59 protein-coding genes and 1 tRNA gene (2 of these 60 cut by a window edge) are annotated in these 55,066 nt (G+C 70.9%); 28 read left to right on the plus strand and 32 right to left on the minus strand.

The features are described 5' to 3' along the window. The 3 genes from ACK8GG_RS03335 to ACK8GG_RS03345 form a co-directional block, all read left to right on the plus strand. Window positions 1-905, plus strand: partial view of a helix-turn-helix domain-containing protein gene (locus ACK8GG_RS03335; RefSeq protein WP_440355498.1) — the 3' portion only. Its footprint begins 211 nt before the window's first position; 905 of the gene's 1,116 nt are visible here — the last part of the coding sequence; its start codon lies beyond the left edge, outside the window; it ends in the stop codon at window positions 903-905. 254 nt (window positions 906-1,159) lie between these two features. Further along, window positions 1,160-1,528, plus strand: coding sequence for a hypothetical protein (locus tag ACK8GG_RS03340; RefSeq protein WP_440355681.1), 369 nt, complete (start codon window positions 1,160-1,162; stop codon window positions 1,526-1,528). 211 nt (window positions 1,529-1,739) lie between these two features. Next, window positions 1,740-1,913: a hypothetical protein gene (locus ACK8GG_RS03345; RefSeq protein WP_440354127.1), complete on the plus strand. Its 174-nt coding sequence runs from the start codon at window positions 1,740-1,742 to the stop codon at window positions 1,911-1,913. Between the two features lie 108 nt (window positions 1,914-2,021). Here the strand turns inward: ACK8GG_RS03345 and ACK8GG_RS03350 are convergent, their stop codons facing one another. Both ACK8GG_RS03350 and ACK8GG_RS03355 read right to left on the minus strand, forming a co-directional pair. Beyond that, a complete protein-coding gene (locus ACK8GG_RS03350; RefSeq protein ID WP_440355499.1) occupies window positions 2,022-2,717 on the minus strand; it encodes an Ntn hydrolase family protein in 696 nt (231 codons plus the stop codon). 162 nt (window positions 2,718-2,879) lie between these two features. Beyond that, entirely contained in the window at window positions 2,880-4,199 is a 1,320-nt protein-coding gene (locus tag ACK8GG_RS03355) for an MFS transporter (protein ID WP_440355500.1), read from the minus strand. Between the two features lie 103 nt (window positions 4,200-4,302). On the opposite strand from ACK8GG_RS03355, the gene ACK8GG_RS03360 reads away from it, so the two are divergent. After that, a complete protein-coding gene (locus ACK8GG_RS03360) occupies window positions 4,303-4,731 on the plus strand; it encodes a hypothetical protein (protein WP_440348300.1) in 429 nt (142 codons plus the stop codon). 71 nt (window positions 4,732-4,802) lie between these two features. Here the strand turns inward: ACK8GG_RS03360 and ACK8GG_RS03365 are convergent, their stop codons facing one another. The 4 genes from ACK8GG_RS03365 to ACK8GG_RS03380 all read right to left on the minus strand — a co-directional run bounded on the left by ACK8GG_RS03365 (window position 4,803) and on the right by ACK8GG_RS03380 (window position 7,219). Then, window positions 4,803-5,198: a hypothetical protein gene (locus tag ACK8GG_RS03365; RefSeq protein WP_440348299.1), complete on the minus strand. Its 396-nt coding sequence runs from the start codon at window positions 5,196-5,198 to the stop codon at window positions 4,803-4,805. A gap of 190 nt (window positions 5,199-5,388) precedes the next feature. Then, a complete protein-coding gene (locus ACK8GG_RS03370) occupies window positions 5,389-6,003 on the minus strand; it encodes a PIN domain-containing protein (RefSeq protein ID WP_440355501.1) in 615 nt (204 codons plus the stop codon). Continuing rightward, window positions 6,000-6,863, minus strand: coding sequence for an ImmA/IrrE family metallo-endopeptidase (locus tag ACK8GG_RS03375; RefSeq protein ID WP_440355502.1), 864 nt, complete (start codon window positions 6,861-6,863; stop codon window positions 6,000-6,002). Before ACK8GG_RS03375 ends, ACK8GG_RS03370 begins: the two co-directional genes overlap by 4 nt. A gap of 17 nt (window positions 6,864-6,880) precedes the next feature. Next, window positions 6,881-7,219 carry a helix-turn-helix domain-containing protein gene (locus ACK8GG_RS03380; RefSeq protein ID WP_440348296.1) on the minus strand — a complete coding sequence of 113 codons (339 nt, stop codon included), beginning with the start codon at window positions 7,217-7,219 and terminating at the stop codon, window positions 6,881-6,883. A 271-nt stretch (window positions 7,220-7,490) separates the two neighbouring features. On the opposite strand from ACK8GG_RS03380, the gene ACK8GG_RS03385 reads away from it, so the two are divergent. Together ACK8GG_RS03385 and ACK8GG_RS03390 are read left to right on the plus strand one after the other, a co-directional pair. Beyond that, on the plus strand, window positions 7,491-8,234 hold the full coding sequence (locus ACK8GG_RS03385) for an SDR family oxidoreductase (protein ID WP_440355503.1): 744 nt from the start codon (window positions 7,491-7,493) through the stop codon (window positions 8,232-8,234). A 47-nt stretch (window positions 8,235-8,281) separates the two neighbouring features. Then, on the plus strand, window positions 8,282-8,908 hold the full coding sequence (locus tag ACK8GG_RS03390; protein ID WP_440355504.1) for a TetR/AcrR family transcriptional regulator: 627 nt from the start codon (window positions 8,282-8,284) through the stop codon (window positions 8,906-8,908). Between the two features lie 14 nt (window positions 8,909-8,922). Here the strand turns inward: ACK8GG_RS03390 and ACK8GG_RS03395 are convergent, their stop codons facing one another. The 4 genes from ACK8GG_RS03395 to ACK8GG_RS03410 form a co-directional block, all read right to left on the minus strand. After that, window positions 8,923-10,227, minus strand: a complete 1,305-nt coding sequence (locus ACK8GG_RS03395) for an MFS transporter (protein WP_440355505.1) — start codon at window positions 10,225-10,227, stop codon at window positions 8,923-8,925. A 49-nt stretch (window positions 10,228-10,276) separates the two neighbouring features. Then, window positions 10,277-10,675 carry a hypothetical protein gene (locus tag ACK8GG_RS03400; RefSeq protein ID WP_440355506.1) on the minus strand — a complete coding sequence of 133 codons (399 nt, stop codon included), beginning with the start codon at window positions 10,673-10,675 and terminating at the stop codon, window positions 10,277-10,279. Between the two features lie 182 nt (window positions 10,676-10,857). Further along, window positions 10,858-11,313 carry a GNAT family N-acetyltransferase gene (locus tag ACK8GG_RS03405; protein ID WP_440355507.1) on the minus strand — a complete coding sequence of 152 codons (456 nt, stop codon included), beginning with the start codon at window positions 11,311-11,313 and terminating at the stop codon, window positions 10,858-10,860. Window positions 11,314-11,409: 96 nt separating this feature from the next. Further along, complete coding sequence (locus ACK8GG_RS03410; protein WP_440355508.1) at window positions 11,410-11,880, minus strand: hemerythrin domain-containing protein; 471 nt, start codon at window positions 11,878-11,880, stop codon at window positions 11,410-11,412. A gap of 138 nt (window positions 11,881-12,018) precedes the next feature. Here ACK8GG_RS03410 and ACK8GG_RS03415 point away from each other — a divergent pair, with 138 nt between their 5' ends. Together ACK8GG_RS03415 and ACK8GG_RS03420 are read left to right on the plus strand one after the other, a co-directional pair. Continuing rightward, complete coding sequence (locus tag ACK8GG_RS03415) at window positions 12,019-12,618, plus strand: hypothetical protein (RefSeq protein WP_440355509.1); 600 nt, start codon at window positions 12,019-12,021, stop codon at window positions 12,616-12,618. Window positions 12,619-12,718: 100 nt separating this feature from the next. Then, on the plus strand, window positions 12,719-13,579 hold the full coding sequence (locus ACK8GG_RS03420; protein WP_440355510.1) for a hypothetical protein: 861 nt from the start codon (window positions 12,719-12,721) through the stop codon (window positions 13,577-13,579). A 1-nt stretch (window position 13,580) separates the two neighbouring features. Here ACK8GG_RS03420 and ACK8GG_RS03425 read toward each other — a convergent pair whose 3' ends face one another. The 13 genes from ACK8GG_RS03425 to ACK8GG_RS03485 all read right to left on the minus strand — a co-directional run bounded on the left by ACK8GG_RS03425 (window position 13,581) and on the right by ACK8GG_RS03485 (window position 25,653). Beyond that, window positions 13,581-14,270: a hypothetical protein gene (locus tag ACK8GG_RS03425; protein WP_440355511.1), complete on the minus strand. Its 690-nt coding sequence runs from the start codon at window positions 14,268-14,270 to the stop codon at window positions 13,581-13,583. A 28-nt stretch (window positions 14,271-14,298) separates the two neighbouring features. Beyond that, the gene (locus tag ACK8GG_RS03430) at window positions 14,299-15,171 is read right to left on the minus strand and encodes a hypothetical protein (protein ID WP_440354110.1); all 873 of its coding nucleotides are present in this window, start codon (window positions 15,169-15,171) and stop codon (window positions 14,299-14,301) included. Window positions 15,172-15,184: 13 nt separating this feature from the next. Further along, complete coding sequence (locus tag ACK8GG_RS03435) at window positions 15,185-15,886, minus strand: WXG100 family type VII secretion target (protein WP_440348285.1); 702 nt, start codon at window positions 15,884-15,886, stop codon at window positions 15,185-15,187. Then, window positions 15,883-16,209, minus strand: coding sequence for a type VII secretion target (locus ACK8GG_RS03440; protein WP_440348284.1), 327 nt, complete (start codon window positions 16,207-16,209; stop codon window positions 15,883-15,885). The genes ACK8GG_RS03435 and ACK8GG_RS03440 overlap by 4 nt, the downstream gene beginning before the upstream one ends. Beyond that, window positions 16,206-16,607: a YbaB/EbfC family nucleoid-associated protein gene (locus ACK8GG_RS03445; RefSeq protein ID WP_440355512.1), complete on the minus strand. Its 402-nt coding sequence runs from the start codon at window positions 16,605-16,607 to the stop codon at window positions 16,206-16,208. Before ACK8GG_RS03445 ends, ACK8GG_RS03440 begins: the two co-directional genes overlap by 4 nt. 176 nt (window positions 16,608-16,783) lie before the next feature. Then, window positions 16,784-17,311, minus strand: a complete 528-nt coding sequence (locus ACK8GG_RS03450; protein WP_440348282.1) for a GNAT family N-acetyltransferase — start codon at window positions 17,309-17,311, stop codon at window positions 16,784-16,786. A gap of 85 nt (window positions 17,312-17,396) precedes the next feature. Then, the gene (locus ACK8GG_RS03455) at window positions 17,397-17,990 is read right to left on the minus strand and encodes a GNAT family N-acetyltransferase (RefSeq protein WP_440355513.1); all 594 of its coding nucleotides are present in this window, start codon (window positions 17,988-17,990) and stop codon (window positions 17,397-17,399) included. After that, window positions 17,987-19,501, minus strand: a complete 1,515-nt coding sequence (locus tag ACK8GG_RS03460; protein WP_440355514.1) for an APC family permease — start codon at window positions 19,499-19,501, stop codon at window positions 17,987-17,989. Before ACK8GG_RS03460 ends, ACK8GG_RS03455 begins: the two co-directional genes overlap by 4 nt. Window positions 19,502-19,556: 55 nt before the next feature. Beyond that, window positions 19,557-20,351, minus strand: coding sequence for a hypothetical protein (locus ACK8GG_RS03465; protein WP_440354108.1), 795 nt, complete (start codon window positions 20,349-20,351; stop codon window positions 19,557-19,559). A 308-nt stretch (window positions 20,352-20,659) separates the two neighbouring features. Continuing rightward, entirely contained in the window at window positions 20,660-21,313 is a 654-nt protein-coding gene (locus tag ACK8GG_RS03470; RefSeq protein ID WP_440354107.1) for a 4'-phosphopantetheinyl transferase family protein, read from the minus strand. A gap of 195 nt (window positions 21,314-21,508) precedes the next feature. Beyond that, window positions 21,509-22,330 carry a peptidase gene (locus ACK8GG_RS03475; RefSeq protein ID WP_440354439.1) on the minus strand — a complete coding sequence of 274 codons (822 nt, stop codon included), beginning with the start codon at window positions 22,328-22,330 and terminating at the stop codon, window positions 21,509-21,511. Continuing rightward, a complete protein-coding gene (locus ACK8GG_RS03480; protein WP_440355515.1) occupies window positions 22,330-23,628 on the minus strand; it encodes a VWA domain-containing protein in 1,299 nt (432 codons plus the stop codon). Before ACK8GG_RS03480 ends, ACK8GG_RS03475 begins: the two co-directional genes overlap by 1 nt. A gap of 396 nt (window positions 23,629-24,024) precedes the next feature. Further along, window positions 24,025-25,653 carry a dolichyl-phosphate-mannose--protein mannosyltransferase gene (locus ACK8GG_RS03485; protein ID WP_440348276.1) on the minus strand — a complete coding sequence of 543 codons (1,629 nt, stop codon included), beginning with the start codon at window positions 25,651-25,653 and terminating at the stop codon, window positions 24,025-24,027. Between the two features lie 85 nt (window positions 25,654-25,738). Here ACK8GG_RS03485 and rsmI point away from each other — a divergent pair, with 85 nt between their 5' ends. Then, window positions 25,739-26,590 carry a 16S rRNA (cytidine(1402)-2'-O)-methyltransferase gene (gene rsmI, locus ACK8GG_RS03490; RefSeq protein WP_440348275.1) on the plus strand — a complete coding sequence of 284 codons (852 nt, stop codon included), beginning with the start codon at window positions 25,739-25,741 and terminating at the stop codon, window positions 26,588-26,590. 23 nt (window positions 26,591-26,613) lie between these two features. Here the strand turns inward: rsmI and ACK8GG_RS03495 are convergent, their stop codons facing one another. Beyond that, window positions 26,614-27,465, minus strand: coding sequence for a hypothetical protein (locus ACK8GG_RS03495; protein ID WP_440355516.1), 852 nt, complete (start codon window positions 27,463-27,465; stop codon window positions 26,614-26,616). A 138-nt stretch (window positions 27,466-27,603) separates the two neighbouring features. Here ACK8GG_RS03495 and metG point away from each other — a divergent pair, with 138 nt between their 5' ends. Continuing rightward, a complete protein-coding gene (gene metG, locus ACK8GG_RS03500; RefSeq protein ID WP_440348273.1) occupies window positions 27,604-29,406 on the plus strand; it encodes a methionine--tRNA ligase in 1,803 nt (600 codons plus the stop codon). A gap of 90 nt (window positions 29,407-29,496) precedes the next feature. On the opposite strand, the gene ACK8GG_RS03505 is transcribed toward metG, so the two are convergent. Beyond that, window positions 29,497-30,357, minus strand: a complete 861-nt coding sequence (locus ACK8GG_RS03505; RefSeq protein WP_440355517.1) for an alpha/beta fold hydrolase — start codon at window positions 30,355-30,357, stop codon at window positions 29,497-29,499. Window positions 30,358-30,514: 157 nt separating this feature from the next. On the opposite strand from ACK8GG_RS03505, the gene ACK8GG_RS03510 reads away from it, so the two are divergent. From ACK8GG_RS03510 to ACK8GG_RS03535, 6 genes are all read left to right on the plus strand, one after another. After that, a complete protein-coding gene (locus ACK8GG_RS03510) occupies window positions 30,515-31,408 on the plus strand; it encodes a TatD family hydrolase (RefSeq protein ID WP_440355518.1) in 894 nt (297 codons plus the stop codon). Continuing rightward, window positions 31,402-32,265, plus strand: coding sequence for a 16S rRNA (adenine(1518)-N(6)/adenine(1519)-N(6))-dimethyltransferase RsmA (rsmA, locus tag ACK8GG_RS03515; protein WP_440355519.1), 864 nt, complete (start codon window positions 31,402-31,404; stop codon window positions 32,263-32,265). The genes ACK8GG_RS03510 and rsmA overlap by 7 nt, the downstream gene beginning before the upstream one ends. Before the next feature lie 155 nt (window positions 32,266-32,420). After that, window positions 32,421-33,371, plus strand: coding sequence for a 4-(cytidine 5'-diphospho)-2-C-methyl-D-erythritol kinase (locus ACK8GG_RS03520; RefSeq protein ID WP_440354101.1), 951 nt, complete (start codon window positions 32,421-32,423; stop codon window positions 33,369-33,371). A gap of 89 nt (window positions 33,372-33,460) precedes the next feature. Next, the gene (locus ACK8GG_RS03525) at window positions 33,461-35,272 is read left to right on the plus strand and encodes an ABC-F family ATP-binding cassette domain-containing protein (protein ID WP_440348268.1); all 1,812 of its coding nucleotides are present in this window, start codon (window positions 33,461-33,463) and stop codon (window positions 35,270-35,272) included. A gap of 101 nt (window positions 35,273-35,373) precedes the next feature. Beyond that, window positions 35,374-35,829 (plus strand): DUF4383 domain-containing protein, encoded by a 456-nt coding sequence (locus tag ACK8GG_RS03530; RefSeq protein ID WP_440355520.1) that lies wholly within the window; start codon window positions 35,374-35,376, stop codon window positions 35,827-35,829. Window positions 35,830-35,947: 118 nt separating this feature from the next. After that, window positions 35,948-36,481 (plus strand): DUF4383 domain-containing protein, encoded by a 534-nt coding sequence (locus ACK8GG_RS03535; RefSeq protein WP_440355521.1) that lies wholly within the window; start codon window positions 35,948-35,950, stop codon window positions 36,479-36,481. A gap of 46 nt (window positions 36,482-36,527) precedes the next feature. Here ACK8GG_RS03535 and ACK8GG_RS03540 read toward each other — a convergent pair whose 3' ends face one another. Beyond that, a complete protein-coding gene (locus ACK8GG_RS03540) occupies window positions 36,528-37,202 on the minus strand; it encodes a TetR family transcriptional regulator (RefSeq protein WP_440348265.1) in 675 nt (224 codons plus the stop codon). Between the two features lie 139 nt (window positions 37,203-37,341). Beyond that, entirely contained in the window at window positions 37,342-38,304 is a 963-nt protein-coding gene (locus tag ACK8GG_RS03545) for an acyl-CoA desaturase (protein WP_440348264.1), read from the minus strand. A 213-nt stretch (window positions 38,305-38,517) separates the two neighbouring features. Here ACK8GG_RS03545 and ACK8GG_RS03550 point away from each other — a divergent pair. The 8 genes from ACK8GG_RS03550 (at window position 38,518) to ACK8GG_RS03585 (ending at window position 46,040) form a co-directional block, all read left to right on the plus strand. Beyond that, window positions 38,518-38,589, plus strand: a tRNA-Gln gene (locus ACK8GG_RS03550). Between the two features lie 150 nt (window positions 38,590-38,739). Beyond that, complete coding sequence (gene glmU, locus ACK8GG_RS03555) at window positions 38,740-40,257, plus strand: bifunctional UDP-N-acetylglucosamine diphosphorylase/glucosamine-1-phosphate N-acetyltransferase GlmU (protein ID WP_440348263.1); 1,518 nt, start codon at window positions 38,740-38,742, stop codon at window positions 40,255-40,257. A gap of 56 nt (window positions 40,258-40,313) precedes the next feature. Then, a complete protein-coding gene (locus ACK8GG_RS03560; RefSeq protein WP_440348262.1) occupies window positions 40,314-41,294 on the plus strand; it encodes a ribose-phosphate diphosphokinase in 981 nt (326 codons plus the stop codon). Window positions 41,295-41,641: 347 nt separating this feature from the next. After that, on the plus strand, window positions 41,642-42,259 hold the full coding sequence (locus ACK8GG_RS03565) for a 50S ribosomal protein L25/general stress protein Ctc (protein ID WP_440348261.1): 618 nt from the start codon (window positions 41,642-41,644) through the stop codon (window positions 42,257-42,259). Between the two features lie 86 nt (window positions 42,260-42,345). Next, the gene (pth, locus tag ACK8GG_RS03570) at window positions 42,346-42,933 is read left to right on the plus strand and encodes an aminoacyl-tRNA hydrolase (protein ID WP_440348260.1); all 588 of its coding nucleotides are present in this window, start codon (window positions 42,346-42,348) and stop codon (window positions 42,931-42,933) included. A 56-nt stretch (window positions 42,934-42,989) separates the two neighbouring features. Next, window positions 42,990-43,799 carry a 3'(2'),5'-bisphosphate nucleotidase CysQ gene (locus tag ACK8GG_RS03575; protein WP_440355522.1) on the plus strand — a complete coding sequence of 270 codons (810 nt, stop codon included), beginning with the start codon at window positions 42,990-42,992 and terminating at the stop codon, window positions 43,797-43,799. 76 nt (window positions 43,800-43,875) lie between these two features. Then, a complete protein-coding gene (gene cysD, locus ACK8GG_RS03580) occupies window positions 43,876-44,784 on the plus strand; it encodes a sulfate adenylyltransferase subunit CysD (protein ID WP_440355523.1) in 909 nt (302 codons plus the stop codon). 2 nt (window positions 44,785-44,786) lie between these two features. Beyond that, window positions 44,787-46,040: a sulfate adenylyltransferase subunit 1 gene (locus ACK8GG_RS03585; RefSeq protein ID WP_440354438.1), complete on the plus strand. Its 1,254-nt coding sequence runs from the start codon at window positions 44,787-44,789 to the stop codon at window positions 46,038-46,040. A 64-nt stretch (window positions 46,041-46,104) separates the two neighbouring features. Here ACK8GG_RS03585 and galE read toward each other — a convergent pair whose 3' ends face one another. Further along, window positions 46,105-47,079, minus strand: a complete 975-nt coding sequence (gene galE / locus ACK8GG_RS03590; protein WP_440355524.1) for a UDP-glucose 4-epimerase GalE — start codon at window positions 47,077-47,079, stop codon at window positions 46,105-46,107. Window positions 47,080-47,277: 198 nt separating this feature from the next. Between galE and trpS the strand changes: the two genes are divergently transcribed. From trpS to ACK8GG_RS03605, 3 genes are all read left to right on the plus strand, one after another. Beyond that, a complete protein-coding gene (trpS, locus tag ACK8GG_RS03595) occupies window positions 47,278-48,306 on the plus strand; it encodes a tryptophan--tRNA ligase (protein WP_440354093.1) in 1,029 nt (342 codons plus the stop codon). Between the two features lie 72 nt (window positions 48,307-48,378). After that, a complete protein-coding gene (locus ACK8GG_RS03600; protein ID WP_440349195.1) occupies window positions 48,379-48,894 on the plus strand; it encodes a 2'-5' RNA ligase family protein in 516 nt (171 codons plus the stop codon). A gap of 33 nt (window positions 48,895-48,927) precedes the next feature. Continuing rightward, on the plus strand, window positions 48,928-49,836 hold the full coding sequence (locus ACK8GG_RS03605) for a YhjD/YihY/BrkB family envelope integrity protein (RefSeq protein ID WP_440355525.1): 909 nt from the start codon (window positions 48,928-48,930) through the stop codon (window positions 49,834-49,836). Between the two features lie 62 nt (window positions 49,837-49,898). Here ACK8GG_RS03605 and ACK8GG_RS03610 read toward each other — a convergent pair whose 3' ends face one another. The 4 genes from ACK8GG_RS03610 to eccD form a co-directional block, all read right to left on the minus strand. Continuing rightward, complete coding sequence (locus ACK8GG_RS03610; RefSeq protein WP_440355526.1) at window positions 49,899-51,263, minus strand: WXG100 family type VII secretion target; 1,365 nt, start codon at window positions 51,261-51,263, stop codon at window positions 49,899-49,901. Next, the gene (locus ACK8GG_RS03615; RefSeq protein WP_440354090.1) at window positions 51,256-51,660 is read right to left on the minus strand and encodes a hypothetical protein; all 405 of its coding nucleotides are present in this window, start codon (window positions 51,658-51,660) and stop codon (window positions 51,256-51,258) included. Before ACK8GG_RS03615 ends, ACK8GG_RS03610 begins: the two co-directional genes overlap by 8 nt. Before the next feature lie 91 nt (window positions 51,661-51,751). Further along, complete coding sequence (gene eccB / locus ACK8GG_RS03620; protein WP_440355527.1) at window positions 51,752-53,200, minus strand: type VII secretion protein EccB; 1,449 nt, start codon at window positions 53,198-53,200, stop codon at window positions 51,752-51,754. 47 nt (window positions 53,201-53,247) lie between these two features. After that, window positions 53,248-54,645 (minus strand): type VII secretion integral membrane protein EccD, encoded by a 1,398-nt coding sequence (gene eccD / locus ACK8GG_RS03625; protein WP_440354088.1) that lies wholly within the window; start codon window positions 54,643-54,645, stop codon window positions 53,248-53,250. A 168-nt stretch (window positions 54,646-54,813) separates the two neighbouring features. Here eccD and eccCa point away from each other — a divergent pair, with 168 nt between their 5' ends. Continuing rightward, window positions 54,814-55,066, plus strand: partial view of a type VII secretion protein EccCa gene (gene eccCa / locus ACK8GG_RS03630; protein ID WP_440355528.1) — the 5' portion only. 3,701 nt of this gene lie beyond the right edge of the window; the window shows 253 of its 3,954 coding nt (coding positions 1-253); the start codon lies at window positions 54,814-54,816; the stop codon falls past the right edge of the window.

Below are 55,066 nucleotides of genomic sequence, written 5' to 3' on the forward strand. Positions count from 1 at the left end.
ACCCGTCACCCGCGGCAGGCGACCCGGAGCGGTTGGCCTACGTTGCCCAACACCCCCGTCGCATTGATCCCGCGACGCTGCGCACTTTGAGTGAGTTGCTCGCCGCCCATCGCCGGCTTGAAGACAGTCTCGGCTCCACCCCGTTGCTGCCGACGATCCGTACCCAGTTGGACCTGGTGACCACGTTGGTTGCCGAGAGTGCGGGAGGGCTCCGGCCGCAGGTGGCGGACCTCGCCGCGCAGTGGGCGCAGTTCGGTGGATGGCTGTTTGCGGCCAGCGACCGGCGGCGCCTGGCCAATCAGTGGTACGGCACTGCGCTGGAGTGGGCTACGGAAGCCGGCAACGTCGACATGGTTGCCACGGCGCTCAGTATGCGTGGTCATCTGGCCTGGTCGGAGCGGCGGGTAGACCCGATGATCGGGCTTTCCTCAGCGGCGGCTCGACAGCCGGCCAGCCCGGGAGTGCGAGCGATAGCCATTCAGCAGCAGGCCCGGGGTCATGCTCTGATCGGCGAGGCGAGCGTGGTCACCGGCCTGCTCGATCAGGCCGCGGAACTGAATGAGGCGGCCAGCCAGGCCCCGGACCGGGAACCGCCGTGGACCTACTTTCACTCTGCCGCCTATCTGGCGATGCAGAGTGGACTCGCCTACCGACTTCTCGGCCGCAACGCGCAGGCGATCGAATACCTGCGTCTTGGACTGGCCGGTCTGCCAAGGGAGTCATCCGGTGCCGCGTGGACCGGCCCCTACCTGCTGCGTCTCGCGGCGGCGCTCGCGGACGATGGAGATGTCGGCGAGGCGTTCGACGTCTATGAGCGGGTCCTCTGCCTTGGACAGGCCACCCGCACGGTCAACCTCGTAGAACAAGCTGAGGCTGGTGTCCGCGCGTTGTCCGCACGTAGATAGCGGACACCACGAGTCTCGACCGTAACCGCCCGATCGTCGACTGTTGATTTCGGGCATGGCTCGTAGGAAAAGCACTTTCCGGCCGTGAAGTCGCGCCCTTCGTTCGGCGCGACGGTGGCCGGCATTTTCAAGACACCGCCACCGCGCCCTCCAGAAGGAGAAACAGGTGGACGGCGTTGAGCTGAGCTGCGGCACCAGGCGGGGTAGTGCTTCACCTTCGCTGGCGCGACAGCTGGTGGCACCGAGACGGATGCCTGGTCGATGAGGCGCGTCTCGTACGAGGAGTACCTGATCGCCGTCGCTTTGACCCTCGCCCGGCGGCATCGGCCGGTGTGGTCGTGGCGGAGGTGGCGGCGGATTTGCCGCTGCGGCACAGACCTTCCCTGTCAGGCCCGTCATCGCATTCCGATCAATCGTGGCCACTGGCCGGGGGAGGAGGCACAGTGAACGACGACCAGGAGCAGGAGATTCTGGCCGTACATCTTCGGGGTCTCGACGGGTTGTGTGTGGGTTGCCGGGTGTGGTGGGCGCGGTTGGTGCCGTACCCGTGTTGGCAGGTGGAGTGGGCGACCAGCCGGCAGGCGCGGATGACGGTGGGCCGGTTTCTGGAGGGTGTGCGGTGACCGCGCATGGTCCGGTTGTTCCGGTGTGGAGTTGCGCGGGTTGCAATGCGCCGTGGCCGTGTGCGACTCGGCGGCGGGAGTTGCTGGCCGAGTACGACCGGGCTCCGACGTCTTTGGCGATCTATCTGGCGGCGCAGTTCGTCGACGCGTCGCAGGACCTGACTGCCGTCCCCGCGGGCCGGCTGTATCACCGCTTTCTCGGGTGGGTGCGGTGAGTGTGCTGCGCCGCGATGACGTCAAGTTCCACTACAGCGACGGGTCGCACCGGTGGATCCCGCCGGACCCCCACTATGACCAGCGGGCCTGGGAGGAGCAGGTCCACCGGCACAAGCAGGAACACCTCCGCAACGCACAACCCGAGGTACGCGTCCAGCGCCTCGCCTGAGGGACCGGACTGCCGGCGATCCGCACGAGCCGGAAACGCGCCCTCATGGCACGGTGGAAACCCCGACGGGCCGCCACCGTGCCGGTCGTCGCCGCGCACCCGCCGGCGTCAGTCGAAGAGCCGGTCGAGCGCTTCCTGTTCGAGGTCGCACCAGCGCTGGACGTCCTTCTGCGCCTTGGCGATCTCCTTTTCGTCGAGGTGGTGGGCGCCCTCCTCGCGGATGCACGCGATGCTGAACGGTGCGCCGACCGACGGCGAGGTCTTGTCCAGCGCCTCCAGCACCCGGACCATGCCCACCACGCCGTACTCGACGGGGCGCGTGGTCATCCGGAAGTGGGACAGCAGCGCGCCGGCCTGCTGGGCCATGGCCGCGCCGGAGCCGATGGCGTGGAAGCCCACGTCCTCGTAGCGGCCGATGAGCCCGTTGGGGTTGATCTCCACGATCCACGGCCCGCCCTGGCTGTAGCCGGCCGCGAGCAGGTACGCCGACACCCCGCCGCCGTCGCCCTCGCCGGGCACATCCGGGATGTAGTTCTCGTAGTGCTTCTTGAAGACGGGCAGGACGCGCTCCTGCAACTCGTCGCCGATGTCGGGTGCTTCGAGGATGGCGGTGGCCGATTCCTGGAGGAGAGGGCGCAGGTCGTTGAGTACTCCCCGCGCGCCGCTGCCACCCCAGGCGGCGCAGTCGCCCAGCGGGTGCAGCTTATCGGCGGGGAAGCTCAGACCGCGGTTGCTGTCGGTGATCTGGGAGTCCGCACCGATCACCACCCCGTCGCTGCAGACAACGGCGAGTACGACGGTCATGGGTCCTCCTGGGGCAGGGGTGCGGGGGCTGGGCGGGAGGTACCCGGCATCCCGCTCGCCTACACCCTGGCAGGTGTCGGCCCGGTCACTGCCCCGGACGAGAATCCCCTCCGGAGGACCCCGACTACGACCAGCGGGCCGGGGTGCGGGGATCGCCTGCGGTCACTTCGGTGGGGACGCTGCCATCGCCGTACGCAGGGCTGGTGAGCGCAGTCCGAGCGCGGCCGCGGCCAGCAGGAACACCGCGCAGACCACCAGGACGACGCTCGCGCTGAAGAGGTCGTTCAGGGCGCCCAGGGTGTTAATGGTGATCAGCAGCGGCAGGCTCTGCACCAGAACGAGCACCGACTGCACCCGCGCCACGTGTGTCGACGGGGCGCCGCCCAGGATCAGCGGGCCGACGTGTGTGCTGAAGACGCCCGACCCGACCCCGATCACCGCAGCAGCCGCCACGGCGGGGACGGCGCCGGGCAGGAACGCCAGCGCGACGATCGCGGCTGCCGCGAGCGCAAGCCCTCCAGCGGCCGCTAGTCCCGGCCGGGAGAAGGTTCCGGTGGCGGTGACCGTGAGGGCCACGGCGACGATTCCCAGCGCGACCGCCCCGGCAAGGAGACCCCCCGTGCCGGCGTTCCAGCCGCGCTGCTGCGCGAGCAGAGGAACCAGCAGCCCGGACACCGGAAGCAGGAACCCCGCGGCCATGGCGATGAGACCCAGCGTCGATCGCAGCAGCGGATCGGACCACGCCACCCGCAGACCGTCGGCGGAGCGGCGCAGCGCGTTTCCGCCCGCAGGCGGCGGCGTGGGCGTGGCGGAAGAGCGCGGGCGCAACCCGATGAGGATGGCCGCCATGACCACGAAGGTGCCGGCGTTCATGAACGCCGCCGCGGCGAGCCCGGCGGTGGCCACGACGAGACCGCCGGCCGAGGCGCCCGCGAACGTGGCGAGCTGCCCGATGGCCTGCCGGGCCGACATGGCCCGAGCCAGACCGGCCCCGGGCACCAGCCGCCGCGGCATCGATCCCGAACTGGGCAGGTAGAACGCGTCCACGGCGCCGATGACCAGAGCGGCCGTGAGCAGCAGGTACGGCTGAACGCCGAGCACCAGGACGGCGCCGCCCAGCAGTAACGTTGCGGCGATCATGGTGAAATCCGAGGTGATCATGACCCGCCAGGCCCCGATGCGGTCGGCCAACGCCCCGCCGGCCAGCAGGAACACGACCCGCGGCAGGGTGATCGCGGTGAGCACCGCACCGGCGAAGAACCCACCCCACCCGGCCGCCATCCAGATCATGGCGAACGCCATGATCTGCGAGCCCAGCAATGACAGGCTGACGCCGACCAGCCAGATCCAGTACTCCCGGGGAATGCCCGTTCGCGGCTGCGTTGCCTTGTCCTCATAGGAAACGGTCATGCTCTCCCGGCCCGCCTCTCGTGGCGTCTGTGAACCGGCACAGCTTTGGCCCTCGACCAGATCGAGGGTCAAGCCGGACCGGATCAGCGAAGACCTCGTCGAAGGTCATCGGGGCCAGCGACAGATGAGAACGCCTGACCTTCCGATACCGCGTCGAACAGCCGACACTGAGCCGATGAACCCGGACTCTGCCCTCGAGCTCGCCTTCGACGTAGCAGGATGGCCCCCGCTCAAAAATGAGGCCAAGTCCATGCTGGCCGCCGGCCACAAGCACCATGGAAGTGTCCGAGCCCTGCTGGGGGCAGCCGCTGCAGCGTCACGGCAAGTCGGCTGGACGATGGTCAGCGCCGACATTGCGCTTGATGTAGTTGTTCGAGCGCCGGCAGGCCGTCCTCCTGGAGACGCAACCAACTATCTCGGTGGAATCGGCGACGTTCTCCAGGACAAGAGCCGGCCGACCAACATGGACCTCTCCCATCTCGGAGCGCTCAAGGAGGTCGCACTCTACGTAGACGACCGCCAAATCCGCCGAGTGACGTACAGCGTCGAGCTTGCCGCGAACGCTTCCTACTCTGTCCGCGTTTCAATCCTGGAGGGCCTATGACCAACTTGCGTCGGGACCACCTGTGATGGTTTGGCGGGGTCGAGGTCCGGGTGACGCCTTCTGCGTCAGCCTCACCAGTCCCGCCACTGGTCTGTCAGTTCGTGCCGGGGGATCCCACGTCGAGCGGTGAGTGCATCCACGTCGACACCGGCCTCAGCCAGGACATCGTCGATGTACTCGCAGAGCTCTTCGCGTACGGTCGTTTCGATGCACCCGTGCTCAGCATCGATGGCGTTCAGAGCAGATACGACTCGTTCAACCGATGCGAACGCCTGCTCATCGGTCATCCCGCGCAACCACCGCGCATCCGCCTCGTACTGGTCCAGAGCGGCGTCGACAGCATCGATGAACGACTCGGGCCAGAGGTGCAGGGCGTAGGCCTGTGCTTCGTTGAGTGTCCCTGCCGCTACTGCGGCCTTCTGCTGCTGGACCTTATCGCGCCACTCTTCGGTGGGCCGAGTGATCATTACGGGAGCATACCGAGGATCGGGGGTAGGCAGGGACAGCCAGCCGAGGCATTCTTCGGCTTTATACCACTGGCTCCTCGTTCCCGACGAGCCAGTCGAACTGTCCCTCATGGATGCCTTGATCGGCGACCTTTGGATGGCAATACGCAGGACGCCCGGGTGATAGCACGTGTCGGAGAAATAGCGCCGGTCATCCCCATTGGGGCCCGGACAAGAGACCGGTTGATTCGATCGGTGGTAGGCCGTCGTCGAGACCACGGAGCCGTAGGTAGATGTCGCGCATCGCCGACTTGTCCGGGATGTGTTGGGTGCCCGCCGCCCGTTGCAGGATCGTCAACGTGCTGACCAGCCTGATCGATCCGACTGCATGCCCCTGTACGCGAAGCCGTTGCAGTCGACGGATCTCAGAGGTGGCGATGCGCGCCCCTGACCCATCATCGATGAGCACGGTCATCGTCTCGCCTGCTTCGGCGGCGACAACGGCATGCGCCACCACCATGATCTCACCCAGGTCCTTGAGACGCCGCAGCCGATCTTGCATGGGTTGTTGAGTGATTCTGTGGACGGCTGCCGCCAGTTCGGGTGTTTCGTCGTCGGGGAGAACATCGATCCAGCGTGGCGTCAGTTTACGCCAAACTGTGGCGGCAGGGCGGAAACGCAAATCCTCTCGAGACTTGCGCATTACTTCGTCCTGCACCGTCTCTGGGACGCTGAGCGGTCCGAGGACACCGATGAGGAGCCGCTCTCTGTTGATTGAAAGGAAGTTTAGGCTGGGCCCGGCGTCGATGATTGGCCGCAGAGTCATCGCGGTGCTATTCCGCCGGTAGGCTCCTCAGGTTCATCTGGCGCGCCGAGGTCGGCGTCCAAGGTGGCCCAATCCACCGGTACGTCAGGCAGGTCGGCAGGGTCGGCCCAGGCGACCGGCCGCTCGACTGGCGTAATGCCGGCCTCCTGCAGCTCCGTTTCCACGATCTCCACAGAGCTGCCACGCAGGGTGGCGATGGCCTGGGCTGGCAGCACTCCCTCCGCGTATCCCTTCGTCGCGCGGGCCAGTAGCTTTTGAGGTGCCCTGCGCCTGTTGGAATCGGCTTGCATCGCCTGGTATTGGTCGATCCAGCCGAAGCGGACAGCCAGCTGAGGAGTGGACAATGCCCTCCAATTCGACTTTGTCCGGTTGTCGATGTATCCGGCCTTTTGGAGTGCGATGGCGGCGAGGGCCGGCGAAACCACGAACCGTTGGACGACCGCAGAAAGAGTGGACTCGGTTATCTGCCCTCTGTCGCTGAGGAATTCCCGCAGTCCGTCCAGTGGCAGGAGGAGGTGCCGGGCGAAGGCATCGGCGCGGATCTCGGCAGGAGATCGATCGCTCCAGTTGCTCGCGTCGGCATCTGCCCAGTCGCCGAACTGAATGTGGCCGAGTTCGTGAGCGAGGGTGCTGCGTTGTCGCATCGGGTGCTGGGTCCGTGCGACACCGATGAACATCGTATTGCGCTCAGGATCCCGCATCGTCAGGCCATGCTCGTCCGGCCCGATGTCGAGTACAGCCACGTCGATTCCGGTGGTCTGCTCGATGATCGCAATCAGGTCACCCAGAGGCTGTACGCCCAAGCGGTGTTCCTGCCGGAATCGGATGGCGGCAGCGCATCCCTCGGTTTCTGCGCTCACTGTGTTCCGCCTATAGGTCAGATCGCGGTAGGAATCGCCTGCTCAGCGAGGTAATCATCTAGTTCGAGGAAGTGCAGCAGCGCTTGGCGCATGCCATCCATTTCCGAGCCGTTGGTTGCGCGAGCCGCGCACTGAGCCCGGTTGGCCACCGTCTGCGTCCCGGTGAGTTGAGCCACCGTGCGCCCGGTCGCCCATGCGATCACCACCAGCTCCGGCATCTTCGCCGCGCGGTCGCCAGAGATGATCCGTGACAACGTGGGCTGGGAGATGCCTGTCCTGTCCGCCAAGGCTCGCTGGCTAAGTCCTGCGTCCACGCGCGCGCGCTCGATGAGCTTTCCCGTGTTTCCCTTGATCATGATCTACTCCCCAGCGGTGAATCATGATTACGCTGCTTGATTCAGCCTACACGCTGGCCGCCCTGCTGGCGAGGCCCGCCGCGACGCGAGGCGCTGGCCAACTATCGGTGCGGCAGGCCCACCCGATGCGCGTGAGGGTGCAGAGGGATGCCCACTACCAGTTCCGAGCCTTCTGTCTGGCCGTCGCGTGATGGCTATCGATGGTGGACGGGCTGCTCATTCCGTGGTTATATGAACGCGGCGTTCATATCAATGGCCCGGGAGGCACCTCATGAGCGGTACATCAACCACGGGTCGCGTCGCTCTGGTGACAGGCGGTAGCGGTGGCATCGGCGCGGCCGTCGTCGAGCGTCTGATCGCCGACGGCTACCAGGTCGCCGTGCACTACGCGGGCAACCGGACCAAGGCTGATGCCCTCGTGGAGAAGATCACCGTGGGCGGCGGCTCCGCGATCGCCGTCGGCGGGGACGTCGCCGACGAGCAGGCCATGCAGGCCGCGTTCGACCAGACGGAGGCCGCGTTCGGCGGTATCGACGTCGTCGTCAACACGGCGGGCATCATGCTGCTCTCGCCGATCGCCACACTGAACCTCGAAGACCTCGACCGGATGCACCGCACCAACATCCGTGGCACGTTCGTCGTCCTGCAGCAGGCCGCGAACCGTGTCCGCGCGGGCGGAGCGATCATCAATTTCTCGACCTCCGTCACCCGGACGAAGTTTCCCTCGTACGGCGCGTACGCCGCGTCGAAGGCCGCCATCGAGACAATGACGCTGATCCTCGCCCGCGAACTGCGCGGCAAGGACATCACCGTCAACGCCGTCGCCCCCGGTCCGACCGCGACCCCGCTCTTCCTCGACGGCAAGGACGAGCAGACGATCGAGAACCTCGCCAAGGCCGCACCGCTGGAACGCCTGGGCACCCCCGATGACGTCGCCGAGACCGTCGCCTTCCTCGCCGGCCCCGCCCGCTGGGTCAACGGCCAGGTCATCTTCACCAACGGCGGGCTCGCCTGAGGGTGCACGACCTCGCTTCAAGAACCGGAACCGAAGAGAGCACCACCATGACCGGCAATTCCCTGCCCGCCGCCAATCCCGGCGCCACCGCACCACGTCGCGGACGCGGTCGGCGTCCCGCCGATGAGGTGCGTGCCGACGTGCTGCGCACCGTCGGCGACATCCTGTTGCGTGAAGGGCTCGCCGATTTCACCTTCGAACGCGTCGCGCGCGAGTCAGGCGTGAGCAAGGCGACGCTCTACAAGTGGTGGCCATCTGTCGGGGTACTCGCGCTGGAGGGATACTTCGACGCCGTCGAGGACACCCTCGCCTTCCCCGACACCGGCGACATCCGAGCCGACATCACGACGCAACTGCATCACTTCGTCGAGCTGATGACCACGACCCCGGCCGGTCCACTGCTGATCCAGATGATCGGGCAGTCTCAGACAGACCCCAACCTCGCAGCCGAATACCGTCGCCTGTATTCGTCAGGTCGACGCCGGCTCGCCGTCGACCGCTTCCGCCACGCCCAAGAGCTCGGGCAGATCCGTCCCGAAGTGGACGTGCGGGTGCTCGTCGACCAGCTGTGGGGAGCCGTCTACCACCGGCTCCTCGTCCCCGACGAGCCCGTCGACCTGTCCTTCGCGGACGCCTTGATCGGCAACCTCTTCGACGGCATCACGCAGCGCTAGCGTACGGCGGTCGGTCAGTCCGATGTGGCTTCGGCGTGGGGTGTGGCGGGGGTCGGCGGGGCGGCGGCGCGTGCTTCCAGTTGCCGGAACTCGGCGCTCATGACCGTCCGTAGTGTCGTCAGGAGGACGACGAGGCAGAGGATTGTGCCGCCCCAGAACACCACCCTGACACCGAACAGTTCGGCGGCCACTCCGGCAGCCAGTGCTCCCAGGGGCATCGAACCCCAGCTGGTCAGCCGGCTCACGCCGCTGTAGCGGCCCAGCATCTCGTCGGGTACGACCAGGGCGCGCAGCGACACGTAGGTGACGTTCCAGACTCCCGTGCCGGCGCCGCCGAGGAAGGTGGTCGCCGCGACCAGCGCGGGGGAGGTGGCCAGCGCGGGCCCCGCCAGGAGGAGGGCGAAGCCTGCCATCGCCAGGGTGAGGGTGATTCTGCGACCCAGCCGACGGGTGAGCACGGGCGCGGCGGCCGCCCCGGCGACACCGCCGACGCCGAGGGCGCCCAGGAGCAGCCCGTACGCGGAAGGGCTGAGGCCCATCGGGCCGGGGGCGACGGCGTAGACGACGATGACCGCCGTCCAGGCCGCCCAGCAGGCGGCGGCGACGCTGGAGGCCAGCAGGAAGGTGCGGAGGATGCGCTCCCGCCAGACGTACCGGACGCCTTCGGCGATGTCGGCGCGGAAGTTCGCCGGCCTGGCGGTGTCGGGCGCGCGGTTGCTCCGGTAGCTGCCCGTCATCACCATCAGCGCGACCAGCGTGGCCGCGTAGCCCAGGCCGCCGGCGCCGAGCGCCACGGCCAGGCCGGCGGCGGCGAGCAGGCCGCCCAGGGGCGGGCCGGCGAACTCGTTGGCGACCGACTCCGTGGCGGTGAGCTTGGCGAAGGCGGACTCCATCCGGTTGCGCGGCACCACCATCGGGATGATGGTCATCCGGGTCGTGTCGGCGAACACCTCGGCGGTGCCGAGGACCAGCGCGCCCGCGTACAGGCCGGCGAGCGGCAGCGCGCCCAGCAGCAGACCGCCGACGAGAGCGGTGAGAGCGACGACGCGTACGGCCGCCATGAGCATGATGAGGTGGCGGCGGTCGACGCGGTCGGCGAGCGCCCCGGCGGGCAGGGAGAAGAGCAGCCACGGCAACGTGTTGGCCAGGGTGGTGCCCGCGACCAGAGCTGGGGAGTCGGTGAGGGAGAGCGCCACCAGCGGCAGGGTCAGTTTGACCACGCCGTCGGCCAGGTTGGTGGCCGCGGTGCCGGCCCACAGAGCGCCGAAGTTACGCCCCCGGACAGTCGACGCAACTGCCTGCGGATTGTCGGTACGCATCGATGAAGACTGTCATGCTCCTCCGACAAGCCGGTCCGCTCGTCGTGAGTTATGTGACCGGGTCGCCGGGCGGGCCTCCCTCTGGCGCTGCCGCCTCCGCTGGCCGGCGGCGCTTCTTGCGGCCGAGGACGAACCCGTACACGAGCGTCAGGACGAAGGTCAGGCACCCACCGAACATCTCGGCCAGCACGAATATGAAACCGCGCAGGTCAAGGCCACGACCGCCGGCGAAAGCGGGATCGTACGGCGGCGGAATGAGCCGGTGGAAGAACATGCCCCCGAAGCAGAAGATCAGCGCGGACGCGAGGACGCCGCCGACCACAAAGAGTTGCAGGGACTGGCCCCTGACGCCCCGCCTGCCGATCATCGTGGCGACCAGGATTACGCCGACCGGTCCGCACAGGACGAGAACGACAGAACCGATGAGCGACGCCGTTTCGTAGGTCACCGGCGGATGCTACGTGGCCGTGGTTCCTGAGATGTCCGCCCGGCAGATGCCGTCGGTCAGCTCGCTGCCAGCTTTACGTGGTCTCAAGGTCTGGGCCGAAACCCACATGGACGAGGTCCTCGCCAGTCGCGCCAGGCACGACAGCGGCACCGGCTGACAAGCCAGGCCGGGGCCGAGCAAGCTCAGAGCTCCAGTACGCCCACCGTCTGGTCGTCGCTGCGCTCGCCCGTGGGCTGGAAACCCAGCTTGAGGTAGAACTCCTCCGGGCCGCCCGGACGGGGCTCCCAGGTGACGTACGCCCGCTTGCCGCCCCGGGCGCGGATCTCGTCGCAGAGCGCCTGGACGGCGAACCGCCCGTACCCCTTGCCCTGGGCGTCGGCGGCGATGTTCAGCCGCCAGATCCCGGAGCGGATGTCGTCGGTGTCGTCGTCGGGACCCCAGGGGATGTCGAGGAAACCCATCACGAAGCCGACCGGCTGCTCCCCGTCGAGGATCAGTCGCGGCCAGGCGTACTCGGAGTGCACGTACGCCTCGGCCAGCGACTTGACCACCGGCTCGACCAGGTCCTCCTGGTCGGAGCGTACGGAGATCGCGATGGCCGCTTCAAGGTTCCCGGGGGTGATCCGCTCCAGCCGCATGCGGCGGACCCTAACGGGCGCGGACCATCGAGGCCATCGAATTCCCCATTGGCTGCGGCGACACCGGAGGATCAGGGCCGGAGGGTCGTTTCGGCGTCACAGCGGCCCGAAGACGTCTCGCGGGTCGGCGCGCAGATCCAGTGATTCGAGGACTGTCAGCAGCGCACGTTCCTCGTACCGGAAATGGCTCTCCATGATCGCGGAGATGCCGTCCAGGTGCCGTTCGAGAGCGGCCGGGGAGGCGGCCTGCGCGACCGCCTTCTCCAGACCCCCGAGCAGGTACGCGATCATCGAGTGGTCCTGCTCCAGCCGGCGCAGCGTCTCGCGGAGCTCGGGGTGGGCGGCGGCGATGGCGGGAAAGAGTTCCCGGTCCTCGCCCTCGTGGTGCGCGGTCAGCGCGGCGCAGAAGCCGTGACAGAAGAGCAGCAGGTCACGGGTGGCCGATTGGGCATCCTGCTGGCCGGCCAGCGCGTCCCGGGTCGCCTCAAGGGCGGCGCGTAGTCGCTGGTGGACGGTGCGCAGTTCGGGACTCCAGGCCGTCAGCCTGGCCTTTTCGCCCTCAGACACGAGAGGGCGAAGGGAACGACGTCATCATCGTCGTGCTCCTTCGAAATCCGGCGCCTCCATGCCTGACACGGACTGCCACCGGCACGCGACGCTCGGGCCACCGTACCCCGGGTTGCGGTGGCCGTGCACCATCTGCTGATGACCATCAGTCCCGACCGTGCTCCCGCCACCCCCGTCCCGCGCCGCAAGGAGTACGTCGCCGCGGTGGTGGTCGCCGTGGTGGGCCTGCTGGTCTCCGCGGTGCTGCTGGGCCTGGTCAAATCCGGAGCCGAACTGGGACAGCCGCTCACTGCCGGTGAACCGGTCACCGTCCACATCAGCGCGTCGGAGGAGACAGTGGTCTGGGCCAAGTACCACGGCGGTCCGCTCCCCGAGATCGAGTGCAGCCTCTCGCCTGAGCCGCAGAGCAGTCGGCAACTCCGTCCCGCGATGGAGGGCCTCGGCGTCGCCATCGACGTCGACGGCCAGCGCTGGGTCGCCCAGAGGCTGATCTCCGCTGACCCCGCCGGCAGTTACGACGTCACCTGCCTGACCTCCGGGCGGCACCCCGCGACGCTCTCGATCGGGGAACTGCCCCGGTTCCACAGCGACCGCGACAGATTCCTGCTGCAGGTGGGGGCGCTCGGCACCGCCGGGATCACCGTGGTCGCCGTCGGGCTGCTCCTGCTTATCCCCGCACTCCGGCGCCGGTCACGGCGGGCCCACCTCGAGCGGGAGCCGGCCGGGTCGCAGCAGTAGAACGCGCGGCCGAATCACCTGCTCCCTCGGCCTCCGGCGGCTCGCTGGCCGTCTGCATCGATGGTATGAATGCACGGTGTCGTCGCCGAACGTAGACCCGATGGGTAACCTCCGTGCTCTGGTCGAGGGGGCGCTGCCGGCCCGGATGCCCGGAGCCCGCATCGCCGCCGAGGCGGATGAGCTCATCCTCCCGATGCCCGGCGGCCGGGCCCGGGTCGCGCTCGCCCCGCTGCTGCAGCGCTGCCTCGACGAGCCGCGGCAGATCTGGCCCGACCTGGTGACCGAGTGGCTGGCCGCGGTGCGCAGCCAGCTGCCCGACGAGGTCTCCGCGGAGCTCGGCCCGGCCGACCTGGAGCAGCTGCGGCTGCGCCTGACCCCGGCCACCGCGACGACCAGCCCCGACTTCATGACCATCCCGTACGGCGAGCACTTCACCGCCGTGCTGGTGCTCAACCGGCCCGACCGGCTGGACGTTGTCACCGTCGCGCAGGTCGCCCAGCTGGGTCAGGACCTCGAAGACCTGGTCCGGATCGCCGCCCGGCAGACGGTCCAGCACGAGCTGCTCGCCCTCGACGTACGCGATCACGACCTGCCCTCCGGTGGCGCGGTGCGGCTGCTCGCCTCGGACGGCAATCCCTTCGTCACGACCGCGCTCATGTCGCTCAAGCGGTTCCTGCCCGAGGGCAGTGACAACGGCGCGCTCGTCGCCGCACCGCAGTACAGCGCGATGATGGTGTACCCGGTGCGGGCCCAGGTGCCGGAGCAGGCCGTGGCGTTGCACAACCTGACCCGGTCGATGTTCGCGGCCGCCTCCGACCCGTGCACCGAGGACATCTTCTGGTGGTACGACGGCGAGTTCCAGCCGGTGCGGATCCTGACCGACCCGGCCGACGGGACCGTGCAGGTGCGGGTGCCCGAGTCGATGGCCCCGGTCGTCGCCCGCCTCGGCGGCCCGCACTGACCTAAGTGGTGAGAAGCTTGTCCAGCTTTTCCGCGCGCAGCGCCTGCTCTCGCTGCTCGGTGAGGAACCCCAGCGCCTCGGCGCGTCCGCCCTGGTGCCATCGCGCCAGCAGCCGCTCGTAGAAGGCGGCGTCCTCCCGCAGTTGCCGGGCGCCCTTGGCCGAGGAGCGGCCCGCCAGGTCGTGGTATTTCGCGACGAGTTCGGTGGCGGGCTCGACCGGTGAGCCGCTGTCGTTGACGAGCCGCCACCCAGGCACCTGGTACCAGTGCTTGCGGCGGTCGGCCGGGTCCCGCGCGAAGTCCCGTTCGGCGGCCTCGGCGAGGCGGTCGGCCGGCCAGCTGTCGATCTCTTCGAGGCCGGGGCCGAGGACGAACTGCCGGGTCTCGGCGGGCGCGGTCTCGGCGAGCAGATCGATCATCGGCGGCCCGGCGGTGACCTCGTCCATCCGGATGCCGTAGGTCATGGTCCAACCGGAGAAAGGCAGCACCAGGGGCTGCACGCCGGCGTGCAGCCAGCCGGCCGGGCGGCTGGGCGAACCGCTGTAGCCGACCCAGGCGGGAGCCCAGCCCAGCGGCTCCCGCATCAGGACGGTGCCGGCACCGGTGCCGCGGATCGACCATTCGCCGGGCAGTTCCGGCCGCAGGTCGGCAAGGATCTGCCGCCACCGGCGTGCTTTCTGGGCAGCGGACATGCGTACCTCCCGGTCGGGTCGGAGCCGGTCAGTCCGTGCTGAGCGGACGCTGCGTCGGGCGCAACTCCTCAGGACGGTTCGGCAGGTTGAGCGCCTCGGTCACCCGGGTCGCCCACCCCGGCGCGATGCCGGTCTTCAGGCCGGTCTTGAGATCGTAGGCGTGCGCGACCTCCCATTCGGCCTTGTCGTCGGCCGAGGGCTGGTACTGCCGCTCGAGGATGACGTCCGGGCGGAACTCCTGGTCCTTTACCCGTGATGTCTCCACGCCGTCGGCGTCGAAACCGACCTCGGAGCGGAGCCGGAACCCGGTCTCGGGCGGCAGCATCGTGGCGGCCTCATTGGTGACGGAGTTGTCGAGGTGGCGGTGGGCCTCGGTTCCCATCGCGGTCCGCTCGACGACGAGGTCGGCCACCTCCTCGCGCATGCCGCCTTCGATCATCTTTTCGCGCTGGCGCTGGTAGCCCTCCTGCGCGAGGATCGAATCCCGGTTCGTGTCGACATGGTCCCAGGCCTCGTCCGAGAGCTCCTGGAGTCGTTGCCGGACCCGGACCCGGGCGGCTTCGATCTGCTCCAACGTCTGCGGGTCGTCCTTCTTCAATGTCGCATCGTTCTGCGGCAGCGGCGGCGGGGAATCCGTCTCCGGAGTCTGCGGGGACTCACCGTCTCTGGGGTTCGTGCCGGCGGGCTCGCCGTTTCGCGGCGTCGCACCGGCGGGGCCGCTGTTACGCGACGCCGAGTTGCCCGGACGCCCCGCCGTGGCCGCCTGGGTGATCGTCTGGTGGCTCTCGGAGATGCTGGCCGAACTGCCGCCCTGACCGGTGCGCTGACGGGGTACGCCGCCGTCGCTGCCGTCACCGCCCTGGCCGCCGTCACCGCCGCGAGGTCCCCGGGGTCTCGTCACGTAGTCCCCTGCCTCAGCCGTTCACGAGCTTGGAGAGGTTGGTGAGGCTGGTGACGAGCCCCATCGTGTAGCTCATGATCCGTCCCGCCCACTTGAGGACCGCGGCGGCGATCTGCGCGGCGATGACCGGGATGGTCACCACGAAGATCGCCTCGGCCGCCCAGACGATGACGCGGGCGACCAGATCGGCGATCAGGTCACGGACGATGTCGCGGGTGAAGGCGACGAGGTTGCCGGCCGCTTCGGTGGCGGCCGCCATCGCCGCCGACGCCCCGCCGAGACCGGCGATCGCGGCCGTGTTGTTCTGCATCAGCGACTGGTACGCCGCAGCTGCCTGTCCCTGCCAGTCGGGCAGATCGCCGGCGAGATGGTTCTGCAGGTTGACCGCCATCTGCTCCAGATGACCGGCCATGTTGCTCCAGGTCATCGCGTGCGAGGCGACGACGTCCGGCATGCCGGTCAGCCAGTCGAGGGCTTCCCGCAGCGGCTCGAAATGCTCCATCGCCCAGCCGAGGCCGTTGGCGAGCAGGGCACTGAACGGGTCCAGGACCGTCGCGGCGACGTCCAGCCCGAAAGCCGCCCCGGCGAGGAGGTCGTCCACCCAGCCTTCGCTGTGGATCGCGGCGACCAGGCCTTCGACGCCGTCGCCCAGCGACGAGCCCGTCCACGCCTGGCGGGTCGACTGCACACCGGCGATCAGCGAGGCGTCGGTCATGGGGTCAGCCGATTACTGATCTGGCCCATCGCGCTCGCGGTGTCACCGTCCACGCCGTCATAGCTGTCGGCGGTCTCGCGCAGCCGCTCCGCCACCAGCCGCAGGTTCTCGTCGAGATAGGCGACGAGTTCGTCGTGGCGCTGGTGACGGGTCTCCAGGATCCCGGAGATCCAGCCGCAGAGCTGGCCGTACGCCTGGTCGTTCTGGCTGATGTGGGTGCTCGCGTTGCGCACGGCGTCGAAGCCGGAGCGCAGCGCCTCGATCTGTGCGGCGTGGGCGCGGATCTGCTCGGTGTCGGCCGCCCAGCCGTTGCCGCCGCTCACGGGCCCTGCCAGCCGTGGCTGCGGGTCGGCGGCGGGGCGTCCGGCCCGGGACCGGGATCGGGCCGCAGCTGCCGGCCCACCCGCTCGGCGATCTCCCGGGACGCCGTCGACTCCGTGCCCAGGGTCTCCGTGATGATCTGCTGCGACAGTTCGGCCAGCTGCGCCCTGGCCAGCCGGATCGTGTCCATGATCGTCTGGGCGGTCAGTTCGGGCTGGACCCGTTGCACCTGCCGCCCCAGGCGAAGGTCGAGCAGCGCGCCGGTGGAGTCGACGGTGACCTCGGCGAGTCCGTTGTCGGAGACCAGGGTGACCCGCAACTGCTGGAGGCGGTCGCTCATCACCTTGGTGTCGGCCGCGAGCTTGTCGATGCGGCCATGCCAGGCCCGCATGCGGTCCATGGCGCCATCCGGGTCAAGCACTCCGCCTGGCCCCGGTATCCCAGTCTCCATGTTCCTCCCCGCGAACCGGCCGAGTCATCGACGGCAATCATCAACTGCGCGGACCTGGTGGATTGTAGACGGTTGATGGAGGGCCGCGACGCCCCGCTGTTCTGCGGCGGGGCCGCTCGGTGACGTCAGGTGTCGGTGGCGAGCCGGGCGTGCAGGTGCTCGTCGTAGCGGCGGCCGTCGCCGTAGCGGTGCGACTCGCGCAGGGTGCCTTCCAGGGGGTAACCGGCCCGGAGGGCCACCCGGCAGGAGGCGGGGTTGGCGACCGCGTGGCAGAGCTCGATGCGGTGCAGCCCGCGGCTGCCGAAGCCCCAGGCCGTCAGGGTGCTGACCGCCATCGAGGCGATGCCCCGGCCGCGAGCCGCCGCGGCGGTCCAGTAGCCGATCGTCGCGTTGCCCTGGAAGATCTGGTTCAGCGAGACCGCGCCGAGCAGCGTCCCGTCGCCGGCGTCGGTGACGGCCAGCGACATCCGGGTGCCGCTGCTCCAGTCGGCGCGGTAGCGGATCCAGGTGACCGCCTGCGCGTGGTCGCCGACCCCCTGCGAGTTCCACTGCTCGATCGCCGGGTCGGCCAGCGCCGCCAGCACCTCGGGCGCGTCCGCGATCCGCCAGGGACGCAGCAGCAGACCGGGCGCGGTCAGTTCGAGATCGTCCACGGCGGGCAGTTTGCCACGCCGACCGGCGGAAACGGGCGCGGGTGGGTGGACCTGCGACAGGTTCACCCACCCGCGTCCTCGTCGGTCAGGCCGGGTTCGCCGGGCGCCACATCCGGTAGAAGGGAACGTGGCTGACGTGGATGACGAACGGATCCATGTCGGTGTAGCCGTGGCGGCGGTAGAGGCTCACGTTCTGCGCGTTGGTCGCCTCCAGGTAGGCGGCCACCCCCTCGGCGTCGAGCCGCCGGTGGGTGTGGTTCATCAGCGCGGTGCCGATGCCCTTGCCCCAGTGCTCCGGGAGCACGGCGAGGAACGCCAGGTGCCAGTGCGCCTCGGTGGGGTGGTTGGCGTCGAATACCTCGTCGAGCTGCTGGAACTGGGGCAGGAACTCGCCCGCGGCCGCGGCGAGGAGCTTCTCGTACTCGGGCAGGTCACCCTCGCCGGTGCGGTCGAACCAGACGGCGGCGGCCGTGCCGTCGCCGGTGACGTGCACCTGGCCCGCGCCCTCGGCGGCGTAGCGGGCGAGCAGCCCGAAGTAACCGGCCATCACCCGCAGGCGCTGCTGCTCGTCGGGGACCAGGTAGTGGTTGGCGCCCAGGTGGTCGAAGGAGCGGGAAATCAGCTCCCCGATCCGGGTGAGGTCGGCGTCGGAGCCGACCTGGCGGATGTCGGTGCTCATCGGGTGACCTCCAGGGCCTCGCGGCCCGCCTCGTCGGTGGTGGTGTGCGCGGTGCCGGCGGCGACGGCGCTGGCCGGGCCGAGCCCGATCCCGCCGTAGACCTCCGGGCGGGTACGGCGCAGCGTCACACCCCAGCCGAGACCGAGGCAGAAGACCAGCAGGTAGACAGTCGGCACCAGCCAGGCCGGCCCGCTCCACCCGTCCACTCCGTAGAGCACGGGCAGGTTGCTGGTGGTCAGGTAGACCAGCAGCAGCAGGATCGGCATCGCGATGCCGGGGGCGATGCGGCGCCGCCAGAGGGTCTCGCCGTGCGGGTGACGGGTGAAGTAGACGATCACCGAGATGCTGGTGATCGCCACCAGCAGCAGCACACCGAAGCCGCCGCTGGTGCCGCCCCAGAAGAAGAGCTGGACCAGCGGGTCCCACCCGGCGGCCGCGTACACGGTGATCACCAGCAGTCCGAGGGCGGACTGGGCGAGGGAGGCGTTGCGGGGCGCGCCGGCGGCGGTGCGGCCGAAGACGCGCGGCAGGACCCCTTCCCGGCCGAGGGAGAACATGTAGCGCGACACCAGGTTGTGGAAGGCGATCATCGCGGCGAGCAGGCTGGTGAGGAAGAGGGCGTACCCGAGGTCGGTCGACCAGGTCCCGAGCTGCCCGGCGGCCAGGTTGAAGAAGAGGTCCGGGCCTTCTTCCCCGGCCCGGACGAAGACGTCGCTGCCGGCGGCGGAGTAGATCACGGTCGCCGCGAAGACGTAGATCGTGCCGACCACGGAGATCGTCGCGTAGGTGGCGACGGAGACGTTGCGGCGGGCGTCGCGGGCCTCTTCGGCGTACGCGGCGGCCTGCTCGAGTCCGGCGAAGGCGGTGAAGCCGATCGCGATCAGCGCGCCGGCGCCCGGTCCCCAGAGGTTGTCAACCGCGAGCGGGCTGAGGGAGAACGCGAAGCCGGGGGTGGTGGCGATGGCGATCGCATAGACCAGCACGGCCACGGTCTCGCCGATGACCAGCACCGCGAGGACCTTCTCGCTGATGCCGATGTCGAAGATGCCCAGTACGCCCACGATCAGCCAGCAGAGCAGGCCGAGCAGCCACCACTGGACCTCGATGCCGAACCAGTGCGAGAACATCGGCGCGCCGATGGCGCCCACACCGCCGTAGGAGGCGACCTGGAAGCAGTTGTAGGTGACCAGCGCTACCAGTGCGACGCCGACCGCGACCGGCCGGCCGAGGCTCTGCGCGGCGTAGGCGTAGAAGGCGCCCGCGTTGGTGATCCGGCGCGCCATCGCCAGGTAGCCGACGGCGAAGATCAGCAGCACCACGCCGACGGTGAGCAGGCCGATGGAGATACCGGGCTGGGCGGTGACCGCCAGCGCGGTCATGACCACGCCGGCGACGACCGTCAGCGGGGCGACCGAGGAGGCGATGGAGAGGCTGATGCCGAGGGCGCCGATGCGGTCCTTGGCCAGGGCGTTCGAGAGCCGGCTCGGGGGCGCGACTGTTTCGGGGGGCATGGTGTGCTCCTGCTAGGGGTGTCGGGGGTTGGCGTGCCGGGCGGCGGCCCGGTTGTCACATTCGGTTCGTCATCACGGCGCTGCCCATCAGGGCCTCGGCGTGGTTGAGCAGTTCGCGCAGGACGTCGTTGAGCTGTGTCAGCTCCTCGTCGAGCCGCCGGCGCTCGGGGGCGTCCAGGGCGAGCACGGTCTCCAGCCCGGTCAGCCGGAACAGCGCGCCGAGCAGGCGGCCCTGGGTGTCGAGGCGTTCGCCGCGTCGCAGGGCGTGGCCGAGGCGTACGCCGGGCATCGCGGCGGTCTGCGGGTCGGCCGGCACGTGGGTGACGATCCGGCGCAGCCCCTGCCGGCGCTTCTGCGGAACCGCCAGCGGCGGGCTCTGGCGGGACAGGCGGCCCTTGGCGATGACGCGCTTGCCGACGCGGCGGGCGGGGGCGTAGTCGTCGCCGCGCATCGGCCCTTCGAGCAGCCCCCGGGCGCGGTCGTCGCCGGCGCCGGCGAGGTAGCGGAGCACGTCGGTCAGGGGCACCCCGGCGGAGCCGTCGGGGTGGATGTGCCGGGCTTCGTCGTGCAGGAACCAGAGCAGCTCGTACCAGGTGTCCTCGACCGCGCCGTGCGGGCCCGGGTCGAGGAAGAGCCGGCCGGCGCGCAGGTGCAGCAGGAGCACCTGGTGGCGGCGTACCTGCATGGTGTCGCGGTCGGTGACCGTGACGACGTGCGGGGTGAGGAGTTCGGCGAGCAGGGCCGTGCCGAGCCCGATCCCGAGGGGGAAGTCCTTGAGCTGTGACAGTCCGTCGGGCCGGTCGTGGCAGGCGAGCCAGAATTCGTCCGCGAGCGGCAGCAGCGCGCCCATCGGGCTCGCCTCCTCAGGTCAGTTGTGGTGGTGCCATGGCATCGAGGGGTGACGGATCGCAATGTCAGCACGACGCCGCGTAAAGCTAGTCGGACAAGATCAGATGTGCAACGAATCTGAGGGTTGTTTAAACAAAAGAAACATTTGCATGCCTGGGTAGTCCTAAATGGACCCCAATTGAGCACTCGGTGACCGAGTGGACGACAGCGGGTGTTCCCCGCCGCCGGGGCCCTCGGCGGACAGGCCGGGCCTCAGCGGACAGGCCGGGCCTCAGCGGGCCGGCCGCGCCTCAGCGGGCCGGTAGCGCCTCAGCGGGCCGGCAGATACAGGGCGGTGCGGACCAGACCACCCTCGACGACGAAGCGGCCGGTCAACTCCGTCGGGATCCCGTGGGCGGCCGCCTCGGCGTGCCGCTCGGGGCGGAGGAGGGCGGTGAAGGTGCCGGCGCCCGGGTCGGGCCGCACCCGCGCCTCCTCGAAGCCGAGCCAGCTGCCCGCCAGCGGATGCCAGACCTTGTAGACGCTCTCCTTGGCGCTGAAGACGACCGACGGCCAGTGGACCGCGTCCGGTGCCGCCGCACACCAGTCCAGCTCCTCGGGCAGGCAGATCAGCCGGGCCACGCCCTCGCCGAGCGGGCGGTGCTGCTCGGCGTCGACCCCGAGCGCGCGTACGTCATGGCGGTGGGCGACCACCGCGGCGCAGTAGCCGGCAGTGTGGGTGATGCTGCCGATCGTCCCGGGCGGCCAGACCGGAGCCCGGTTGTGGGTGGTCACCGGCGCCGCCGGCAGCCCGAGGGCGCCCAGCGCCCGCCGGGCACAGACCCGCCCGGCCGTGAACTCGCGCCGGCGGCTCTCGACGGCCGTGGCCGACAGGCAGGCGCGCTCGGCCGGGTGCAGTTCGCCGGTGAAGTCGGCCGCCGTGGCCACCGCGACCGCCACCGACGGCGGCAGGAGGTCACGCATCGGCGATCGGCGGAGGCAGGGCGGACATCGCCGCCGACGCTACGCCACAGCGCGCCCTTCGCGACAGGCCGTGTGGCAGGCCGCGTCTTCGGTCGCGGAATGCCGAAGGCCCTCTCCGTGTCACCGGCCGGGCGACGTCGGAGAGGGCCTTCGGTTCACCTCCGGTCCGCCCTCAGGCGGCCGGAGCGGGGTGGGTCAGCGAACCCGGGGGCGGCGGGTCATCGCGAAGCCGACCACGCCGGCGACGGCCGCCAGGATTCCGCCGGCCGTGGTCCAGATCCAGCGGGAGGAGAGATCCGGGATCCAGCCGGTGAAGGAGACCCCGTCGAACCAGGAGCCGTCCTCGGGGTCCTCCTGGGCGGAGGTGGGCGAGAGCGCCTGCTCGTCCAGGATCGTGCCGGCCTTGACCGGCGGCACCAGCGGCGTCTTCAACGTGCCGTCGTCGGCGGGCGCGCCCTCGTCGCCGAGCAGCGACACCAGCAGGTCCACCTCCACCGGCATGCCGAGGTCCCGGTCGGCCAGCTCCGCCACCGAGAGGCGTACGTAGTACGTGCCGGGCAGCGGGTCACCCGACCAGGGCTCGGCCCAGGAGCGCACCGCGCGCAGGGTGCAGCCCAGGTCGACCCGGGTGGCGGTGGCGGCGACGGCCGGGGTCTGCGCGCCGGCCGTGCACGCCTGGCGGCGGCGCAGCCCGTCGAAGACGTCGACGCTCCAGGTGGAGTCGCCGGCCCGCTTGCGGTCGGCCGGGAACGTCACCGTCACCGCGACGTCGTGCACCTGCCCGGCCTGCGCCGGGAACGACCAGTACAGGTAGTCGCCGACGGAGGCCCCGACCGCCACCGGCTGACCGGCGGAGATCTGGGCGGCGGTGATGAAGGAGGTGCCGGCCTTGGTCACCGTGACCGCGCCCGGGGACGGCGTCGGGGCCACGGTGTCGGCGGCGGCAGCGCCGGCCGGCAGCAGAGCGAGGCCGGCGGCGGCGGCGAGGACCAGCCCCCGCCCGATCGAGGTGCGCATCATCGGTTCTCCCTCCAGGTGGCGACCCACCAGCGGGTCAGCAGACCGGAGACGAGACCCGTCACCAGGCCGGCGACGGTCAGCAGGAGCAGCAGCACCCAGCCGCGGCCCAGGTCCGGGCCGTCGGGGGTGGGGGCGGCCTCGACCACGTCGATGGTCAGCTCCACCGGCATGCCCGGGGTGGTCCGGGTGCCGGCGGCGGGGGCGAAGGAGTTGCTGACGACCAGGCAGACGGTGGTCAGCGGCTCGGCGCTCGCCGTGGGCGACGGGCTCGCACCGACGGTCTCCTCGAGCGCCTCCTCCTCGGCGCCCGACCAGCGCAGCCCGGCCGAGAGGACGTCGGTACGACCGCTGCCGGCGTCGGTGCCGCGTACCAGCTCCCGCCCGTCGGTGGCGGTGGCGCGCAGCAGCACGCCGTAGTCCCGGCTCACCGGCCGGTCCAGGCTCACGCTCACCGAGGCGCGCAGCTCCTCGCCGGTGCGGACCGGAACCCGGTACCAGCGGTGCTCGGAGAAGCTCTCCCGGTCGGTGTAGACGCCCGGGCCCAGCAGCGGCGCCTTCGCGCACTCCTCGCCGCCGGCGACCAGCGCCGGGGCCTGGGTGTAGGTGTCGCTCGCCCGGTCGACGAGCTGTTTGATGCGATCGGTCAGATCCTCGGCGCTCTCCGCGGCGGTGTACGTCCCGCCGGTGGCGCTCGCGATGCAGACCAGCTGGTTGCGGACCTTGTCGTCGGGGGCCAGGCCGAGGGTGTCGACCACCAGGTGCATGCCCTGGGCGGCGAGCTCCCGTGCCACCTCGCAGGGGTCCGGTGGGGCGCAGGTGTCCTCGCCGTCGGTGATCAGCACGATCCGGCGGGTGGTGTCGCCGGTGCCGAGGTCCTTGGCGGCCTCCCGCAGGGCCAGCCCGACCGGGGTGTAGCCGGTCGGCCGCAGGTCGGCGACGGCGGCCTTGGCGGCCGGTTTGTCGACCGGTCCGACCGGCACGATCTGCTGGGTGTCCCGGCAGCCGATCGCCGGGTCGTCGCCGGGGTAGGTGGCGCCGAGCACCCGGATGCCGAGCTCGGTTGTCTCGGGCAGGGCGTCGACGACCTCGTTGAACGCCTCCTGGGCGACCGCGATGCGGCTGCGGCCGCCGATGTCCCGGGCGCGCATCGAGCCACTGACGTCGAGGACCAGTTCGACCCGGGGCGCTTCCGATGTTCTTGTCGGCTCCGCGGCATTGGCCGGCTGGATGCCGAGCAGCGGGACCGCCGCCATCAGCCCCAGCAGGGCCGCCGTTGATCGTTTGATGTTGATCACGGCGGGAACTATAGCCAGCTCCCTTTTGGACTGATCTGCTGGACTGAGCGCGATCAGCCGGGCGTGCACGGTAGCCGTGGAGCCGGGCCGCCCACGCTCGGCGCCGCCCATTATGCGGCTTTTGTGGGGTGATGCGCGGGGCGGAAATCTGATCCCGTTCGAGGCGTTGTGCCGTCGATCGAGGGTGGCTAAGCTGACGGTGCGCGCCCCAATCGCCCGCTTCCCCCGTGGCAGGCGATCGGGGCGCGCTTTTGTGTCCGGCGCGCTTTTGTGTCCGGCCGGCTTCTGCGTCCGGCCGCTTCTGGGCCAGGCCGCTGCTCGGTCCTCAGTGCCCGGCCGCGCGCCGACCGTCCCTCGTGGCCCGCACGCCGACCTCCCGCCCGGGGACCACCGCCGTCAGATCCAACGGCTGCCGAACCACATCCGCGCCGACCATTCCTCGTACGGAATCGTCTGGCCGACGAAGATTGGATAGAAGAAGGCGAAGCAGAGCACCACCAGCACCACGTAGCCGCCGGCGATCACCGCCCCGATCAGACGACGGTTCGGATCCGGCACGGTGGCGAGCAGCCCGGTCGACATCGAGCGGCGCGGCGGCCCGGTGGCGATCGCGCCCAGGACGTAGACCACCGCCAGGATCAGGAACGGCAGGGCCGGCGCGGCGTAGAAGGCGAACATCGTCCGGCCCTGGTACGCGTACCAGAACCAGGGCAGCAGCGCCGCGGCCACCATCAGCCCGATCCCCAGCGGGCGCCAGTCCCGCCGGGCGATGCCCAGCCACGTCATCGCCGCCAGCGCCGGGATGAAGGACCACCAGAGCAGCGGAGTGCCCAGCAGCAGGATCTCCGAGGCGCAGCTCGCCGCGCCGCAGCTGCCCTCGCCGGTCCAGTAGAAGGCGACCGGCCGGCCGAGCACCAACCACTGCCACGGCCAGGACTGGTACTTGTGGGTGGCGTCCAGGCCGGTGTGGAAGTTGTAGGCGGCGAGGTGGTAGTCCCAGAGGTTGCCCAGCGCGCCGATGACCGGCAGCTCCCGCTGACCGTTGTCGGCCCGGAAATGCCGGTAGTAGCCGCCGTCGGTCAGCAGCCACCCCGACCAGGTGGCGACATAGGTGACCAGCACCAGCAGGCCGGCGAGCACCAGCCAGGGACCCTCGTCGAGGAAGGTGTCCCGCCACGGGCGGCGTACCCGCAGCGAACGGCGCAGCCCCGCCTCCCAGATGATCACCAGCAGCACGAAGACCGGCACGAAGTACAGGGCGCTCCACTTCACCGACATCGCGCAGCCCAGCAGCACCGCCGCGGCCAGCCGCCACCACGGCACCGCGGCCCAGTTCAGCGGCGGCCGGCCGGCGCCGTCCGACCGGGTCGGGTCCATCCCGCCCTCGACGGCCCGCAGCCACCGGCGGCGCCGGGCGTCGCGGTCGAGCACCAGCGCGCCGAACGCGGCCAGCACGAAGAAGAGCAGGAAGATGTCGAGCAGCGCGGTCCGGGAGAGCACCAGGTGGAAGCCGTCCACCGCCAGCAGCAGCCCGGCCGTGCAGCCCAGCAGGGTCGAGCCGAAGAGTCGCCGGCCGATGCGGATCAACATCAGCACCGACAGGGTGCCGCAGACCGCGGCCGAGACCCGCCAGCCGAACTCGTTGTAGCCGAAGAGCCACTCCCCGGCCGCGATCATCCACTTGCCCAGCGGCGGATGCACGACGAAAGCGGCGGTGTTGTTCTTCTCGTCCCACTCGAAGCCGTGCACCAGCAGGTTGTGGGCATCGGTGGCGTAGTAGGTCTCGTCGAAGATCTTGCCCTTGGGGTAGCCCAGGTTCCACAGGCGCAGCAGCGCGGCGAGCGCCACCACCGCCAGGGTCGCCGGCCACGACCAGCGGTCCAGCCGGGATTCCAGCGGCGCCAGCCGCCGCCGTACGATCGCCGGCACACCGGTGGCGGCGGGGTCGCCGCCGGCCGGGCCGGGGCCCGCGCCGCCGGCCGGGTCGCCACCACTCGGGCTCTGCGCTGTCGACGCCTGGGTCACCCGGCGATCGTAGGCTGCTCGGGTGGCGAGTCGCCGCCCTGCGTCCGATCACGGGCGCGGGCGTGTCAGCAAAGGAGCGGTAGGCGTGAGTGAAAACCCTGGTCAGGGCCGCCTGATCCTGCTCGGAGCACCACTGGGCAACCCGGCCGACGCCTCGGCGCGGCTGCGTGAACACCTCGCCGCGGCCGAGGTCGTCGCCGCCGAGGACACCCGGCGGCTGCTGCGCCTGGCCCGGGATCTCGACATCACCGTCGGCGGGCGCATCGTCAGCTACTTCGAGGGCAACGAGGAGCGCCGTACGCCCGAACTGGTCGCCGAGATCGCCGCGGGCAGGACGGTCGCGCTGGTCACCGACGGCGGGATGCCCAGCGTCTCCGACCCCGGCTACCGGCTGGTGCGCGCCACCCTCGACGCCGGCGCGCCGGTCACCGTCGCCCCCGGGCCGAGCGCCGTCACCACCGCGCTGGCGCTGTCGGGGCTGCCCTGTGACCGGTTCTGCTTCGAGGGGTTCCTGCCCCGCTCCGGGTCGGCCCGGCGCACCCGGCTGCGGGCGCTCGCCGCCGAGGAACGCACCCTGGTCTTCTTCGAGGCGCCGCACCGCATCGCCGCCACCCTCGCCGACCTCGTCACGACCTTCGGCGCCGACCGCCCCGCCGCGGTCTGCCGGGAGCTGACCAAGACGTACGAGGAGGTGCTGCGCCGCCCGGTCGGTGAGCTCGCCGACTGGGCGGCGCAGGGCGAGCCGCGCGGCGAGATCACCCTTGTCGTCGCCGGGGCCCCGCCGCGCGAGGCGGTCCGCCCCGACGACGAGGAGCTGCGCGCGGCGGTGGCCGAACGGGAGGCGGCCGGGACTTCGCGCCGGGACGCCATCAGCGAGGTCGCCACCGAGTACGGCCTGCGCCGCCGGGAGGTCTACGCGGTGGTGCACACCGCCTGACCCGGGTGCCGGGGCAGGCCCGGTCAGAACGTGGCGGCCAGGAAACCGGCGAAGAGCAGCAGCGGCGCGGCGCAGCCGGTCACGATCGTCCACCAGCGCTGGCGGTGCTGCGGCAGGCGGGCGGCGCCGGTCACCGCGAGGATGGCCCCGCCACAGAGCAGCGCCATCAGCAGCCCGGCGGCCCAGCGCAGGTGCCGTACGACCGGGCCGGCCTCGACGTACGCGGTGTCGGCGCCGGCGTGGCGCATCAGGGCGACGAGGGTGGCGCCCGGGGCGGGTTCGGCGACGCCACTGACCCGGACGGCGGCGCTGAAGGTGCCGTCGCCGGCGGTGAAGACGCCCTCGCAGCGTCGGCTCAGCCCCGAGCCGTCGCAACCGTCGAGCACCACGCTGCCGCGGACCGCGTTGCCGGTGGCGAGCCAGAACGGCTCCGCGCTGACCCAGCAGAAAAAGGCGCAGAGCAGGCTCAGCAGCACCAGCGCCGACAGTCCGGCGGCCGGCCCGCGGTCGGCGCGGCGGGCAGCGCGTACCCGCGCCGGGCGGCGAGGGCGGGGCAGCGCCGGGCGCCGGTCGTCCCGGCCGTCGCCGCCGGGCATCCAGAAGGGCCGCGCGGAGTCGCTGCCGGGTCCGGCCGGTTCGGGGCGCGAAGTGCCGGCGGCGGATGCCGGCTGCTGCCACCCGACGACCGCGGTGGTGGAACCGGTCTCGTCGGGCAGGCCGGCGGGGGCCGCGGGCCGGATCGCACCGGCGCCGGCGCCGGTGCCGGTGCCGGTGCCGGGGACCGGCCGGGCACGGCCGTCGAGCGCCGGCCCCGCCGGGAGCGCAGCAGGGCGCCGTTCGCCGTCGTGCTCGTTCGCTCCCGGTGCGTCCGCCACGGTGCCATTCCACACCGCGTACGCGACTGTGACCGTTAGGTCACCCCGCGTGTCGCCGGATCATGCCATGCCACCGTAGGGCGGCAGGACGGCTATTGGTTCGCGGCGCTCCCGCGCCGGTCACTAGGCTTGCTCCCCATGAGTCACGTTCTCGCCGCGGTCGCCTGGCCCTACGCCAACGGCCCGCGCCACATCGGCCACGTCTCCGGTTTCGGGGTCCCCTCCGACGTCTTCAGCCGGTACATGCGCATGGCCGGTCATGACGTGCTCATGGTCTCCGGCACCGACGAGCACGGCACCCCGATCCAGGTGCAGGCCGACGCCGAGGGCGTCACCGCCCGCGCGCTCGCCGACCGGTACAACCGGGTGATCGTGGAGGACCTGCACGGGCTGGGGCTCTCCTACGACCTGTTCACCCGCACCACCACCGGAAACCACTACGCCGTGGTGCAGGAGATCTTCGAGGGGCTGTACGCCAACGGCTACATCGTCGAGAAGACCACCATGGGCGCCATCTCGCCCTCCACCGGCCGTACGCTGCCGGACCGCTACATCGAGGGCACCTGCCCGATCTGCGGGTACGACGGCGCGCGCGGCGACCAGTGCGACAACTGCGGCAACCAGCTCGACCCGGTCGACCTGCTCAACCCGCGCTCGAAGATCAACGGCGAGACGCCGAAGTTCGTCGAGACCGAGCACTTCTTCCTCGACCTGCCGGCCTTCGCGCAGGCGCTCGGCAAGTGGCTGGACAGCCGCGACGGCTGGCGTCCCAACGTCCTGCGCTTCTCCAAGAACCTCCTCGACGACCTCCAGCCCCGGGCCATCACCCGGGACCTGGAGTGGGGCGTGCCGATCCCGCTGGAGAACTGGCGTGACCGCGGCGACAAGCGGATCTACGTCTGGTTCGACGCCGTCATCGGCTACCTGTCGGCCTCGATCGAATGGGCCCGCCGCTCCGGCGACCCGGAGGCCTGGCGCAGGTGGTGGTCCGCCGACGGCGCGGGCGCCGACGCGCGGGCGTACTACTTCATGGGCAAGGACAACATCGTCTTCCACTCGGTGATCTGGCCGGCGCTGCTGCTCGGCTACTCCGGTGAGGCCGACCGTGACGGCGAGCCCGGCCGCCTCGGCAAGCTCAACCTGCCGACCGAGGTGGTCTCCAGCGAGTACCTGACGATGGAGGGGCGCAAGTTCTCCTCCTCCCGCCGGGTCGTCATCTACGTGCGCGACTTCCTGGAGCGCTACGACGCCGACGCGCTGCGGTACTTCATCGCCGCCGCCGGACCGGAGAGCAACGACACCGACTTCACCTGGGCGGAGTTCCTGCGCCGCAACAACGACGAACTCGTTGCCGGCTGGGGCAACCTGGTCAACCGCTCGATCTCGATGGCGGCCAAGAACTTCGGCGCGATCCCACCGATCGACCCGGCCGGGCTCACCGAGGCCGACGAGGCGCTGCTGGCGGTCGCCCGGACCGGCTTCGACACCGTTGGCGACCTGATCGCCCGGCACCGGCAGAAGGCGGCGATCGCCGAGGCGATGCGAGTGGTCGCCGAGGCCAACCGCTACCTCTCCGACCAGGCGCCGTGGAAGCTCAAGGGCGAGGACGACAAGCCGCGGATGGGCACGATCCTGCACGTCGCCCTCCAGGTGGTCAGCGACGCCAACATCCTGCTCACGCCCTTCCTGCCGCACTCGGCGCAGAAGGTGCACGAGCTGCTCGGCGGCACCGGCGTGCACGCGCCGATGCCGCGCATCGTCGAGGTCGACGACCTCGACGGCGGGCCGTCGTACCCGGTGCTGACCGGTGACTACACCGAGGGCGCGCGCTGGGAGTCGGCGCCGATCGTGGCCGGCACGCCGCTGGCCGCGCCGAAGCCGGTCTTCCGCAAGCTCGACCCCTCCATCGTCGAGGAGGAACTGGCCCGGCTGGAGGGCTGAGACGCCGCCGGCGCACACCGGTACGCGCAAGCGGGCGGGACGGAAGCGATTCCGTCCCGCCCGCGCCGCGTTGTCAGGCCGCGCCCCGGCTCACCAGGCCCTGGAGTAGACCGGTGCGCCCTGGCCGACGAAATCGAGGATCGCGCGGTTGACCTCGTCGGAGTGCGTCCAGGGAATCGCGTGCGGACCCCCGGCGATCGTGTGCAGGGTGCTCTGCGGCAGCAGCGGTTGCAGCCGCTCGCCGGTCACCGGGTATGGCAGGACCCGGTCCTGGTCACCCTGGATGAGCAGCGCCGGCACGTCGATGCGCGGCAGGTCCCCGCGGAAGTCGGTCAGCCAGGCGTCGACGCACTTCTCGGTGCCGATCGGCGAGGCGATGACGGCGAGGTCCCAGTTGGCGTGGTAGGCGTCCTCACTGACCGACTTGCCCTTGTTCTGGTCGTAGTTGAAGAAGTCGTTCATGAACGACGTCTGGTAGGCGAAGCGGTCCTTGCGGATCGCGTCCTGGAAGCCCTCGAAGACCTGCTTCGGCACGCCCTGCGGATTGTCGTCGGTCTGCATCAGGAACGGCGGAATCGGGCTGATCAGCACCACCTTGCTCACCCGGGCCGAGCCGTAGTTGCCCAGGTAGCGGGTGATCTCGCCGGTCCCCATCGAGTGCCCGATCAGAATCGTGTCCCGCAGGTCCAGTTCGCGCAGGATCGCGTCGAGGTCGGCGGCGAAGGTGTCGTAGTCGTAGCCCGTCGCGGGTTGGCTGGAGTTGCCGAAACCGCGCCGGTCGTACGCGATCGTCCGGTACCCCGCGTGCAGCAGCTCCGGCACCTGCTTCTCCCAGGCCCGGTTGCTCAGCGGGAAGCCGTGGATGAGCACCACCGGCTGTCCGGAACCGTGATCTTCGTAGTAGAGGTCGATCGGGGCGGAATTCTCCGCACCGACGGTGATGAACGGCATCTGTTTCCTCCCTCTTCCCCGTGTCGCGGCGCTTTCCCCGGCCCGCCCGGCTTAACCGCGCCACCGCCGGGCCGGATCGCGCTCACCGCCGGGTCTGTCATGGTCATCGGGGTCACCGGCCCGGGCTCCCGCCCGCCACGGCCCTCGGCGGTGTGTGATGCTGGCGGCGATGAGTGAGCCGACCGAATCCCGCCGGCAGCGGGCAGCCCGCCGCGCCGGAGAGTTCCCCGATCCGCCGCCGCCCCTGCCGCGGCCGGTGATCGACAGCCACACCCACCTCGACATCACCGTGAGCGAGGCGGCCGTACCCGGTGGGGGCGACGACCCGGTCGCCGCGCTCATCGACGCGGCCGCGACCGCCGGCGTGGACCGGCTGGTGCAGGTCGGCGTCGATGTCGCCTCGTCCCGCTGGAGCGCCGAGATGGCCGCCCGCCACCCGGCGCTGCTGGCGACGGTGGCGCTGCACCCGAACGAGGCACCCCGGCTGGCCGACCTCGACGAGGCGCTCCGGGAGATCGAGGCGCTAGCCGCACAGGAACGCGTGCGCGGCATCGGCGAGACCGGCATGGACCGCTTCCGTACCGGCGAGGAGGGACGCGCCGCGCAGGAGGCGAGTTTCCGGGCGCACATCGCCATCGCCAAGCGGCACGGCAAGGCCCTGGTGATCCACGACCGGGAGGCGCACGACGACGTGCTGCGCATCCTCGACGACGAGGGCGCCCCCGACCGGGTGGTGCTGCACTGCTTCTCCGGTGACGCCGAGTTCGCAGCCCAGTGCGTACGCCGGGGCTTTGTGCTCAGCTTCGCCGGGACCGTCACCTTCGCGAGCGCGACGGCGCTGCGCGAGGCGGCCCGGGTCACGCCGGTGGACCAGTTGCTGGTGGAGACCGACGCGCCGTACCTGACGCCGACGCCGCACCGGGGACGACCGAACGCCTCGTACCTGATCCCGCTGACGATGCGGTCGCTGGCCGAAACGACCGGCACCGACCTCGACGAGCTCTGCGCGGCCGTCTCGGCCACCGGCGAGCGGATGTTCGGGCCGTGGTGAGCCTGCTCGGCCCGGCGGAGATCCGGGAGCTGGCGGCGCGCCTCGGCGTGACGCCGACCAAGAAGTTCGGCCAGAACTTCGTGCACGACCCGAACACCGTGCGGCGTATCGTCGCCGCCGCCGGCGTCGGTGCCGACGACGTGGCGCTGGAGGTCGGGCCCGGGCTGGGATCGCTGACCCTGGCGCTGCTGCCGGTGGTGGGCCACGTGCACGCCATCGAGATCGACCCGGTGCTCGCCGGGGCGCTGCCGGAGACCGCCGCCCGGTACGCCGACGCCGCGAAGCTGACGGTCCACTCCGCCGACGCGCTGCGGATCACCGCCGCCGACCTGGGGGAGCCGGCGCCGACCGCGCTGGTGGCGAACCTGCCGTACAACGTCGCGGTGCCGGTGGTGCTGCACCTGCTGGCCGAGCTGCCGAGCCTGCGGCGCGGGCTGGTGATGGTGCAGAAGGAAGTGGCCGACCGGCTGGTCGCCGCCCCCGGTTCCAAGATCTACGGGGTGCCGTCGGTGAAGCTGGCCTGGTACGCGTCGTCGCGCTCGGCCGGGAAGGTGCCGCCGAGCGTCTTCTGGCCGGTGCCCAACGTCGACTCCGGGCTGGTGGCCTTCACCCGGCGGGAGCCGCCCCGTGCCGACGTGCCGCGCAAGGCGGTCTTCGCGGTGGTCGACGCGGCCTTCGCCCAGCGTCGCAAGACGTTGCGCGCGGCGCTGGCGGGCTGGGCCGGCGGGGCCGACCGGGCAGCCGAGGCGCTGGTCGCGGCGGGTGTCGATCCGGGCGCTCGGGGGGAGTCGCTGACCGTGGAGCAGTTCGCCGCGATCGCCGCGTCGGCCCCGCAGGCCGCGACGGGCAACCAGTAGGCTGACGCGGTGCCGCGCCGGGGCCTTCCCGGCGCGTACGCCTGCCTTCTTCAACTGCATGGGCGAGAGGTCGCCGACCTTGCGCCGGGTCCCGCCGAGGAGCTGACTGTGGATAAGTCGTTCGACGTCCGGCCGCACGGGTGGGGGCACCGGTCGTGACGCAGGCCTGGCGACCCGAGGGCGATGACGATTCGCGCCGGGGCGGCGCCGCGGCGATCCGGGTCCGGGTCCCCGCAAAGATCAATCTGCACCTCGGGGTCGGGCCGCTGCGCCCGGACGGCTACCACGAGTTGAACACCGTCTACCAGGCGATCTCCCTCTACGACGAGCTGACCGCCCGGCGCGGCGACACCCTGACGCTGACGATGGAGGGGGAGGGCGCCGGTGAGCTGGCGCTCGACGAGTCCAATTTGGTGATCAAGGCGGCCCGGGCGCTGGCCGCCTACGCCGGGGTGCCCGCGCACGCCCGGCTGCACCTGCGCAAACAGATCCCGCTCGCCGGTGGTCTCGCCGGCGGCAGCGCCGACGCCGCCGCCACCCTGGTCGCCTGCGACGCCCTCTGGGGCACCGGGCTCGGGCGCGACGAACTCGCCGGCATCGCTGCCGGACTCGGCTCGGACGTGCCGTTCCTGGTGCACGGCGGCACCGCGCTCGGCACCGGCCGCGGCGAGGCCGTCAGCCCGGTGCTGACCAAGCCGGTCTCCTGGCACTGGGTCGTCGCCATCGCCGACGGCGGCATCTCCACCCCGCAGGCGTACCGCGAGATCGACCGGCTGCGGGAGATCGGCGCCGCCCCCGCGCCGCTGGCCGGGACCGACGCGTTGCTGGCGGCCCTGCGTCAGCAGGATCCGGCGGTGCTCGCCGCTGCCATCGGCAACGATCTCCAGCCCGCCGCGATCTCGATCAGGCCGGCGCTGGCCGAGACCCTCAAGGCGGGAGAGCGGGCAGGCGCCCTTGCCGGCATCGTCTCCGGCTCCGGGCCGACCTGCGTCTTCCTCGCCGCCGACGCGGACGCCGCCGCGCAGGTCGCGGCGGCACTGGACCCGTCGGTCTGCCGGCTGGTGCACACCGCGTACGGGCCGGTGCCGGGCGCACGGATCGTCTGATCCGCCGCACCGCGTAGGCTTGTCCGGGCGTCCCCGTGTGTGCCGGCCTGCGGCAACCGTGGGCGCTTTGACCTGTGGGAGGTGAGCTCGTGGCCAACATCGTGAACCTGGATCGGGTGTCCAAGGGGTACGGCGCGGCCGGTCCGCTGCTCACCGACGTATCCCTCGGCCTCGACGACGCCGACCGCATCGGGGTGGTCGGGCTCAACGGCGCCGGCAAGTCGACCCTGCTGCGGCTGCTCACCCGCGCCGAGGAGCCGGACGCCGGACGGGTCACCCACCGGCGGGAGCTGCGCGTCGCCGCGCTGCCGCAGAACCTGACGCTCGACGCCGCCGCGACGGTACGCGACGTGGTGCTCGGCACCGCCTGGCTCGACGAGGGCATGGGCGCCGAGCACGAGTGGGCCGGCGACGCGGGAGTGCGGGCCATCCTCGACGGGCTCGGCATGCCGTACCTCGGGCTCGACCAGCCGGTCGGCCCGATGTCCGGCGGCGAGCGGCGCCGGGTGGCGCTGGCGGCCCTGCTGGTGCGCGAGGCGGACCTGCTGATCCTCGACGAGCCGACCAACCACCTCGACGTCGGCGGTGTCGACTGGCTCGCCCGGCACCTGGTCGGCCGCAAGGGCGCGCTGGTGGTGGTCACCCACGACCGGTGGTTCCTGGACGCCGTCTGCACCACCACCTGGGAGGTCGCCGACCAGACCGTGCGCGCCTACCCCGGTGGCTTCGCCGCCTGGACGCTGGCCCGCGCCGAGCGGGACCGGGTCGCCGCGACGACCGAGGCGCGGCGGCAGAACCTGCTCCGCAAGGAGATCGCCTGGCTGCGGCGCGGCCCGCCCGCCCGTACCTCCAAGCCGCGCTTCCGCATCGACGCCGCGAACGCCCTGATCGCTGACGTCCCCCCGGTGCGCGACACCGTCAGCCTGCAGCGGCTGGCGACGGCCCGTCTCGGCAAGCAGGTCTACGACCTGGAAAACGTACGGCTCGACGCCGGGCCCAAGACGATCCTGTCGGACCTCACCTGGCACGTCGGCCCCGGCGACCGGATCGCGATCCTCGGCGCCAACGGCGCGGGCAAGACCACCCTGCTGCGGATGCTCGCCGGCGTGACCGAGCCCGCCAGTGGGCGCTTCGTCGTCGGCTCCACCGTGCGTCCGGCCTTCCTCTCCCAGGAGCTGGCCGAGCTACCCGGGCAGCTGCGGGTGCTGGAGGCGGTGGAGGAGGTCGCGCGCCGGGTGCAGCTCGGTGACCGGGAGCTCAGCGCCGCCCAGCTCGCCGAGACCTTCGGTTTCGACGACCGGCGGCTCTGGACCCCGGTGGGGGACCTCTCCGGCGGTGAGCGCCGCCGGTTGCAGATGCTGCGGCTGCTGGCGACCGAGCCGAACGTGCTCCTCTTCGACGAGCCCACCAACGACCTGGACACCGACACCCTCGCCGCGCTGGAGGACCTGCTGGACTCCTGGCCGGGCACGGTGATCGTGGCCAGCCACGACCGGTATCTGATCGAGCGGGTCACCGAGACCGCGTACGGGATGTTCGGCGACGGCCGGATGGTGCACCTGCCCGGCGGCGTGGACGAGTACCTGGCGCGCGCGGCGGGCGGTCGCGGTGGCGCGCCGGCGCCGGTCGAGGCGGCAGCGCCGGCGGCACCGGCGCAGACCGGTGAGCCGTCGATGTCGGCCGCCGAGAGCCGGACGGCGCGCAAGGAGCTGACCCGGATGGAGCGGCAGATCGCCAAGCTGGAGCAGCGCGAAACGGCGCTGCACGAGCAGTTCGCCACGCACGCCACCGACTACGTCAAGGTGGCCGAGCTGGAGGGGCAGCTGCGGGAGTTGAAGGCCGAGCGGGAGGAGCTCGAGCTGGCCTGGCTGGAGCTGGCCGATCGGCTGCCGCCGGCCTGACGGCGGAGCTTCGTCACTGCGACGGGGGCGTGTGTGTCGATCCCGACGAGGTGCGGGACAATTGGCGACGACCCCTCATCTTTGGCGTTGGAGATTCAGACATGGCGCACAACCCTGTCAACCACCCCGCACGTCCGATCTACCGCGCGATCGGCGGACTGACCGGCGCGTACCTGGCGGCCTTCGGTGTGGCCGGCGTGATCGCCACCTCGGGCGAGCCGTTCTTCTCCCAGAGTGACATGACGGCGTTCGGTCAGGGCACGAATCTCGCGAACTCGGTGCTGTCGCTCCTGCTCGGCCTGGTGGTTCTCGCCGGTGCCGCGTTCGGGCGCAACTTCGACTGCGTGATCAACAAGTGGAGTTCCTGGGCCCTGCTGCTGGTCGGCGGCTTCTCGCTGGCCTTCATGCAGACCGAGATCAACATCCTGAACTTCTCGGTCGCCACCGTTGTCGTGGCCTGGGTGCTGGCGATGGTGCTGCTGATGGCCGGCATGTACGGCAAGGTCGGCAGCGAGGACGACCACAAGGCCTGGCAGGCCGCCCGCCTCGAACTCTGATCCACCGCCCACGATCCCGATCGCGAACGCCTGCGATCGGGATCGTGCGTTCTACCCCCTTTTCTCCGTTTCCTGGGTGACAATCCGGTGGCAGTCACTCGTGGGAAGGAGGGGGCAGATGCACATCCCGGTCAATCACCCGGCCCGCCGGTTCTACCGGGTCATTGCCGGCCTGGTGGGGGTCTACGTCCTCGTATTCGGCCTGGTCGGGCTGGTCCAGAACTGGGGCGACCCGCTCTTCGCCCGCGACAGCACCTGGACGCTGGGGCTCAAGACGAATCTCGGCTTCGCGCTCGCCTCGATCGCCTGGGGTGCCCTGCTGCTGGTCGGCGTCTCCCGCAAGGGCAACCTCGGGCACCGGATGAACCTCGCCGCCGGGATCGTCTTCCTGGTCACCGGGATGCTGATGATGGCGTTCCTGCAGACCGACGCGAACATCCTGAACTTCTCGATGGTCAACGTCATCGTCTCGCTGCTCTTCGGTCTGATCCTGTTCGCCACCGGGCTCTACGGCCGGGTCGGCTCACCGGAGGCCGAGGCGGCCGAGCGGCGTGCCCGCACCGAGTCGGTGCCGCCGCCGGAGCCCGCGCGCCCACCGCAGCGCCAGGCCCGGCAGCGCCCGCGCCGCGCCCCGGGCGGCGCCGCCGGCTGAGGCACGCGGCACCCGGCCCCGCCGGTGCCGGCACTGGTGTCGCGGGTCAGCGGTTGTTGCCGGTGATCAGGGTGGGCTTCGCCTCCAGGTGCGACAGCCCGTTCCAGGCGAGGTTGACCAGGTGTGCCGCGACGACCTCCTTGCGCGGTTTGCGCACCTCCAGCCACCAGCGGCCGGTCAGCGCCACCATGCCCACCAGCGCCTGCGAGTAGAGCTCCGCCAGCTTCGGGTCGTAGTTGCGGCTCTTGAACTCGGCGCCGAGGATGTGCTCGACCTGATGGGCGATGTCGTTGAGCACGCTGCTGAAGTTGCCGGTGGCCGAGAGCACCGGTGACTCCCGCACCAGCACCCGGAAGCCGCTGGTGTCCTCGTCGATGTAGCCGAGCAGGGCGAGCGCGGCCTGCTCCAGCAACTCGCGGGGGTGGCCGGCGGTCAACGCGGTCGTGATCCGGTCGAGCAGGGAGCGCACCTCGCGGTCGACAACCACCGCGTAGAGCCCTTCCTTGCCGCCGAAGTGCTCGTAGACGACCGGTTTGGAGACCTTGGCGCGGGCGGCGACCTCCTCTATCGAGGTGGCGTCGAAGCCGCGTTCGGCGAAGAGTTGCCGCCCGATCGAAATGAGCTGTTCGCGCCGCTGGGCAGCGGACATCCGGACCCGGGAACCGGACTTGCCGGTGGGGGTGTGCCGTACGGGTTCGCCGCCGATCGCGTTCTCTGCCATGCCGTCACTCCGCCTGGCGTCCGGCGACGCCTTACCGTGAGATGCGTACCTGCCGGCGGGGGCCTCACCGGGGGCGACGACGACCGGCAGGTTTCCGAACCATCCTGCCAGGTCGTCGTCACCGGTGCCGCAGGCCTCGTCAGGCGCCGGCGGGTTTGACCAGCTTCGCGGCGATGCGGTCCGGCTTCGGCCAGCGGACGTTCCAGGCGGCGCCGGTCTTCTCGAAGAGCCAGATGACGCGGGCGGAGATGTCGATCTGTCCGCGCAGCACGCCGTGGCGGGCGCAGGTGGGGTCGGAGTGGTGCAGGTTGTGCCACGCCTCGCCGAGCGAGATGATCGCCAGCGGCCAGAAGTTGGACGCCTTGTCGCCCTGCCGGACCTCGAATGGGCGCTCGCCGGCCACGTGGCAGACCGAGTTGATCGACCAGGTGACGTGGTGCAGCAGGGCGATGCGGACCAGACCGGCCCAGAAGAGCGCCGTCAGCGCGCCCTGCCACGACCAGGTGATCAGTCCGCCCATCACCGCGGGGCCGAGCAGTGAGATCGAGACCAGCAGCGGGAAGAGCCGGTCGATGCGGCTGATGTCCTTGTCGGCGAGCAGGTCGGGGGCGAAGCGTTCCCGGTTGGAGAGCTCACGGCCGAAGAGCCAGCCCATGTGGGCGTGGAACATGCCCTTGGCCAGGCCCCGGACGCTGCCGCCGAAGCGCCACGGCGAGTGCGGGTCGTCCTCCTGGTCGGAGAAGGCGTGGTGGCGCCGGTGGTCGGCGACCCACTGGGTGATGTTGCCCTGCACGGCGAAGGAGCCGGCGACGGCGAGGGTGATCCGCAGCCAGCGCTTGGCCTTGAACGAGCCGTGGGTGAAGTAGCGGTGGTAGCCGACGGTGATGCCGAGGCCGGAGAAGACGTACCAGACCGCGCCGATGGCGATGTCGGTCCAGCTGAGCCAGCCGCCCCAGGCGACCGGTACGGCGGCCAGCAGCGCGACGAAGGGGAGGACGACGAAGGACCAGAGCGCGATCAGTACGCCGGTTGACTGCTTGCCCTCGGTCAGCGGTTTCGGTCCGGTGGGTCTGCCCTCGGATTCGATCACTGCGGTCGACATGGCACCTCGCAAAAGGGGACGATAGATCAATAACCTACGCTTACGTCACCGTAACTTACGGCAGCGTAGGCTGCCGGGGAAGAACTTCTCGTTCCCAGGGAGTCGATCGACAAACGTGGCTGCCGATCGATGTGCGGCCGACGCGTAACCGGGCACCGGCAAACTGGCTTAGCCCGCGATCGCGGCAGGCGCTAGGCTGTCTTGCGTCCACGATCGGCCGTGGTGTAATTGGCAACACCTTGGGTTTTGGTCCCAATGTTTCAGGTTCGAGTCCTGGCGGCCGAGCTTCCCGATCTCCGTGCACCGGCCCCCAGCAGGGGCAACGCGCGCTCCCCGGCGGCCCCGCCGTCCATCGAGGGGTAAGGGTGATCCGCCCCCGCGTCGCGTGGTTAGCATGACCCGGCAGGCATTTACCTTCTCGACGGGAGCTTCGCCGTGTCCGACCAGCACCCCCGCACGGTCGTCGTACTCGCCGCCGGTGAGGGCAAACGGATGAAGTCGTCGCTGCCCAAGGTGCTGCATCCGCTGCTCGGGCGGACCCTCGTCGGGCACGTCCTGCACGCCGCCGCCGCAGCGGCGGCCCAGCGCACCGTCGTGGTGGTGGGGCACGGCGCCGACCAGGTTCGCGCCCACCTCGCCCAGATCGCCCCCGGGTCGCTGCCGGTCCTGCAGGCCGAGCAGCTCGGCACCGGCCACGCCGTGCGGATCGCCCTCGACGCGGTCGCCGACGCGACCGGGACCGTCGTGGTGCTCAACGGCGACGTGCCGCTGCTGCGCCCGCAGACCGTCGCCGACCTGGTCCGCACCCACGAGGAATCCGCCGCCGCCGCCACCGTCCTCGCCGCCGAGGTCGCCGACCCGACCGGGCTGGGGCGGATCGTGCGCGACGAATCCGGCCGGTTCCAGCAGATCGTCGAGGAGCGCGACGCCGACGAGCGGCAGCGGGCCGTCCGGGAGATCAACGCCGGCATCTACGCCTTCGACGCCGGGCGGCTGCGCGAGGCGCTCGGCAAGCTCTCCACCGACAACGACCAGGGCGAGGAGTACCTGACCGACGTCTTCGGGCTGCTCCTGGCGGCCGGCGACCCGATCGCCGTGCATGTCGCCGGAGACGCCACCGAAACGCTGGGCTGCAACGACCGGGTGGAGCTGGCCGGACTGCGCCGGCTGCTGCGGGACCGGATCAACGAGTCCTGGATGCGTGCCGGCGTCACCCTGCTCGACCCGCAGACCACCTGGATCGACGTCACCGCGACCGTCGAGCGCGACGCCGTGATCGATCAGAACACCCAGATCCTCGGTGCCAGCTCCGTCGCGGCGGGCGCCGTTGTCGGCCCCGACGTCACGCTGGCCGACACGGTCGTCGGCGCGGGCGCCACCGTGCTGCGCAGCCACGCCACCGGCGCCGAGATCGGTCCGGGGGCCTCGGTCGGCCCGTACGCCTATCTGCGTCCCGACGCCCGCCTCGGTGCCGACGCCAAGGCCGGCACCTTCGTGGAGGTCAAGAACTCCGAGATCGGCCCCGGGGCGAAGGTGCCGCACCTGTCGTACGTCGGTGACGCCACCATCGGCGCGCAGGCGAACATCGGCGCGGCGACGATCTTCGTCAACTACGACGGGGTGGACAAGCACCGCACCGTCGTCGGCGACGCCGCCTTCATCGGCTGCGACACCACCCTGATCGCGCCGGTCGAGGTCGGGGCCGGCGCGTACGTCGCCGCGGGGAGCTCCATCAGCCAGAACGTGCCCGCCGGAGCACTCGGGGTCAGCCGTGCCCCGCAACGCAGCATCGAAGGATGGGTGGCCCGCCGCAGAGCGGGTACGAAGTCCGATGCCGCCGCACGGCGCGCTACGGGTGCGGAGGCATCCGGCGCAAGCGAAGGTGAGCCAGTGCACGAGGAGAGCCAGCCCCTCGGAAGCGTCTCGCGGTCGGGGGATACTGCAAACGAATAGCCCGGGCCGCCGACCGGCCGGGCGCACCCCACGATCACACGGGAGCAGACGAGCCCATGGGCAGCATCGTCGCCGAAAACCGCAAGAGCCTCATGCTCTTCTCCGGACGTGGCTTTCCGGAACTCGCGAAGGAGATCGGCGAGGTGCTGGGTGTCGCGCCGACCCCGGCCGACGCCTACGAATTCGCCAACGGCGAGATCTTCGTCCGCTACAAGGACTCGGTACGCGGCTCCGACGCCTTCGTCGTGCAGTCGGTCACCCATGGTGTGAACACCTGGATGATGGAAACCCTGATCATGGTCGACGCGCTCAAGCGCGGCTCGGCCAAGCGGATCACGGTGGTGCTCCCCTTCTACCCGTACGCCCGCCAGGACAAGAAGCACCGCGGCCGTGAGCCGATCTCGGCGCGGCTCGTCGCCGACCTGCTCAAGACCGCCGGCGCGAACCGGATCCTCACCGTCGACCTGCACACCGCGCAGATCCAGGGCTTCTTCGACGGCCCGGTGGATCACCTCTTCGCGATGGACATCCTGGCCGAGTACATCGAGGAGAAGTACGCCGGCCGCCCGATGACCGTCGTCGCCCCCGACTCCGGCCGGGTGCGGGTCGCCGAGCGCTGGACCGACCGGCTCGGCGGCTGCCCGCTGGCCTTCATCCACAAGACCCGTGACCCGCTCAAGCCGAACGAGGTCGTCGCCAACCGGGTCGTCGGTGACGTCGAGGGGCGGGTCTGCCTGCTCGTCGACGACATGATCGACACCGGCGGCACGATCTGCAGCGCCGCGGAGATGCTGCACGACTCGGGCGCGGCCGACGTCATCGTCGCCTCGACCCACGCGCTGCTCTCCGACCCGGCGACCGAGCGGCTCAAGAACGGCCGGATCAGCGAGGTCGTGGTGACCAACACGCTGCCGTTGCCGCCCGAGAAGCAGCTCGACAAGATCACCGTGTTGTCGATCGCGCCGCTGCTGGCCCGGGCGATCCGCGAGGTATTCGACGACGGCTCGGTGACCACCCTCTTCGGCGGGCTCAGCTGAGTCGTCCCTTCCGTGGTGAACCTTCGCGACCGTCGGCCCGCAGCCGGCGGTCGCGAACGTTTTCCGCCGGGCTGGCCGGAAAGCACGGGTGGTCGTCGCCGTGGGGCGGAGAACCGCCCCACCGGGGCTTTCTGGGGGACCGCTGAAAGGCCGGGTGCGGCTTCGGCTAGACTGGTTCGGTTGCCACGGCGAGGGTGCCCCGCGGGAAGCTGAGCAAGCGCCGCACGGAGGTGCCGTAATCGACGCGGTGCTCCGGGCGGGTCACTCCTGCGTGAGCCCCACCGAGCCCCTCGCCCCAGCACCGCCCACGACGTTCCGCAGCAGCGATTGTAACCAGGAGTTTTCCCGTGTCCGAGGTAAAGATCAGCGCCGAGCCCCGTACCGAGTTCGGCAAGGGTGGTGCCCGTCGTACCCGCCGGGCCGGTTTGGTTCCCGCCGTGCTGTACGGCCACGGCGAGGCGCCGAAGCACATCTCCCTGCCGGCCCGTGAGTTCGCGGCCGCCATCCGCCGCGGTGGCGCCAACCAGCTCTTCGCCGTGGAGATCACCGGCGACGCCAGCGTCCTGGCCCTGCCGAAGGCGATCCAGCGTGACCCGATCCGCGACACCTTCGAGCACGTCGACCTGATCCTGGTCCGCCGCGGCGAGAAGGTCACCGTCGACGTTCCGGTCGTGCTGCAGGGCGAGGCCGCCCGCGACACCGTCGTCGTCAACGAGAACTCCACCCTCTCCGTCGAGGCCGACGCCACCAAGCTGCCGGAGCAGTTCGAGGTCTCGATCGAGGGCCTCGAGGCCGGCTCGCAGATCACCGCCGCCGACGTGCAGCTGCCCGAGGGCGTCGTGCTGGCCGTCGAGCCGGAGCTGGTGATCGTCGCCATCACCGCCTCCGCCACCACCTCCGAGCTGACCGAGGGCGAAGAGGCCACCGAGGGCGAAGAGGCCACCGAGGCTCCGGCCGAGGCCTGACCGAGGTCGTAGACATGTCGCAGGCGTCCCCGTTCCGGGGGCGCCTGCTGTCTTTGTTCCGTGGTGATCGCAGGGAGGAAGCCGTCGTGGACGAGACTCGGCCGTGGCTGGTGGTCGGGCTCGGCAACCCCGGCGAGGAGTACGCCCGCAACCGGCACAACGTCGGCTTCATGGTCGCCGAACTGCTGGCCGGCCGGATCAACGCCTCGTTCGCCAAGCACCGCCGGGCCGTCGCCCGCGTCGCCGAGGGGCGCCTGGGCCTGGGCGGTCCGAAGCTGATCCTGGCCGAGCCGATGACGTACATGAACCTCTCGGGCGCCCCGGTCGCCTCGCTGAGCCAGTTCTACAAGGTGCCGCCGGAGCAGATCGTCGCCGTCCACGACGAGCTCGACATTCCGTACGGCCAGCTGCGGGTCAAGTGCGGTGGCGGCGAGGGCGGGCACAACGGCCTGCGGTCGATGTCGAAGTCGCTCGGCACCAAGGACTATGTGCGGGTGCGGTTCGGGGTGGGCCGGCCGCCGGGCCGTCAGGACCCGGCCGACTTCGTGCTCTCCGATTTCTCCGCCACTGAGCGCAAGGAGCTCGACTTCCTGGTGGACCGGGCGGCCGACGCGGTGGAATCGGTGATCACCCGGGGCGTCGAACCGACCCAGAACGCGTACCACGGCGGGTGAACAGGGGTAACTCCTCCTGCCGGGGCTAGTCTGCCCGAGGAGAGAGGATCCCGGCGATGTATTCCGCACCGTGCACCGACGCCGAGCTGGCGTACCGGCTGGCCGCGCAGGCCGGCGAGGCGCTGCTGGCGGTCCGCGCCGAGCTCGGCTTCGCTGATCCCGGCGCCCTGAAGCTGGCCGGCGACAAAGTCTCCCACGATCTGCTCCGTGCCGAACTCGGCCGGTGGCGCCCCGGCGACGAGGTGCTCTCCGAGGAGGACGAGGGCGCCCGGCTGGCCTGGACCGCCGAGGTGAACCGGGCCACCGTGCCCCGTCTCACCGCCGACCGAGTGTGGATCATCGATCCGCTCGACGGCACCCGGGAGTTCGCCGAGCAGGGCCGCGACGACTGGGCTGTGCACGTGGCGCTCTGGGAGCGGGAGAGCGCGTCGCCGTGCCGGCTGGCGGCCGGCGCGGTCGCGATCCCCGCGCGAGGGCTGGTGTTCGGCGCCGAACCGCCGCCGGTGGTGCCGGTGGTGCCGTCGCGGCGGCTGCGCCTGGCGGCCAGCCGTAGCCGTCCGCCGGTCTTCCTGACCGACCTCGCCGCCGAGATCGGCGCGGAGCTGGTGCCGATGGGATCGGCCGGGGTGAAGATCGCTGCTGTCGTCGCCGGCGAGGTGGACGCCTACCTGCACGCCGGTGGCCAGTACGAATGGGACTCGGCGGCGCCGGTTGCCGTCGCGATCGCCGCGGGTCTGCACGCCTGCCGCATCGACGGTTCGGAGCTGGTCTACAACGCGGCGGATCCGCGGCTGCCGGATCTGCTGGTCTGCCGCCGGGAACTGCGGGGCGATTTGCTTACTGCCGTGGGGCGGCACTGCGGGTAGGGTTGGCGCGTTCCCGACTTGACCCACCGGAAAGGTGTGGAATCTTCATGAACGCCCTCACCTCCGAGTCCGCGTCATGACCCGGCCCGCGTACCGCGTCCCGCACCTCGACGCGCTCGAGGCGGAGAGCGTCTTCATCCTCCGCGAGGTGGTCGCCGAGCTTGAGCGGCCGGTGCTGCTCTTCTCCGGCGGCAAGGACTCGATCGTCATGCTGCGCCTGGCACAGAAGGCGTTCGCCCCGGCGCAGATCCCGTTCCCGGTGATGCACGTCGACACCGGCCACAACTTCGCCGAAGTGCTGGAGTACCGCGACCGGCGCATCGCCGAGCTCGGGCTGCAACTGGTGGTGGCCAGCGTGCCGGCGGCGCTCGCGCAAGGGCTGGTCCGCGAACCCGGCGACGGCACCCGCAACCGGATCCAGACGCCGGTGCTGCTCGACGCGATCGAGAAGCACCGCTTCAACGCGGTCTTCGGCGGGGCCCGGCGCGACGAGGAGAAGGCCCGCGCCAAGGAGCGGGTCTTCAGCTTCCGCGACGACTTCGGGCAGTGGGATCCCAAGAATCAGCGGCCAGAGCTGTGGGGCCTCTACAACGGCCGGCACCACCCCGGCGAATCGATCCGGGTCTTCCCGCTGTCCAACTGGACCGAGCTGGACGTCTGGCACTACATCGACCGCGAGTCCCTGTCGCTGCCGCCGATCTACTTCGCCCACGAGCGGGAGGTGGTCGAGCGTGACGGCATGCTCTACGCGGTCAACGAGCACCTGCCGGTACGCCCCGGCGAAGAGCCGTTCAAGGCGCGGGTCCGCTACCGCACCGTCGGCGACGCCTCCTGCACCGCGGCGGTCCGCTCCGACGCCGACACCGTGGCGAAGGTGGTCGACGAGGTGGCCGCGACCCGGATCACCGAACGCGGCGCGACCCGCGGCGACGACCGCGTCAGCGAGGCCGCAATGGAGGACCGCAAGCGGGAGGGCTACTTCTGATGATGGACCTGTTGCGCTTCGCGACCGCCGGCAGCGTCGACGACGGGAAGTCGACCCTGATCGGCCGGCTGCTCTACGACACCAAGTCGCTCTTCACCGACCAGCTTGCCGCCGTGGAGGCGGTCAGCGCGGCCCGCGGCGACGAGTACACCAACCTGGCGCTGCTCACCGACGGACTGCGGGCCGAGCGGGAGCAGGGCATCACCATCGATGTCGCCTACCGGTACTTCACCACCCCACGGCGCAAGTTCGTCATCGCCGACACCCCCGGCCACACCCAGTACACCCGCAACATGGTCACCGGCGCCTCCACCGCCGATCTGGCCCTGATCCTGGTCGACGCCCGCAGAGGGCTGGTCGAGCAGTCCCGGCGGCACGCCTTCCTCTGCTCCCTGCTGCGGGTGCCGCACCTGGTCCTCTGCGTCAACAAGATGGACCTGGTCGACTGGTCCCAGGACGTCTTCGAGCGCATCGCCGACGAGTTCACCGCCTTCGCTGCCAAGCTCGACGTGCCGGACCTGACGGTGGTGCCGATCTCCGCGCTCTCCGGCGACAACATCGTCACCCGCTCACCGAACATGCCCTGGTACGAAGGCCCGGCGCTGCTGCACCACCTGGAGCACGTGCACATCGCCAGCGACCGCAACCTGGTCGACGTCCGCTTCCCGGTGCAGTACGTCATCCGCCCCCAGTCGACGAGGGTTACCGACTACCGCGGCTACGCCGGTCAGGTCGCCTCGGGCGTGCTCAGGGCCGGCGACGAGGTGCTGGTGCTCCCCTCCGGGCTGACCAGCCGGATCGCCGGCATCGACACCGCAGACGGCCCGGTCGACGAGGCGTTCCCGCCGATGTCGGTGACCGTGCGCCTGACGGACGAGATCGACGTCTCCCGCGGCGACCTGATCTGCCGGCCGAACAACGCCCCCGCTGTCGCCCAGGACATCGAGGCGATGATCTGCTGGATGGACGAGACGGCACCACTGCGGGTCGGCGGCCGGTACGCCGTCAAACACACCACCCGGGCCGCCCGGGCCGTGGTCCGCGACGTGCACTACCGGCTCGACGTCAACACCCTGCACCGTGACGAGTCGGCCGACGGGCTGCGGCTCAACGAGATCGGGCGGGTGCGGCTGCGCACCACAGTGCCGCTGCTCGCCGACGAGTACCGGCGCAACCGCACCACCGGCGGGTTCATCGTCATCGACGAGAGCACCCACCGCACCGTCGGCGCCGGCATGATCGTCGCCACCGCCTGACCCGTACGGCGTCTGTGGCCGGATCCGCGCGGATTCGGTGTCACCGCCGTGCGACGTCGCCTGCTCACATCCGCGCGGCCCGGTAGAAGTCCCAGGCGTCCTGGACCATCTCGTGCAGCGTCGGCCTGGCCGGGGTCCAGCCCAGCTCCTCGCGGGCACGCTGCGCGGAGGCGACGAGTTCGGCCGGGTCGCCCTCGCGGCGCGGCGCCATCTCCACCGGCACCGGATGCCCGGTCACCTCCCGGACCGCCTCGATCACCTGCCGGTTGGTGAATCCGGCCCCGTTGCCCAGGTTGAAGATCCGGTGCCGCCCGGGGGTCGCCGCGTCCAGCGCCAGCAGATGCGCCCGGGCCAGGTCGGCGATGTGGATGTAGTCGCGTACGCAGGTGCCGTCGACGGTCGGATAGTCGTCGCCGAAGAGCTGCAGCTTCTCCCGGCGGCCGGCGGCCACCTCCAGCGCGAGCGGGATGAGGTGCGTCTCCGGGTCGTGGCGTTCGCCGAGCACCACCCCGTCCGCCAGGTACGCCCCGGCCACGTTGAAGTAGCGCAGTGAGACCGCCGCCAGTTGGTGCGCCACCGCCTCGGAGGTCAGCGCCAGGTCGACCGCGAGCTTCGTCGCCCCGTACGTGTTGGTCGGGTCCTTGACCGCGTCCTCGGGCACCGGCAGCTCGGTGGGGTTGCCGTAGACGGCGGCGGTGGAGGAAAAGATCATCCGCGGCACCCCGGCGGCGCGGACGGCATCGATCAGGGCGAGGGAACCGACGACGTTCGTGCGCCAGTACGCCTCGGGCCGCACCATCGACTCGCCGGCGGCGATCAGCGCCGCGAAGTGCAGCACCCCGTCGAAACCGGAGCCGGGGGTGAGCACCTGGGCGGCCTCGTGCACTGACGCCTCGACGAAGGTCGCCTCCGGCGCCACCGCCTCGCGGTGACCGGTGACGAGGTCGTCGAGGACGACGACGTCGTGACCGGCGTCGAGCAGCAGCCGGGTGACGACGCTGCCGATGTAGCCGGCTCCTCCGGTGACCAGTAGCTTCACGTCGCAGTCCTCTCCGCCGGGCACCGGCACGGCGCCTCTGCGGTCACCCTATGGCAGCCAATTTGGCCGCGTGGCCCGTCTCCGGGGCCGCCGCGGGCAGCCCGGTGACGCCTCCACCGCGAATTCTGGCGATGCGGTCGTCACGTTGGGCCGGGTCGGTCATGACCGGACAGGGGGCGGACTGACAGAATCGGTGTCATGTCCGACGTCGCCACCGGCTCCCCCCGCGTCTTTTCCGGTATCCAGCCCACCGCCGACTCGTTCCACCTCGGCAACTATCTGGGTGCGGTACGGAACTGGGTGGCGCTGCAGGAGTCCTACGACGCGTTCTACTGCGTGGTCGACCAGCACGCCATCACCGCCGGCCACGACCCGAAGGTGCTGCGCGAGCGCAGCCGGGTCGCCGCCGCGCAGCTGCTCGCGCTCGGGCTGGACACCCAGGTCTGCACGCTCTTCGTCCAGTCGCACGTGCCCGAGCACGCCCAGCTCGCCTGGGTGCTCTCCTGCATCACCGGGTTCGGTGAGGCGAGCCGGATGACGCAGTTCAAGGACAAGTCGGTCAAGCAGGGCGCCGACCGCTCCAGTGTCGGGCTCTTCACGTACCCGATCCTGATGGCCGCCGACATCCTGCTCTACCAGGCCGACGCGGTGCCGGTCGGCGAGGACCAGCGGCAGCACCTGGAACTCACCCGGGATCTGGCGCAGCGCTTCAACTCGACCTTCGGGCAGACATTCACCGTCCCGGCGCCGCACATCATCAAGGACACGGCGAAGATCGTCGACCTGCAGGACCCGACCTCGAAGATGTCGAAGTCCTCCTCGTCGCCCGGGGGCATCATCGAGCTGCTGGAGGATCCGGCCCGCTCGGCCAAGAAGATCCGCTCGGCGGTCACCGACACCGGCCGGGAGATCATCTTTGATCCGGAGCAGAAGCCGGGGATCGCCAACCTGCTGACCATCTACTCGGCGCTGAGCGGCCGTACCATCGAGGCACTGGTCACCGAGTACGACGGCAAGGGGTACGGCGATCTCAAGAAGGCCCTGGCCGAGGTGGTCGCCGACTTCGTCCGCCCCATCCAGGAACGGACCCGCAGCTACCTCGACGACCCGGCCCAGCTCGACAAGGTGCTCGCCGTCGGGGCCGAGAAGGCCCGCGTCGTCGCCGGGGAGACCCTGCGTACGGTCTACGACCGGATCGGGTTCCTGCCGCTCGGCGGCGCGCAGTAGCCGTCGGCAGCCGACGTCCCGGAGGGTGACGCAGACGTGGAGCGCAGCGAGGAAGCGCCGCAGCAGGAGACCATGACGCAGATCGGCGTCGCTGTCGACATCCCCGAGCCGTGGGGAAGCGTCCTGACCCGCTGCCGGGCCGAGGCGGGTGACCCCCAGGCGGCAGACATCCCCGCCCACGTCACCCTCCTCGGGCCCACCGAGATCCCGCTGCGCACGCTGCCGGCGGTGGAGGCGCACCTGGCGGCGGTTGCCGCCGCGCACCGGCCGTACCGGCTGCATCTGCGTGGCACCGGCACCTTCCGGCCGGTGACCCAGGTGGTGTTCGTGGTGGTGGCGGCCGGGATCAGCGAGTGCGAACTGATCGCCGAGGCGATCCGGGCCGCCCCGGAACTGAACCGGGAGACGCGCTTCCCGTACCACCCGCACGTCACCATCGCCCAGGACGTGCCGCCGGAAGCGCTGGACCGGGCGTACAACGATCTCGCCGACTTCTCGGCGGTGATCGACGTCGACTCGTTCACCCTCTTCTGCCACAGCGGGCAGACCCGCTGGCAGCCGCGCCGGGACTTCCGGCTCGGGAACTGATCGCAGCGACCGTCCATCGGTGAAGATGGGCGGGTGAACATATTCGGGCGCATCGAGGCCGCGGTCAACGGTGTGCTAGCGGCGGCCCGGCGGCGCTCGAAGGCCTACAGTCACCTCGCCGACGCGATCGTGCACTACAACGACCTGCTCGCCGGCCGGCTCGCGGCGGCGATCGCCTACTACGGCTTCTTCGCGGTCTTCGCCCTGGCGCTGGTCGGCTACTGGGTCTTCGGCGCCATTCTCGGCGGCAACTCGCAGGCCAGCGCGGCTGCCGGGCGGTTTCTCAACCAGAATCTGCCGTTTCTGAACACCCAGCAGATCCAGGAGAGCAGCGGGCGGGTCGGCATCGTCGGCCTGATCATCCTGGTGCTGACCGGCATCCGCTGGGTGGACACCATCCGCTCGTCGCAGCGCGCCCTCTACGACCTGCCCCAGCAGCCGGGGAACACGCTGATCCGGCGGCTGCTGGACCTCGGGGTCCTGCTGCTGGTCTTCGCGCTGCTTGCGGTCTCCGTCGCCGCGGTCGACGCCCTGCGGTCACTGCTGGAGTGGCTGCTGAGCAGCACCGGTTCGGTCGGATTGAGCATCATCAGCTGGGTGCTGAGCCTGCTGGTCAACATGGTGCTCGCCGCCGCGTTGCTGACCCTGGTGCCCCGGGTCCGGCTCAGCCGCCGACGGCTGCGTCCGGCCCTGCTCACGGTGGCGGTCGGCATCACCGTGCTCAACACCGTCGGACGCTTCTACGTGGTCAGCACCGAGCGCAATCCCGCGTACACCGTGGTCGGCACCGCTGTCGGCCTGCTGGTCTATCTCTATCTGCTCAACCAGTTGCTGCTCTTCGGGGCGGCGCTGGCGGCGACCAGCCGCCACGGCCGCATCGCCGACCTGACCGACCGGTCACCGGCCGGTCGGGCGGCGACGCGGCAGACGAGCGAGGACTGACCCGGCTCCGGAAAGGCCGCGGCCCGCCCCGCGAAGCGGGACGGGCCGACAGGATCGGGAGATCAACGCGGATCGGCGCCGAGCACCGGGGGTGCCGCCTCCTCGTGCTGCCAGGGGAGATCGTCCTCCGTCAGCCAGGTGAGCTGCTCGTCGGGCTCGTCGTCGGCGCCACCGCGACGGCTGTTTCCACCCATCATCGGCGACTGCATCGGATGCCCCGACTGGCCGCCGCCCGGCTGGCCGAGAAGGCCGCCACCCCGGCCCGCGCCACCCCGGCCCGCGCCGGTGTCGCCGCCGGCACCGGCTCCGCTGGCGCCACCCATCCGGGTGGCCACGCCGGAGCCCGACTGGCCGACGCCCCGACCGGTCGCCGGATGGGGACGGTCACCGCCCGGCATCGCCGTACGGGTGCCGGAGGAGAGCGAACCGGCGTTGCCGACGCGCGGGCCGCCCACGCTGTGGGGGCCGTTGCCGAAAAGACCGCCGCCGCCGGTACCGGCCCCGCCGGTGCCACTCGGGGTGCCACCGGACCGGGGCGTGCCCGGCCCGGTTCCGCTGCCCACCGGGCTGATGGCGCCGCCGGGTTTGGGGCCCACTCCGGAGAGGACGGTGCCGGGCGGGTTACCCACGCCGCCCGGGGTGGTGCCGGGGCCGGGGCCGGCGCCGGGGACCGGGCCGGGAACCGAGGTGGTGGGGCCGGGGACCAGGTTGCCCGGCGCGCCCGGCGTGGCTGTGGTCGGCGCCGCCAGCACCGCCGAGGAGAGCTGGGTGCCCTTGTTCTCGCGGCCGCTCCCGGCGCTTCCCGTCCGGGGAACGCCGGGCGTCCCGCCCGTGGTCGAGGCGCTGTCCGGGCCGTTGTCCGAATCCCGCAGGGAGCCCGGGAGGTTCGCCGGCGCGAAAGCCGTACGTGTCGAGTCGCTCCCGGTCACGATGTAGTCGCCGGCGAGGCCGGAGACCAGCTTGACCATCCGCATCCGGGCGTCTTCCTTCTGCTGCTGGTCCTGCTTGTGGCCGATCACGGTGCCGAGTGCGGCGCCGGCAGGGCCCAGGATGACTCCACCGATCGCGCCCCCCACGAGGGTGCGGTTGTGGTCGTCGGTGTCGGCCGGGTCCTCGGCCTTGGCCTGCGCATCCTTCAGTGGTGCGGCGAGCAGCTTCAGTGTCTGCCCCATCTGGGACGCGTCGACGGAGAGAGCCGTGGAGAACTCCACCACCGTGTCGAGCCGCTGCTGGAACTCGTCGCCGGCCGTGCCGGTCCAGGACGGCCGGAGCCGTTCCAGATCCTTCTTGAGGGCGGCGGAGAGGCCATCGAGCGTCGCATGCAGCGAACTCCAGTCGCTGGCGAGCCCTTTGACCTGCTCCGGCTTGCCGGCCATCAACTGCTGCCAGAGCTGCTGATGGCTGAGCGGGGCATACCGGTCAGACATTGGGGCTGGTCCCATCCTTCAGCGCGGTGTCGACACCGGCGAGGATCCCGGCGATGTCGGCGGAATTGGCGGCATTGCGTTCTTCGGTCGTGCGGTAGTTCTCCAGGATGGTGCGGGTCGCCTTGCGGGCAGCCAGGAGAGCGCGCTTGAGGCGCTGGACATGGTCCAGTTGCTCGTCGTAGAACCGCTCGTACTTCTTCGCCTGCACGGTCGCGTCGTGAAAGCCACCCAGCGCGGGGGCGCGGCCACCCATCTCCGACTTGATTTTGTGCAGGGCGTTGTCCACCTCGACGAGTCGCGCGTCGAGCGTCGCCTGGAAGTCCTCCAGGGACAGCACATCAACCGTCGTCTTAGAATTCATCCCCGACATCCCCGTGTTCGGCTGTACCGGCAGCACTGCTCCAGATTAGTGCACATATGCAAGGTGGTCGACTCCTCGTCCTTTGTGAACAACGGGACCGAGCCCTCCCGGCGCCGGTGCTGCCTGCTCAGCCACCCGTGGCCGGGCTCTGGGCCGGTGCCGGCGCGGCCGCCGGATCGGCGAAGCGCATGGCCGCTGCCGCGTCCAGGGTCGGGCCGACCGGAATCAACGCCAGCATCGAGGCGGGCACCGCGACCGGAGTCGTATCGCCGTACCCCAAAGCGGCCTTGGCGTCCCCGGAGGCGGTGCCCAGCGGGTAGCGGACGCCCTGGTCGGTGATGAGGTAGACGGTCCCGCCCACGGCGTCGCCGTCGCCCTCGCCGTTGCCCGGCATGGCCCGGGCGAGCACGCCGTGGCCGCCCGGCACGACGACCCGCTCGACCGTACGCACCGCATCCCGGCCGGTCTGCTGCACCTGCAGCGACCTCTCGGGCGAGAGTTCGGACGGGGCACGGTCGAAGACCTCCACCGTGGTGGTGAGGACGCCGCCGGCGCCGGCGTGGCGGTAGGTCGCGCAGATGGCGGCCCGAGCCGCGGCGACCGGGCGGATCTGCGGAATGGTCTGCGGGAAGCCCTCCGGGTCCAGCCGCTCCTGGCTCAGCAGGCTGCCCGCCTGCTCCGCGGTGATGTCGCTGATCTCGCCGCCGCCGGCCAGCAGGAGCCGGGCGGTGATCTCGCTGATCGACACCAGGCCGGTGCGGGCCAGCACGAAGTGCTGACCGGCGGCTCGGAAGACCTGACCGACCACGCTGGTGCCGGCCCCGACCCGGTGCGGGCTCGGCTCCCCGGCTCCGGCCACCTGCACCGGGGCCAGATCCGGGCCGGCGGCGATGGCGTTGACGACCTGCTCGCCGACGACAAGCGGGCGCACCGATGTCATGCCCAGCGCCGCGATGGTGGCGTCGCCGCCGCTGACGCGCATCCGCAGGTTGTTCCAGACCAGGTAGCGGTTGTCGCCCGAGCTCAGCAGCACCGCCTCGGCGCCGAGAGCCGTGCCGCCGGAGAGTTGCTGGTGGATCACCACCGCGGTCGTGGGACGGGCGACGTCGGCCGGGTCGGGAACGTTGCAGACCGACCAGGGGAGCCCGACCAGCGACTTCGGCTCCGGCAGGGCGTCCGGCGCATCGGGGATGCCGACGGTGTGCCCGCGCGGCACCTGCCGGATCGACGCCTGCGACATGGTGCGCGTCACCGCGTCACCACCGGCGAGCAGCCGGGCCGAGGCGAAGTTCAGCGTCGGGTAGAGCTTGCCGTCCTCGCGGTAGACGTACTTCGCGCCGGTCTCGCGCTCGATCACCAGCGTGCCCTCCGCCAGCGGGGCCCGGTTGCTGGTGAAGAGCCCGTACGCGCCGACGATGCCCAGAACGATGAGGGCGACCATGGTGCTGCCGAAGACCGCCATCCCCAGCCGGCGCATCGGCAGCTCACTGGTCTCGGGCTCGCCGGAGAGCAGCGCCGACACGATGCGGCGGGTGACGAACCGGTACGCCTGCACCTGGTCACGGCGGGTCCGCATGTGCTACCTCCGGGAAGAGACCGGGGCCCCGGTCGGGATGGGACTGGTCATGGGCGGACGTTGAGGATCCAGCCGTAGAGCCCACCGACCCAGGCGGCGAGCGGCACCACCGCGACGATCAGCAGGATCTCGACGATGTCGAGGAGCCGTCCCCAGATCGGCGAGATGCGCTTGCCGGCGACGGAGAGGCCGTAGACGAGGCTGATCGCGGCCGCGAGAAGCGCCACGCCGACGATGCCGGCGAGGCGCACCGGCAGGGAACCGGCGGTGAAGACGGCGCCGCCGGCGAGGATCAGGCCCGCGGTGCCGGCGAGCAGGACCGGTGCGCGCTGCGCGCGGGCGATCAGCGGCCGGGCCCGCAGCATCAGCAGCAGCGCCAGGACGGCGCAGAGCAGCACGGCGGGCAGCCGCCCGTCGCGCGCCAGGGTGATCTCGGTGCCGAGCGCCACCAGGGAGACGGTCCAGAGCAGCGCGACGAAGTACTGGTTGGCCTGCTCGCCGAGGGCCAGCACCCGCGGGCCGTCGACGGTCTCGAGGTCGGCCTTGAGGTCCTCGGGGCCGGTGGGGATCGACGGCGTCGGCAGCCGGGCCAGCCGGTAGGAGAGCATCGGCATGCTCGGGATCATGGCGAAGGCGACCGTCGCGATGACGGCGGCGCCGACCGCGGCCGGCGCGTCGAAGACCAGGCAGACGACGGCGGCCAGGCCGAGCAGCACACCCAGCACCAGGGCACTGAGGAAGAACTGCGTCCGGTCCGCGACCGCCAGCGTCGCGAGGGCGCTGAAGACCACCGCCGCCGTGGCCGCCACAAGCAGGTGCGGGGCGCCGAGTTCACCCAGGGCCCGGTCCCCGGCGAGGAGCAGCAGGCCGCCGACCGTGGCGTAGCCGATGCCGATCGTGGCCAGCAGCGCACCGGCCTGGCTGTCACCGGCGGCCCGCGAAAGCACCGCGCCCGCCACCATCGAGCCGACCGCGATGACCAGCGCGGCGATCGCCGACGGCAGATGCGGGGCACCGGTGAAGAGCAGCGCGACAGCGCCGCCGAGCAGCACCGTCGCCGCGAAGATCAGGGCGAAACCGCGGGTGGTGCCGGTCTGCCAGCCACCCGCCCGCTGGTTGGTCGCGGTGGCCACTGCATCGACCACGTCGTCGAAGACGATCTCGAGGCTGTCGGAGTTGCGCGGCGTGAAATAGAGCAGTTCTCCGTCGCGGATGTTGTGCTGTGCCGCGGTCCGTCCACCGTCGAGCGGCTTGCCGCCGAGCCGGCTCAGGGACCAGCCGCCGTGGCTGGTGCCGGCGTCGGCCATCTCCTCGCCGGCGTGCCGCAGCAGCGTCGGCAGGAGGTCGGCCAGGGGTACGTCCGAGGGGAGTGCCAGGTCCATGCGGGTACGCGGGGCCACGATCGTGACCCGGCTCAGCCCGCGCGTGGCGGTGCTCGTCGCCATGGCGCCTCCTGGAATGGTTCGGTTCGCGTGGCTGCGGGGGGCGGTCGTGGAAGGGATTCGCGACGCCCAGGGGAGAGTACCCACGATGTTGACCGCGTACGATGCCCACCCGACGGTCCTTGTCCACAAAGGGATCGACCGATCTGCATCACGACCGGAGGGGTCGACGTGAGCACGGTGATCTTCCGCCGACCGCCCCGCAAGCCGGGCCCTGCCCTGCCCCGCGGCGAGCTGCTGCTTGAGTCCCCGCCGGAGCTGCCCGAGCAGCTGCCGAAAGGCCTCGGCCAGTTGCTGATGATCCTGCCGATGCTCTGCGGTGCGGGCGCCATGGCGTTCCTCTACGCCGGCCGGGGCGGCGGCACCATGACGTACATCGTGGGTGGCCTCTTCGGTGTCTCGATGCTCGGCATGGCGCTCGGAT

The organism is Melissospora conviva (assembly GCF_049523535.1).
In the GTDB taxonomy this organism is placed as follows: domain Bacteria; phylum Actinomycetota; class Actinomycetes; order Mycobacteriales; family Micromonosporaceae; genus Melissospora; species Melissospora conviva.

Excerpts from the sequence above, each read along its gene's own strand:
- ACK8GG_RS03350 (WP_440355499.1), bottom strand. The coding sequence starts at position 2,717 with ATGACCGTCGTACTCGCCGTTGTCTGCAGCGACGGGGTGGTGATCGGT.
- ACK8GG_RS03360 (WP_440348300.1), top strand. The coding sequence starts at position 4,303 with ATGAACCCGGACTCTGCCCTCGAGCTCGCCTTCGACGTAGCAGGATGG.
- ACK8GG_RS03365 (WP_440348299.1), bottom strand. The coding sequence starts at position 5,198 with ATGATCACTCGGCCCACCGAAGAGTGGCGCGATAAGGTCCAGCAGCAG.
- ACK8GG_RS03370 (WP_440355501.1), bottom strand. The coding sequence starts at position 6,003 with ATGACTCTGCGGCCAATCATCGACGCCGGGCCCAGCCTAAACTTCCTT.
- ACK8GG_RS03380 (WP_440348296.1), bottom strand. The coding sequence starts at position 7,219 with ATGATCAAGGGAAACACGGGAAAGCTCATCGAGCGCGCGCGCGTGGAC.
- ACK8GG_RS03385 (WP_440355503.1), top strand. The coding sequence starts at position 7,491 with ATGAGCGGTACATCAACCACGGGTCGCGTCGCTCTGGTGACAGGCGGT.
- ACK8GG_RS03390 (WP_440355504.1), top strand. The coding sequence starts at position 8,282 with ATGACCGGCAATTCCCTGCCCGCCGCCAATCCCGGCGCCACCGCACCA.
- ACK8GG_RS03395 (WP_440355505.1), bottom strand. The coding sequence starts at position 10,227 with ATGCGTACCGACAATCCGCAGGCAGTTGCGTCGACTGTCCGGGGGCGT.
- ACK8GG_RS03405 (WP_440355507.1), bottom strand. The coding sequence starts at position 11,313 with ATGCGGCTGGAGCGGATCACCCCCGGGAACCTTGAAGCGGCCATCGCG.
- ACK8GG_RS03415 (WP_440355509.1), top strand. The coding sequence starts at position 12,019 with ATGACCATCAGTCCCGACCGTGCTCCCGCCACCCCCGTCCCGCGCCGC.
- ACK8GG_RS03420 (WP_440355510.1), top strand. The coding sequence starts at position 12,719 with ATGGGTAACCTCCGTGCTCTGGTCGAGGGGGCGCTGCCGGCCCGGATG.
- ACK8GG_RS03425 (WP_440355511.1), bottom strand. The coding sequence starts at position 14,270 with ATGTCCGCTGCCCAGAAAGCACGCCGGTGGCGGCAGATCCTTGCCGAC.
- ACK8GG_RS03435 (WP_440348285.1), bottom strand. The coding sequence starts at position 15,886 with ATGACCGACGCCTCGCTGATCGCCGGTGTGCAGTCGACCCGCCAGGCG.
- ACK8GG_RS03445 (WP_440355512.1), bottom strand. The coding sequence starts at position 16,607 with ATGGACCGCATGCGGGCCTGGCATGGCCGCATCGACAAGCTCGCGGCC.
- ACK8GG_RS03455 (WP_440355513.1), bottom strand. The coding sequence starts at position 17,990 with ATGAGCACCGACATCCGCCAGGTCGGCTCCGACGCCGACCTCACCCGG.
- ACK8GG_RS03460 (WP_440355514.1), bottom strand. The coding sequence starts at position 19,501 with ATGCCCCCCGAAACAGTCGCGCCCCCGAGCCGGCTCTCGAACGCCCTG.
- ACK8GG_RS03465 (WP_440354108.1), bottom strand. The coding sequence starts at position 20,351 with ATGGGCGCGCTGCTGCCGCTCGCGGACGAATTCTGGCTCGCCTGCCAC.
- ACK8GG_RS03470 (WP_440354107.1), bottom strand. The coding sequence starts at position 21,313 with ATGCGTGACCTCCTGCCGCCGTCGGTGGCGGTCGCGGTGGCCACGGCG.
- ACK8GG_RS03475 (WP_440354439.1), bottom strand. The coding sequence starts at position 22,330 with ATGCGCACCTCGATCGGGCGGGGGCTGGTCCTCGCCGCCGCCGCCGGC.
- metG (WP_440348273.1), top strand. The coding sequence starts at position 27,604 with ATGAGTCACGTTCTCGCCGCGGTCGCCTGGCCCTACGCCAACGGCCCG.
- ACK8GG_RS03505 (WP_440355517.1), bottom strand. The coding sequence starts at position 30,357 with ATGCCGTTCATCACCGTCGGTGCGGAGAATTCCGCCCCGATCGACCTC.
- ACK8GG_RS03510 (WP_440355518.1), top strand. The coding sequence starts at position 30,515 with ATGCTGGCGGCGATGAGTGAGCCGACCGAATCCCGCCGGCAGCGGGCA.
- ACK8GG_RS03530 (WP_440355520.1), top strand. The coding sequence starts at position 35,374 with ATGGCGCACAACCCTGTCAACCACCCCGCACGTCCGATCTACCGCGCG.
- ACK8GG_RS03535 (WP_440355521.1), top strand. The coding sequence starts at position 35,948 with ATGCACATCCCGGTCAATCACCCGGCCCGCCGGTTCTACCGGGTCATT.
- ACK8GG_RS03540 (WP_440348265.1), bottom strand. The coding sequence starts at position 37,202 with ATGGCAGAGAACGCGATCGGCGGCGAACCCGTACGGCACACCCCCACC.
- ACK8GG_RS03545 (WP_440348264.1), bottom strand. The coding sequence starts at position 38,304 with ATGTCGACCGCAGTGATCGAATCCGAGGGCAGACCCACCGGACCGAAA.
- ACK8GG_RS03560 (WP_440348262.1), top strand. The coding sequence starts at position 40,314 with ATGGGCAGCATCGTCGCCGAAAACCGCAAGAGCCTCATGCTCTTCTCC.
- ACK8GG_RS03575 (WP_440355522.1), top strand. The coding sequence starts at position 42,990 with ATGTATTCCGCACCGTGCACCGACGCCGAGCTGGCGTACCGGCTGGCC.
- cysD (WP_440355523.1), top strand. The coding sequence starts at position 43,876 with ATGACCCGGCCCGCGTACCGCGTCCCGCACCTCGACGCGCTCGAGGCG.
- ACK8GG_RS03585 (WP_440354438.1), top strand. The coding sequence starts at position 44,787 with ATGGACCTGTTGCGCTTCGCGACCGCCGGCAGCGTCGACGACGGGAAG.
- trpS (WP_440354093.1), top strand. The coding sequence starts at position 47,278 with ATGTCCGACGTCGCCACCGGCTCCCCCCGCGTCTTTTCCGGTATCCAG.
- ACK8GG_RS03600 (WP_440349195.1), top strand. The coding sequence starts at position 48,379 with ATGACGCAGATCGGCGTCGCTGTCGACATCCCCGAGCCGTGGGGAAGC.
- ACK8GG_RS03610 (WP_440355526.1), bottom strand. The coding sequence starts at position 51,263 with ATGTCTGACCGGTATGCCCCGCTCAGCCATCAGCAGCTCTGGCAGCAG.
- eccB (WP_440355527.1), bottom strand. The coding sequence starts at position 53,200 with ATGCGGACCCGCCGTGACCAGGTGCAGGCGTACCGGTTCGTCACCCGC.
- eccD (WP_440354088.1), bottom strand. The coding sequence starts at position 54,645 with ATGGCGACGAGCACCGCCACGCGCGGGCTGAGCCGGGTCACGATCGTG.